The organism is Dietzia sp. Die43 (assembly GCF_024519835.1).
GTDB lineage: Bacteria > Actinomycetota > Actinomycetes > Mycobacteriales > Mycobacteriaceae > Dietzia > Dietzia kunjamensis.
The window spans coordinates 171,177-228,847 of record NZ_JALJRF010000003.1 but is presented as its reverse complement, the minus strand read 5'-3'; the positions used below and the strand labels follow the sequence as shown (position 1 = coordinate 228,847).

Here is a 57,671-nt window from a genome sequence, read left to right as displayed (position 1 = left end):
GAAGTCGTACCTCCCGGCGTTCGCCTCCGAGCAGGTCCCCGCGGCCGCCGTCGTGGTGGCCGAGCCGCGGCCGCTCTTCGACCCGTTCCGGCTCGAGACCACCGCCACCCGGACCGCCGGCGGGTTCACGCTCAGCGGCGTCAAGTCGATGGTGCCCACGGCCGGCAGCGCGGAACTCTTCGTCGTCGCCGCCTCGCTCGACGGCGCGCCGACCTTCTTCGTCGTGGAATCCGACACCGACGGACTCGTGGTGGAGGCCGACCCGTCCATGGGCCTGCGCGCCGCCGGCCTCGGCCGACTCGTCCTCACCGACGTCTCCCTGCCCGCCGACGCCATCCTCGGCGGCCCCGACGTCTCGCCGGAGGACCGGTCCTCGGCCTACGCCGACGTCATCCGCCTGTCGCGACTGGGCTGGGCCTCCCTCGCCGTGGGCACCTCCCACGCCGTCCTGGACTACGTGACCCCGTACGTCAAGGAGCGCCAGGCGTTCGGCGAGCCCATCGCGCACCGCCAGGCGGTCGCGTTCGCCGTGGCCGACATGGCCACCGAGCTCGACGGCATGCGCCTGGTCACCTGGCGCGGCGCCGCCCGCGCCGAGCAGGGACTGTCCTTCGCCCGCGAGGCCGCGCTGGCCCGCAAGATCGCCGCGGACAAGGGCATGAAGATCGGCCTCGACGGTGTCCAGCTGCTCGGTGGCCACGGGTTCACCAAGGAACACCCCGTCGAGCGGTGGTACCGCGACCTGCGTGCCGTGGGAGTGGCCGAGGGCGTGGTGGTCCTGTGACCTCCGCCCATTCCGCCACCCTCCCGAACCGGACCAAGGACCTGAAGCGATGATCAACCTCGAACTCCCCAAGAAGCTGCAGGCGGGTGCGAACCAGGCCCGCCAGGTGGCCACGCAGATCTTCCGACCCGTCTCCCGCAAGTACGACCTCGCCGAGCACGAGTACCCCGTCGAGCTGGACACCCTCAAGGCCATGATGGAGGCCATGGAGGACGCCGGTCAGGCCGCCTCCGGCGCCACCATGGGATCCGGCGGCGCCCCGAAGCGGGAGGGAGTGTCCAACGGCGGCAACATGAAGTCGCTGCTCAACATCATCGAGACCTGCTGGGGCGACGTCGGCCTCACGCTGTCGATCCCCCGTCAGGGCCTGGGCAATTCCGCGATCGCCGCCGTGGCGAACGACGAGCAGATGGAGAAGTTCGGCCGGGTGTGGGCCTCGATGGCCATCACCGAGCCCGACTTCGGGTCCGACTCGGCCGCCGTCTCGGCCACCGCGCGACTGGACGGTGACGAGTACGTCATTAACGGCACCAAAATCTTCGTGACGTCGGGCGCCCGCGCGGACCACATCGTGGTGTGGGCGACCCTCGACAAGAGCAAGGGCCGCGCCGCGATCAAGTCCTTCGTCGTGCCCCGCGACCACCCCGGCGTCTCCGTGGATCGGTTGGAGCACAAGCTCGGCATCCGGGCCTCGGACACCGCGCAGATCACGTTCGACGACTGCCGCGTGCCGAAGGAGAACCTCCTGGGCGACCCGGAAGTCCGCGTGGACAAGGGCTTCGCCGGCGCCATGCAGACCTTCGACAACACCCGTCCGCTGGTCGCCGGCATGGCCGTGGGCGTCGCCCGGGCCGCGCTCGAGGAGATCCGGACCCTCCTCGAGGAGGCCGGTATGGAGATCGACTACGACCGTCCGGCCACCAGCCAGCCGGCCGCTGTCGCCAAGTACCTCGAGCTCGAGGCCGACTGGGAGGCGTCCTACCTGCTCACGCTGCGCGCGGCGTGGATGGCCGACAACAAGATGCCCAACACCAAGGAGGCGTCGATGTGCAAGGCCAAGGCCGGGCGCACGGGTTCCGCCGTGACCCTGGGCGCGGTCGAGCTGGCCGGCAGCTACGGCTACTCCGAGCGCAGCTTCCTGGAGAAGTGGTCGCGCGACTCCAAGATCCTCGACATCTTCGAGGGCACGCAGCAGATCCAGCAGCTGGTGATCGCGCGCCGCATCCTGGATCTGTCCAGCGCCGAGCTCAAGTGAGCTGACCCCGGCGCGATCACCGCACTGAGCGGCGCCCCCGCGGACATCCGGTCCGCGGGGGCGCCGCCCATTTCAGCCGGTTCACTCCAGCCGACTGCGCGGCGCCCACGACATGATGGTTCCGCACTGTCGGCAGATGTGGACACGGTGACCGTGGTCGAGACTGCCGCTGCGACCGGCATCCCAGCCGACGAGGACCCGGTCGGGCCCCAGCTCGTGGCCGTACGGGCAGTGGGTGGGCGCGTCCTCGGTCCAGAGCATGGAGCGGACGGTAGCGACGGGGTCGGACACAGACGAGGGCCCGGTACCGACCGCGTCGGTACCGGGCCCTCGTCCGCCCCTCGCCCACGGGCGGGGTGCCGGGCGATCAGGCCATCCGGAAGCCGCTCCCCGGCCAGTCGCGCGCGGTGGCGTCGGCGACGATCGCGTCGAACGAGTACGCCACCGCCGGCAGGAAGAACGGGGTCTGCGCCGGGTGGATGCACGAGGGCAGGATGGGGCCGATGCTGCCGGCCGATCCCGCGTCCGGCGGCATGTGCCCGCCGGAGAGGAGCCCGACGAGACGCCCCTCGCGGGTCACGGGGCCACCGGAGTCGCCGTAACCGGCACAGGTGTGGGTCCAGAACCGGTCGCCCTCGCGCTGCCAGGTGATGCCACAGGTGTGTCCGGTGGTCAGTCCGTCCTTGCAGACGACGTCACCGAACTGCGGCGCGGGTCCGCGGCCCACGATGCCCGCCTGTCGGACGGGGACGGCGACGCCCGGGTCCAGACGGATCACGGAGTAGTCGAGGATCTCGTTGCGGGTGGCGATGGTGCCGATCACGCCGGCACCCGGGTCGTCCCGGAGGATCACCGGGGCGTCGATCCGCTCACTGCAATGGGCGGCGGTGAACGCGACCGGCGCTCCGGAGTCGTCGTACCCGGCGGCGGTGATGGTGCATCCGGCCACTCCCCCGACCAGAACAGGGGTCGCGCCCCCGACGGGCACGGCGGCCTGGGCAGCTGCGGGCGCCATCAACGTGGCGGCACCGGCCATCACGGCCGTCGCGGCGAGCTTCGCCACACGGGTGAGCCTCATGAACGTGTCCTTCCCACCCCGGGCGGACTGCCCGGGTATACGCCCTCGACAGCGTAGCGGCGATCAGCCGCCGGTGCACCACGCGCGGGCCGGCCGGAGCCCCACCACCCGTGCGGCGCTGGTCCCGTCACGTCGGATCCGGGCCGATCCCCCGGTCAGCGGCCTTCGACGATGATGCGGGTGGAGGGCCGCTCGTCGGGGTCTCCGCCGATCTGCGCCCAGACCGCCGCGACGACGGGTTCGAGGAACAACTCACCCACCTGGCCCATGAGCGTGCGGACCACCTGGACCTTGTCCGACGCCCGCGTCGAGGCGTGGCCACCGCGCCGCAGACTGTCGACCTCCCTGGTGGTGAGCTCGACGATCGCCTCGAGAAGCGGGACACCCCGGCCGTCGGGTTCGAGGAGGGCCCGGTTGATGTACTTCACCAACATCGGGTTGCGCTCGAGCATCTCCCGCACCGCGGCGTCGCGGGCCGCCACGACCTCCGCTGCTGATCCGGAGTGCTCGACCGTCGCCAGTGCGGCGACCACCTGCTCCACCACGAGCTCGTCGACGGCGCGACGCAACCCCTCCTTGGTGCCGAAGTGGTGCTGGATCAACCCGATGGTGACCCCCACCCGGGCGGCGACCCGTCGCATCGAGACCCGGTCCTCGCCGTGATCGGAGTAGAGCTCCAGCGCCGCATAGCGGATTCGCGCGCGGGCGGTGAGGTCACCGTCGGCAGAGCGCGGGACACCGTCCCCCGACCCGGGTTCCGTTGCGCTCACTCGCCCCACCTCGTCTCGCCGCGACGTGCGACGCCCGAGGGCGCCGCCGGAAGGTCGACCATACACATGCATGTCAGACAATGCAGTTGTATGGTGGGATCGTCATGGCCGTCAACCGGCCCCGTCCCATCGCTGGAGTCCCCCGTGCTAGAGACCGCCCCCTTCCGATCCCCGTGGATGACCGACGATCTGGATGCACTGCGCGCCCACACGCGTGCGTTCCTGGAGAAGGAGACCGTCCCGCACCTCGAGCGCTGGGCGGAGCAGGGCGCCGTCGACCGTGAGTTCTGGAACAAGGCCGGCGACGCGGGCCTGCTGTGCATCTCCATCCCGGAGGAGTACGGCGGTGGCGGCGGCACGTTCGCCCACGAGGCCGTGATCGCCGAGGAGCAGACCCGAGCCCTCGACGACGGCTGGGGCAATTCGGTGCACAGCACGATCGTGGCGCACTACATCCTCCAGTACGGCACGGAGGAGCAGAAGCAGCGCTGGCTGCCGAAGCTGGCGACCGGAGAGATGGTCGGCGCCATCGCGATGACCGAGCCGGGCGCCGGGTCGGATCTGCAGGCGCTGCGCACCTCGGCGGTGCGCGACGGCGACGACTTCGTGGTCAACGGCGCCAAGACCTTCATCTCCAACGGCATGCACTGCGACCTGCTCGTCATCGTCGCCCGCACGGGCGGCGAGGGCGCGCAGGGCCTGTCCCTGCTGGTCGCGGAGACCACCGACCTGCCCGGCTTCGACCGCGGCCGCAAGCTCGACAAGATCGGCCTGAAATACCAGGACACGATGGAGCTGTTCTTCGACGACATGCGCGTGCCCGCCGGGAACGCCCTGGGTGGCGAGGAGGGCGTGGGCCAGGGGTTCATCCAGCTCATGCAGCAGCTCCCGCAGGAGCGCCTCATCATCGCTGTGACAGCGGTCGCGGCGGCCGAGACCGCCGTGAAGCTGGCGACGGACTACGCCAAGGAGCGCGAGGCGTTCGGCAAGCCCATCCTCAAGTTCCAGAACCTGCGTTTCGAGCTGGCCGAGTGCAAGACCGAGGCGCTCGCCGCGCGCACCCTGCTGGACCACTGCATCACCCTGCATCTCGAGGGTGAGCTGGATCCGTCGACGGCGTCGATGGCCAAGTACTACTGCACCGATAAGCAGTGCGAGATCATCGACCGCTGCCTGCAGGTCTTCGGTGGCTACGGCTTCATGACGGAGTACCCGATCGCCCGCATGTACGCCTCGGCCCGCGTGCAGAAGATCTACGGCGGCACCAACGAGATCATGAAGGAGCTCATCTCACGGACCCTCTAGAGGTCGTCCGCGACAACTAGAGCTCGGCGACGATCGCCCGGACGGCGTCGCGGCCCGCCCGGTTGGCCCCCACGGTCGACTGGGACGGGCCGTAGCCGATGAGGAACAACCGCGGCTCGTCGAGGGCCCGTCCCTCCGCCACCCGGATGCCGCCCTCCGGGGTGCGCAGCCCCAGGGGCGCCAGGTGGGCGACCGCGGGCCGGAACCCGGTCGCCCACAGGATGACGTCCGCCGGTTCGTGTCGCCCGTCGGGCATCCGCACCCCGCCGGGTTCGATGCGGGTGAACATGGGGTGGCGGACCAGGACACCACGCTCGTCGGCGCGCTCGATCCACGGGGCGCGGTACATGCCGGTGACGCGGATGATGCTCTGCGGGGGCAAGCCCTGCGCGGTCCGCTCGGCGACCCGGTCGATCGCGGCGGAGAAGTTCTCCGGCGCGGGATCCGTCTCCCATTCGATCTCCCGCCTGGTTACCCAGAGGGTGTCGGCGACGCGCGAGATCTCCTCGAGCAGCTGGGTGGCGGAGATGCCGGCGCCGACGATCACGACGCGCTGTCCGGCGAACTCCTCGGCGTCGACGTAGTCGTGGACGTGGAGCTGTCGGCCGCGGAACGTCTCCTGGCCGGGGTAGTACGGCCAGAACGGTCGGGTCCAGGTGCCGGTGGCGTTGATGACGTAGCGCGCCGCCCAGGCCTCAGGGCGGGTGTCACCGCCTGGATCGGTGACGACGACGAGGTGGTCGGACTCCGGCCCGTCCCGCCCGGGCGTGGGTCTGCGGACCGAGCGCACGCGGACCGGCCGCCGGACGTCGAGCCCGAATCGGTTCTCGTAGTCGGCGAAGTAGGGCGGCAGGACGTCCCGACTCGGGGCGGTGCGGTCGACATCGGGGACGGGTCGGCCCGGCAGTTCGAAGATGCCGTTGACCGTGCTCATGGTGAGGGATTCCCAGCGGTGCCGCCAGGCCCCGCCGGGGGCGTCCTCGGCGTCGAGCATGACGAAGGTGCGCTCCCCCGCCTCGGCACGGCCGACCGGCGCGAACCCCCGCCGCCTGAGGTGGTAGCCGGCCGACAGTCCGGCCTGGCCGGCGCCGATCACCACCACGTCGACCGGACGGGTGGGGCTCTCCTGATCGGGCGTCACGCCACCATGGTGGGCCATGCGGCTCCGGCGAGGACGGGCGGGCGGGCGCGGGATCGTCGCAGGCGCCGGGGTCAGGACCCGTCGGGTAACGAGGCGAAGTCCGGCGTGCGCCCTTCGGCGAATGCCGCCAGCGCCTCCGCGTTCGCCGGCCCACCCATGAGGTCGGCGAATGCCCGGTTCTCCCGTTCGCGGGCGTCTGCGATCTGGCGCGTCAGTGGTTCGGTCATCGTCCGCTTGACCGCCCGCAGACTCGAGATCGGGAGCCGCGCCAACCGTGCGGCGTGCTCGCCGGCGACCTGCTGGAGTTCAGCGGGGGCGCACAGCCGCCAGACCAGTCCCATCTCGTGGGCCTCGCGGGCCGTGATCCACTCCGAGGACAGCAGGGCCCACGCGGCGTTCTGCCGACCCACCAGCCTGGGCAGCAGGTAGCTCGACGCCGCCTCGGGCGCCACCCCCAGGCTCGTGAACGGGCACTTGAGCCGGGCGTCGTCGGCCATGAACACCAGGTCGGCGAACCCGATGATCGTCATGCCGATACCCAGTCCGAGCCCGTTGATCGCGAGGACCAGCGGCTTGTCGAACCCGGCGAGCGCGTCGACGAGTCCCAGGAATCCGTGCTCGCCGGGGACGAAGTCGGGGTTGGTGATCCGCTCACCCATCTCCAGCAGGTCGGTGCCCGCGCTGAACGCCCGGCCCTCACCGGTGAGCAGGACCACCGCGACCGTGGGGTCGGCGGCGGCGTCGTGCAATGCCTCGGTGACCGCGTCGTACAGCGCCTCGTTGAAGGCGTTGAGGGCATCGGGGCGCGCCAGGGTCAGGGTGCGGACCCGATCTGTGTCCCGTACCGACAGGCCCGTCGTCCTCTCGTCCCCCGCCACGGTCAGCTCTGCTCAAGGTAGACGGACTTGAGCTCGGTGTACTGGGCCAGCCCCTCGGGGCCGAACTCGCGCCCCACCCCGGATGCCTTGAAGCCGCCGAACGGGGCGGAGAAATCCATCGTGTAGGTGTTCACGCCGTAGGTGCCGGTCCGGACCCGTCGCGCGACGCCCAGCCCTGCCTCCCGGTCGGCGGTCCACACGGTGCCCGCCAGTCCGTACTCGGAGTCGTTGGCGATCCGGACGGCGTCGTCGACGTCGTCGTAGGCGATCACGGAGATGACGGGGCCGAAGATCTCCTCCTGCGCGATGCGCATCGAGTTGTCGACGCCACCGAAGACCGTGGGTCGTACGTACCAGCCGGTGTCCAGGCCGTCGGGGCGGTCGGAGCCCCCGGCGAGCAGCGTCGCACCCTCCTGCTGCCCGATCTCGATGTAGGAGTTCACCCGCTCCTGCTGGCGACGGGCGACCATCGGCCCGATCTCCGTGGCCGGGTCGAGCGGGTCCCCCACCACCATCGACCCGATGCCGTCGGCCAGCGCCTGTGCCACCTCGTCGTGGCGGTCGCGACTCACCAGCACCCTGGTCTGTGCCACGCACGCCTGGCCGGAGTTCATCACGCCGACGAACTTGAGCCCCTCGACCACGGTCGTCAGGTCCGCGTCGTCGAGCACGATCGCCGCGGACTTGCCGCCCAGCTCGAGGGAGCAGCGCTTGAGCTGCTCGCCGCAGATCGCGCCGATTTTCCGGCCCGCCGCGGTGGATCCGGTGAACGCCACCTTGTCGATCGCGGGGTGCCGCACCAGGTGCTCGCCCACCTCGCGGCCGCCGGCGACGATGCTCACGACGCCCTCGGGCACGCCCGCCTCGATGAGCAGTTCGCCCAGCAGGTAGGTGTCCAGCGGCGTCTCCGGCGCCGGCTTGACCACGATCGTGCACCCCGTCAGCAGGGCCGGGATCAGCTTGGACAGGACCGTGAACTGGGGGACGTTCCACGGCGGGATCGCCGCGACCACGCCCACGGGCTCGTGTCGCACCAGCACCTCCCCGCCGAGGACGCCGGGGCGGGTCTCCTCCCACGGGAATTCACGCGCGATGGTGAGGAAGGCCTCGATCTGCATCCACGGGGCGGGCGCCTGGGCGAGCTTGCTGAACGAGATCGGGGAACCCATCTCCGTGGAGATGACGGTCGCCATGTCATCGAGCTTCGCCGCGTACAGGGCGGACAGCCTGGCGACGACCTCGATCCGCTCGTCGGGGCTCATGCGGGGCCACGGGCCGTGGTCGAAGGCCTCGCGCGCGGCGGCCACCGCGGCGTCCATGTCCGCCACCGAGCCCTCGGGCACGCGGGCGACGACCTCCTCGGTGTGCGGGCTGATCACCTCGATCACGTCATCGGTGGCGGGGGAACGCCACTGGGTGCCGATCAACAGGGCATCGCGGTCGAGTGAGGTGGTCATGTGGCTCTCCTGCCGTCACGGGGCGTCGTCGTGGCCGCATCGGACATGCGAACAGACACCTGTCCACCATACGAGGACCGAACCGCTGCGTGGGCCGGAACACGAGGACAGGCGCGACGAGCGCTCCGGAGGCAGCTACGTTGTCCGCACTCCCGACCACGGCGTCGGCAAACTCGAACGAGACGACTCCAGAAATGACCTCAGGCCCGGCTCCCTCTCGGGAACCGGGCCTGGTGCGTGGTAGCGGGGACAGGATTTGAACCTGCGACCTCTGGGTTATGAGCCCAGCGAGCTACCGAGCTGCTCCACCCCGCGTCGTTTGCGTCTATGACACTACGTGCCACTCACCGGGCATTGCAAATCGGTGGACGCCGAACGACGAGAAGATGACGCAACTCATACCCTCGCACTCAAAGCCGCAGGTCGACTCAGTTCCCGAGGCCCTGATAGGCGTCGACAGCGGCCTGCAGGTCCTCGAGCGCCTGCCCCAGATCGGAGAGGTCTCCCCCGCTCTGAGCGGAGCGGACCGCGTTCAGCGCCGAGTTGAGCTCACGCACGGCGGACGCCCGCTCGGCGTCGTCAGCGCCTCCCCCGGTGGCCGGCGACGACGGCCGCGGAGCGGTGCCCTGCGCAGGCCGCGCGGCGCCCTCCTCGGCCTCGGCCTCCGCCTCACCGCTCTCGTCGATACGCACGACGTCCGGGTCTGCCTCGATCCCGACCTGCCGCAACGCCTCGTAGAGCGTGGGCGCGTAGCCCACCGCACGGTCGTACGAGACCATCACCCGCAGCAGCCTCGGGAACGCGGAGTCCTGGTCCTTGCGCTGGGTGTAGATCGGCTCCACATAGAGGACCGAGTCGTCCGCCAACGGCAGCGCCAGGAGATTGCCCTCCGTGATCTCGGCGGTCTCACCCCACAGTCGGCGGTCCTCGGCGATCGCCGGCGAGGCGATCATGATGTCCTGCGCCTGGTTCGGGCCCTGGGAGAGCGGCTCCGTGGGCCGCTGGACCCGCACCGTGATCTGTCCGTAGGTCTCGGGGTCCGAGCTCGCCGTCATGTGTGCGGCGAGGAACTCACGCTCATAGCCCCGGAAGGCCGAGATCAGCTGGAACGACGGCTCGTCGGACTCCGGGTCAGTCGGATCGGAGGCCACCACGTAGTACGGCGGCTGGGCCGGCCCGTCACGGTCGACGGTCTGGGCGCCCGCGGGACCACCGGCGGGACTGCCGGCCGGACCACCGGCGGGGCCGCCCGCGGGCGGGCCCTGCGGGTTCTGGATCGACGAGGTCACCGTCGGATCGGACGGCACCGACCAGAAGGCGTCGTTGGTGAAGAACTGGCCCGGATCATCGACCTGGTACTTGGCCAGCAGCTCACGCTGCACCTTGAACAGGTCCTCCGGGTAGCGCAGGTGCTCCTCCAACTCCTCGGAGATCGCCTCACGTGGCTGCACGATGTCCGGCAGCGCCTTCATCCACGTCTGCAGCACCGGGTCCGACTCGTCGAACGCGTACAGGTCGACGGTGCCGTCGTACGCGTCGACGGTCGCCTTGACCGAGTTGCGGATGTAGGAGACCTCCTCGTCCGGCAGGACCCGACCGCTCGCGTCGTTGAGGGAGTCCGAGGTCATGGCCTCCAGCGAGCTGAGCTCGGCGTACGGGTAGGTCTTGAGCGTCGTGTACCCGTCGACGATCCACTTGATACGGCCGTCGATCACCGCCGGATAGGTGTTGGTGTCCGTGGTCAGCCACGGGGCCACCTTCTGCACCCGGTCCCGCGGGTCGCGGTCGTAGATGATCTTCGAATCGTCGCCGAGGATGCTGGACAACAGGATGTTGCGCTCGGCGAACTTGAGCGAGTAGGCGATACGGTTGACCCAGCCGCCGACCGGGACGCCGCCCTCGCCGGTGTAGGTGTACTGCTCGGTGTCGGTGTCGTACTCACGGGGCCCGTCGCCGTTGTCCCCCACGATGGCGTAGTCGGGGTCCGCCTGCGCGATGAGCGGACCGAAGTAGGTCCGCGGCTGGGTCACCGGGATCATCATCTCCTGGCCACTGGAGATGGCCTCCAGGTCCGAGACCTGGAAGTTCGGCAGGCCGCCGCGGTCCGAACCCGCGTCGTCGGCGATCTCGTTGACCCGGTTGGCCGGTGCGGCCACGAACCCGTTGCCGTGCGTGTACACCGTGTGACGGTTGATCCAGTCCCGCTGGTTGGCCTGCAGGGACTCGGGGTTGAGCTCACGCGCGGCCACGAGGAAGTCCCGCATCTCGCCGTCGATCGTGTAACGGTCGATGCCCAGCGTCTCGGGGAAACCGTAGAAGTTGCGCAACTGGTGCAGCTGGGTGAACGTCGGCGCCAGGACGTTCGGGTCGAGCACGCGGACGTTGGACAGTGTCGTGAGATCCGAGGCAGCCTCGCGGGGGTTCGGATCGGCCGCCCCCCAGTTGTCGATGTAGGTGACCCGCTCCTCACCGATGTCGTACGCGGCGCGCGTCGCGTCGATGTTCCGCGCGATGTACTCCCGTTCCTTCTCGGCACGGTTGGGCTTCACCGAGAACTGCTCGACGGCCAGCGGCCACGCCGACCCCACCACGAGCGCGGAGAACAGCAACAGGACGGTGGCCAGCGCGGGGATCCGCAGATCCCTGATCACGATGGCGGAGAAGAACGCGGCCGCGCACACCAGCGCCACCGAGAACATGAAGATCTTCGCCGGCATCAGGGCATTGACGTCGGTGTAGCTGGCGCCGGTGAACGTGCTGTTCTCGCTGAACAGCAGCTCGTAGCGATCCAGCCAGTACGCGGCGGCCTTGGCCAGCACGAACAGCCCCGCGAGGGTCACCAGCTGGATCCGGGCGGCGCGGGTGAGGGCACCCTCGCGCGCGCCGGGCCGCAGTCCGCCGAAGAGGTAGTGGGTGAACAGGTTGGCCAGGAAGGCCAGCACGACGGCCACCATGAGCCACGTGACGATCGCGCGCCACATCGGGAGCTCGAAGGCGTAGAAGGAGATGTCCAGACCGAACTGGGGGTCGGTCTCACCGAACGGCGTCGAGTTGAAGAACGCGAGCACGGTCTGCCACCCGGTCTGCGCGACCGACCCCGCCAGGATCGCCAGGACGACCGGGATCCAGAGCACGGTCCTGCCGGGTGAGGCCCCCATGGCCGCCCGGTAGCGGGCCAGCGCGTCCGGCATCCCCGCCTGCGCCAGGAACACCGGGCGGAACCGGTAGGCCAGCAGAATGCCGGCGCCCACCGCCAGGCCGACCAGGAGGGCGACCGCCACGAAAAGACCGAGCCGCGCCAGCAGCTCGGTCCGGAACACGCTGGTGGCGTCGACACTGCCGAACCACAGCCAATCCGTGTAGGCGGTGTTCAGCCTGGGCAGGACCTGGATGAGGAGGATGAGGACGACGACGGCGACTGCGACGGCCCGACCGCGACGAGAGATCGCGATCGGCCGACCGGGGGAATTGCCGGGTGGGCGGACGGACACCTGGAAAGCTCCTGCACTGCTGGGGCGGACATGCTCGTGACCCCCACCTTACGGAAAAGCCGCGCCTCAGCCGCAGGTCGGTGGCTGCCCCCCGGAAGCCGCCGACTCCAGCGCCTCCAGTGCGCCCTCCAGCGTCTCCACCTCGATCAGCCGGATACCCTCCGGCGGGTTCTGCACAGCCTCCGCACAGTTGGCCGCGGGGACCAGGAATTCGCTCACTCCCGCCTCGTGGGCCGCCCGAATTTTGTGCCGGATACCACCGATAGGACCCACCGTCCCGTCGGGACGGATGGTGCCCGACCCGGCCACCCGCGCGCCCCCGGTGGCCTCACCCGGCGACAGCTTGTCGACGATCGCGACGGCCAGCACCAGGCCCGCCGAGGGGCCGCCCACCGCGGGGTCCACCGAGATGTCGACGTCGGTACCGTCCGCCGGGGTGTCACCCACCAGGATGCCCAGTCGGCCCTGTTCGGGATCGCCGTCCGGTCCCGCGGACTGCAACGTCGCCGTCGTCGTCTCCTCACGGCCCTCACGGGTGAACCCGATGCGGACCTCGTCACCCGCGCGGCGCTCACCCACCCGGTCCACCACGGCCGTGGCGTCGTCGACGGATTCCCCGTCCACGGAGGTCAGCACGTCGCCCGGGCGCAGCCGCCCGGCGGCGGCGCCGTCCGGCTCCACCCCCTCGACGCGCGGCTGCATGGGGATTCCCAGGAAGCGGTACGCGGCGGCCTCGGCGGAGTTCTCCGAACCAACCATCTCCGCGGCATTCGACTCGCGCACCTCGTCGCGTGACCGGTCCGGCGGGAACACCTGGTCGCGCGGCACCACCACCTGCGCCGGATCCACCCAGAACCGCATCGCGTCGAGCAGCGTCAGACGATCACGGACCGCCACCGTCGTCATGAACAGGGACCCGGCGGTCTCGTCCGCCTCCCTGCCCGCCACGTCGACCACCGGAACCCGCTCCGTGTCGCCGCCCTCCGTCTCCACCTCCGCCGTACCGAAGGTGTCGTAGGTGGGTCCGGGACCCATCGACACCAGGGGGACGGTGGCCGACGTCGCCAGGACGAGCAGCAGCACCGCAGGTACCAGCGCGGCGAGAACGGTGAACAGGCGACGACTCACGGGGCAAGGGTAGACCGCACCCGCGGCCGGCCGCGTCGCGGCCGGACCCCCCACCCCTGCACGCTGTACCGTTGTGGCATGAACCAGCCCTTCGGTTTCTCCGCTTCCGACGACGACGGGCGCGACGACGACCGCGACCGCGGCCAGGGCGGTCCCGGCGGTCCCGGCGGCTTCGATCCCTCGCAGTTCGGCAATTTCGGCCAGATGCTCTCCCAGTTCGGACAGATGCTCGGCTCCATGGGGTCGGCAATGTCCGGACCGGGCAGCTCGGGCCCCGTGAACTACCAGCTGGCGCGGACGGTCGCCCTCCAGTCCCTCGGTCGTACGCCCGTGATCACCGATGCCTCGCGCACCGCCGCGCAGGAATCGGTCCGCCTGGCCGAACTGTGGCTCGACGAGACCACCCAGTTCCCCTCCGGTGTGCACCGCACCGAGGTGTGGACGCCCCAGCAGTGGGTCGAGCACTCCCTGCCCACCTGGGAGAAGATCTGCACGCCCGTGGCCGAGCAGATGAACTCGGCCACCAAGGGCGCAATGCCCGAGGAGGCGCGCCAGCTCGCCGGCCCGCTGCTCGGCATGCTCGACCAGATGGGGGGCATGGGCTTCGGCATGCAGCTCGGACAGGGGCTGGGCAAGCTCGCGCCGGCCGTGCTGTTCTCCTCCGAGGTCGGGATCCCGTTCGGCGACGACGGGGTGGCCGCACTCAGCCCGGCCGCGATCGACGAGTTCGCCGACGAGCTGGAACTGCCCCGGCAGGAGGTCGTGGTCTTCCTCGCCGCACGGGAGGCCGCTCACCTGCGGCTGTTCGCCGGCACCCCTTGGCTGCGCGCCCGGTTCCTGGCCACCGTGGAAGAATATGCGCGCGGCATCCGCGTGGACACCTCCGGGCTCGACGACCTCGCCTCCGGGCTCGACCCGTCCATCCTGCAGGACCCCGCCAAGCTCCAGGAGCTGCTCTCCGGCGGCGCCGGGGCGATCGGTCCCAAGGTGACCAACGTCAACGAGGCCGCGCTCGGCCGGCTCGAGACGCTGCTCGCGCTGGTCGAGGGCTGGGTCGACGCCGTCGTCGCCGCGGCGGTCGGCGACCGGCTGCCCAGCGCCGACAAGCTCCGCGAGATGTGGCTGCGGCGCCGGGCGACCGGCGGCGCCGCCGAACAGGCCTTCGCCTCGCTCGTCGGACTCGAACTGCGTCCACGCAAGGCGCGTGAGGCCTCCGAGCTGTGGCGCCGGGTCGGGGAGGCCGTGGGCACCGAACGCCGCGACGGGCTGTGGAGCCACCCCGACCTGCTGCCCGTCGGCGAGGACCTCGAGAACCCCGCCGCCGTCATCGACCGGCTCCTCGACGAGTCGACCGGGGACTCCAGCGGCGTCGACGAGATCGAGCGCTTTCTCCGCGAATCGGGTGGCGGGACCGGAGAGGCCGGCGGGACAGGCGACGGCGGACCCGAGGCCTCAGGCCCGAATGGCCCGGGTTCCGGCTCTGACGGCTCCGGCTCCTAAGGTTCCGGCTCCGAGGGGTCAGGCTCCGAGGGGTCAGGCTCCGAGGGTTCAGACTCCGGAGGGGTCAGGCTCCGAGGGTTCAGGCTCAGAGGGGCCGCACGACGGGGCCTGATCGGCGGGCGTCGTGACGGGCGGGCCGACCTAGTACTGGCCGGTCTCGTCGTCGTCGCCCTCGACCAGGTCGCCCACGCCCTCGCCGACGGTCCCCGGCCCTCCCCCGCCACCGGGGGCGTCCGACCCGGCCCCCTGCCTGAGCACCCGCGAGTAGGCCTCCAGGTACCCCATCGCCCGTTCGGTACGCGGATACCTGCGCACCACCTCCCAGAACTCGGGCGGGTGACCCCCGGGGACGACGAGGTGGACCAGCTCGTGCATCACGACGTAGTCCAGCACGTAAGCAGGCACGTCCCGCAGCGTCTCGCTGATCCGGAGCTCCCCGGAATCCGGTGAACAGGACGCCCAGCGGGTGGTCATCGCCGGCACCCACCGCACCGATGCCGGCCGCGCCCGACCCTCCAGCCACTTCGTCGACAGCTCCGTGGCGCGCCGCATCAGGTCCGCATCGGACGCCCGGTGACCCTTGCGGCGACCGGACCGGGCGAGCCGGCCGAGCATGTCGGTGATGAGACGTCGTTCCTCCGCGCGCGGCAGCCCCGCCGGCATGAGGACCACCACGGTCTCGCCCTCCACCCGAGCTGAGACCGTCCTCCTGCGGCGTGTGGAGCGGCGGACCTCGATCCGAGGATCATCAGGCTCGGTGGGTAGCGCCGGTGCCGGGCCCGGGCCGGGTGACGGTGGGCTCGCGGACGCGGCGGCGGGGCGTGGGGCTGGCGACACGCGGACCACGGTAGACCACCCGACACGGTGCGGTTATCCACAGGCGCCGACGAGACCGGGGCCTGTGGACAACGAGGCACGAGCAGCGTCCGGACACGGTCGTCGCGTGCCACGATGTGCCCCGTGACCCCAGTGACCGCTCCCGCCGACGACCCTCCACGCGCCGCCACCGAGGCCGGCACCGGAACCGCGGCGGTGGCGCCCGTCTCCCCGCGCACCGCCGCCCCCGTCATCGCCGCTCAGGCCGAGGCCCCGGTCTCCCGGGTCCGGGCCACCCTGCGTCCCGGCACCGTGGTCGTCGCGCGGGATGACCACACCGTCCAGGTGGGACTGGCACCTGACCGCGCGGTGGTGGTCGACGCCCCCGCCGTTGTGGGCGCCCGCCGCCTCACTGCACTACTCCGCGGCCTCGACGGCGGGGCCCATCTCGACGACGTGGCCGCCCGCGCGGGGATCGACGCGTCGGGGATGTCCACCGTGGCCCGGATCCTCGTCCACCTGGCCGACCTCGGTCATCTACGACTCGACCCGACGGAACCGGGAGCAGACACGGACGCAGACGCGCACGCGACGGGCCCCACTCCTAGGCCCGCGCCGGTGCGTCGGGTCCACATCCTGGGGGTCGGCCAGATCTCGGAGGTGCTTCGGGGGCCGCTGTCGGTCAACGGCTGTCGTGTGACCACCGGCCCCAGCCCGGGCTTGACGCTCGACGCCGAGCGGCCGCCTTGGTTCCGCCGGGGCAGGGCCCCCGACCTGGTCATCCTCACCGGCACCGTCTCGGTGGATCCGGTGGTCACCACCGCACTCGCCCGGTCCGGGCAGGCGCACATGCACGTGTACTGCCGGGACGGCCGTGTGGTGGTGGGCCCGACCGTGGTGCCGGGTGTCACCCCGTGTCTGCGCTGCACCGACCTGTACCGCGCCCGCCGGGACCCGCGGTGGCCGTTCGTCGCCGCGCAACTCATCGGACACAGCCCTGACGCGGCCGTTCCCGCCCTCACCGCCGCCGCAGCCCTGGTGCTGGCGGAGGTCGCCGCCAGCCGCGAACCCCGCACCAGGCTCCAGACCATCGGTGCCACCGTGGAGATCAATCCGTCCGAGGGACTGTGGCGCCGGCTCGAATGGCAGGCCGACGCAGGCTGCGACTGTGGCGCCGCCCCGCATGTCCGTCCTCTGTCATGATTGAAGGCGTGTCCGACCTACCCCGCACCTCGTCCCGCCGCGCAGCACGCCTCGCGGGACTCCCACTGGGCATCGCCGGTCGCGCCGCCGGTTCACTCGGTCGACGCGCCCTCGGGCGGGGTGACGGGGATCTGAGCGAGGAACTGGCCGGTCACGCCGCCGAGCAGGTCTTCGCCGTCCTCGGGGAACTCAAGGGCGGCGCCATGAAGGTCGGCCAGGCCCTGAGCGTGTTCGAGGCCGGGATGCCCGACAAGTACGCCGAGCCGTTCCGGGAGGCCCTCACCAAGCTGCAGGCCGAGGCTCCACCCATGCCCGCCGCCGAGGTGGAGCGGGTCCTCGACGCCCAGCTCGGGCTGCGCTGGCGCGAGCGGTTCGCAGAATTCAACGGTGACGCCGCCGCGGCCGCCTCCATCGGGCAGGTCCACCGCGCCGTCTGGTCCGACGGTCGGGAGGTGGCCGTCAAGATCCAGTATCCCGGCGCGGACGAGGCCCTCCGCTCGGACCTACGGCAACTCCGGCGACTGGCTCCCCTGTTCCGGCCGCTCAACCCTGGCACCGACATCAGGGGCATCATCGATGAGCTCTACGACAGCACCGTGAGCGAACTCGACTACCGCGCGGAGGCCGACACCCAGCGGGTGTTCTCGGCCGCCTATCGCGACGATCGCCTCGTCCGGGTGCCCTCTGTGCTGGCCTCGTCGCCGAAGGTGCTCGTTACCGAATGGGTGGACGGGCGGGCCCTGAGCCGTATCTCCAGCGACGGCACCCCCGAGGAACGCAACCGGGCCGGCGAGCTCCTCACCGAATTCCAGTTCAGTTCCCCCACCCGTGCCCGGATGATGCACGGTGATCCCCACCCCGGTAATTTCCTGCTCGCCGATGACGGTCGGCTGGTGGTCCTGGACTTCGGCGCGTCGATCCCGCTGCCCGAGGGCGTGCCCGAGGTCCTCACCTCCATGATGCGGCTCGCCCAGGCCGGCGATTCCGCGGAACTGGTCCGGTTGATGACCCGGGCCGGATACGTCGGCCGGAACGGCCTCGACCCCGCCGACGCGATGGCGTTCCTGAACCCGTTCATCGAGCCGATGCGCGAGCCTGTTTTCCACTTCAGCCGCGCGTGGATGCAGAGCATCATGTCCGTCTACGGGGACGTGTCGGGGCGGGAGTTCCGGACCTCCCGCTCGTTCACCCTGCCGCGCGAGTACGTCCTGATCCACCGGGTGCTGTCCGCGTCGGTGGGCATGCTGTGCCAACTCGAGGCGTCCGCCCCGTACCGGGAGATCGTGCAGCGCTGGATGCCGGAGATCTTCCCCGACGAGGGCTGACCGGCCCCCGGCTCGGGGATCCTCCCGCGCGGCGCGGGTTCAGGTGGCGCGGATTAGCCTCAGCACGTCGTCGCCGTACTCGCTCAGCTTGTGCGCCCCGATCCCGCCGATCCGGCCCAGTGCGCGGGTGTCGGCGGGCCGCTCCCGGGCGATCTGGGCGAGCGTGTCGTTGGTGAACACCGTGTAGGCGGGTTTGCCGATCCGTTCCGAGGTCTCCTTGCGCCAGTCCCGCAGTCGTTCGAACAGGCCGGTATCGACCTCCACCGAGCATTCCGGGCACAGCCCGAGCGCGCGGTGCATGGGCCCGGTGAGCTTCTCCCCGCACCCGCGGCACCGTCCCTCGTCCGAGGTGTCGGTGGACCCGCGCGGTCCGACCGGGGACTGGGCCGGGCGAACGGGGTCGAGGAAGCGGCTGGGGCGTCGGCTGGCCCGGCCACCGGCGCGTCGACTCCGACTCCACGACACCGTCAGGTGCTCGCGGGCGCGGGTGACGCCCACGTAGAGCAGGCGCCGCTCCTCCTCGATCGCGTCCGGTCCGGCGTTGATCGCGTGGCTGATCGGCAGACTCCCCTCGTGGACTCCGATGAGGAACACCGCGTCCCATTCGAGCCCCTTGGCGGCGTGGAACGACGCCAGCGTCACACCCCGCTCGTCCGGGGCGTGACGTGCCGCCGCCCGTTCTCGAAGCCCCGCGACCACCGGTAGCAGGCCCTCGCGAGCCTCGGCCGTGGCGATCTCCTCCGCGAGACCCACCAGCGAGTTCAGTGCGTTCCAGGTCTCCCTGGCCTGGGCACCGGACGGCTCGGCGGCGGTGAGACCGAGGGGCTCGAGCGCCTGCCTGAGGACTGCGACGATCTCCGTGGGGTCCGACAGCTGGGAGTACGCCTGCGCCCGCGCCTCGTCCGAGCCGTCGATCAGTCGGTCGATCGCCGACATGGCCCGACGGACCACCGGCCTCTCGAAGAAGCCCTCTCCCCCTTTGAGCCGGTATCCGATCCCGGCCTCGTCCAGGGCCGCCTCGACCCGCTCGGACTGGGCGTTGATGCGGTACAGCACCGCGATCTCCGAGGGGTCCATCCCGCCGTGGACGAGATCGGCGACGGCCCCCGCCACCGCCTCCGCCTCGGCGTCCTCGTCGGGGTACTCGGCGAGGACCGGCTCGGGGCCCGGCGGCCGCATTCCCCGCAGGGTGAGCCCGGCGCTGCGGAACCGGCCGCTGCCGGCGCTGATCACCGCGTTGGCCAGGTCCACGACCTGAGGCGTGGAGCGGTAGTCGGACTCCAGGCGCACGACGGTGGCACCCGGGTAGCGGTCCGCGAAGCCGAGCAGGAAGTCCGGTTCTGCGCCGGCGAACGAATAGATGGTCTGGTTGACGTCACCGACCACCGTCAGGTCGTCCCTCCTGCCCAGCCACGCGGTGAGCAGCCGTTGTTGGGCCGGCGTGACGTCCTGGAATTCGTCGACGACGAAGCAGCGGTAGCGGTCCCGGAACTCCTCGGCGATCGCCGGGACCTCTTCCACGAGTTCGGCCATGTGGCTCAGGAGATCGTCGAAATCGAGCATCCGGACCGGTCCGGAGACCTTGAGGTCCTCGTATGCCCGGAACGCGCGCGCGACCTCGGGGGCCGGCACCGGCAGGTCGCGACCCAGTGCGACGGCCTGCTCCGCGTACGTGTCCGGGGTGAGCAGGCTGGACTTGGCCCAGCCGATCTCGGTCAGCACGTCGCGGATGGTCTCCGTGGCGGGGTCCAGGCCGACCCGGCGCACCGCCTGGGCGACCGCGCGGAACTGCCCGTCCAACAGCTGCCAGGGTTCCTCCCCGTACACCCGTGGCCAGAAGTACGACAGGTTCCGCAGGGCGGCCGAGTGGAAGGTCCGGGCCTGTACGGGTCCCGTCCCGGCGTCCGCGACTCCCAGCCCCGCCAACCGCATGCGCAGCTCCCCGGCGGCGCGGGCGGTGAACGTCACCGCCAGCACCTGGTCACCGCGGACGTGCCCGGTCGTGACCAGGTGGGCGATACGCCTGGTGATCGTGCGGGTCTTGCCGGTCCCGGCGCCGGCGAGGATGCACACGGGACCCCGCGGGGCCAGCACGGCACGGCGTTGCTGCGGGTCGAGACCCTCGAGGGCCGACTCCGCACCGTCTCCCCGTCCGCGACCATCTCCCCGTCCGCGCCGCATGTCACTCACGCACCCATCGTGGCATCCGCCTCCGACATCGCGTCCGCGGCCTCCCCCCGGGGATGATTCCCGCGGTCGTGCGCGTTACACCCCGTCATGAGCGATGTGACGACGAACGACGATGCCGGCGCCCTGACCCTGTACACCACCACGTGGTGCCCCTTCTGCACGCGGCTCAAGAAGCTGCTGGACGAGAAGGCGATCGGCTACACCGAGGTCGACGTGGAGGCGGACGCCGATGCCGCCGCTTTCGTCGAGAGCGTGAACGGCGGCAACAGGGTCGTCCCTACGGCGCTGTACTCGGACGGCACCACCGCCACCAATCCCACGGCCTCGCAGGTGCGCGCCAAGCTCGCCGAACTCGTCGGGGCCTGACGCGCTCGTCCGGGCCGGGGGGCGACGCCGGGCACCAGCACCCTCAGGCGTCGGTGTCGCCGTCGACCGCTGCGACCCAGGACTGCAGCATCACGTGCGCGATGGAGACGGCCGGCGCCACCATGAGGTCGCCACGGCCGGCCAGCGCGTCACGGACCCGGCCGACGTCGAACCACGCGGCCTCACTGATCTCCTCGTCCTCGAGCACGATCGGAGCCTCCGGGTCGCCGATGGCGTGGAATGCGACCATGAGGGACCGGGGGAACGGCCAGGGTTGGCTGCCCAGGTAGCGCACGCGGTCGACGACCACGCCCACCTCCTCGGCGACCTCACGTCGAACGCAGCCCTCCAGGGACTCCCCCGCCTCGACGAAACCGGCGACGTGCGAGTACATGCCCTCGGGCCAGATCGGCTGGCGGGCGAGGAGCACTCGTCGTCCCCCGTCGTGGACCAGACAGATCACGGCGGGGTCGGTCCGTGGGTACTCGAGGCCACCGTGGAACGGGTCCTCGATCGCCCATCCCGCGTCGACACGGCGCGGATGGTGGGTGCGTTCGCGGCCGCGGACGTTGTCGCGATGCCACCCGAGTAGGGCCATGGCCTGGGAGGCCAACGACCCGTCACCCTCGACGAGGTCGGCCCCGCACGAGCGGAGCGACGTCACCGCGGGCTCGGCGGGGAGCTCGTCGACCGGGACCGCCCAGATGTGCCGGGCGTCCTCGGTCCTCCCGAGGAACACCGCCTCCTCGGGGAGGGAGTCCGCGAGGTCCAGGGCGGGCTCCAGGCGGATCCGCTGCCGATCACCGGGCGCCGGCTCGACGGCGAACCTGTTGCGACGGTCCACCTTCATGACGCGAGCCGTCGCCCATCCCCTGGTCAGTTCGTCGGTGTCCTGCCGCAGGGGCGCAGCCCTGTCGGGTGCCGCCACCGCGAGCACCGGGTCGGAGTCGAGGGTGAAGTCCAGCGGCATCGTGTGGGGTCCTTTTCGCGGGGGCGTGACGGGCGCCACCGAGCGTAGCCCGGTCCCCTCGGCATCCTCGCGCTGCCCGTGCCTCAGCCGGAGACCATCCGGATGTAGAGCAACCGGTCGCCGCTCTCGAGTGCGTCCGCCTCGGACTCGTTGACCTTGATGAGCTGCCCCTTGCGCACCACCCCGAGCACGAGTTCGGCGAGGTGTCGGGGCGAGCCGCCCACCTCGGACTCCTCGACCCGCCGCTCCGCGATGGAGAAGCCCTCGTCGGGGGTCAGCAGGTCCTCCATCATCCCCACGACGGTCGGGGTGATGGTGGCCAGGCCGAGGAGCCGTCCCGTGGTCTCGGCGGAGACGACCACGGAGTCCGCGCCGGACTGCTTGAGCAGGTGTTTGTTGTCGCTCTCGCGGACCGTCGCGACGATCTTCGCGTTCGGTGCCAGTTCCCGCGCGGTGAGGGTGACCAGCACGGCCGTGTCGTCCGAGTTGGTGGCCACCACGACAGCGGAGGCCCGGGTGAGTCCGGCCAGTTTGAGAACGTCGGACCGGGTCGCCGAGCCGTGGACGGTGACCAGACCGTGGGTGGCCGCGGCCTTGAGTGCCTGGGGATCGGTGTCGACGACGACGATGTCCTCCGGGGCGGTGTCGTCGGCGAGCATCGCCGCGATGGCGGACTTGCCCTTGGTGCCGTACCCGACGACGACGGTGTGGTTGCGCACGTGAGTTCTCCATCGCTGGATCTTGAGGGCCTGACGGGACTGCTCGGTGAGCACCGACAGGGTGGTGCCGACGAGCAGGATGAGGAAGAGCACGCGCAGCGGCGTGATCAAGAGGGCGTTCAGCAGTCGCGCCTGCTGGGTGACCGGGGAGATGTCCCCGTAACCGGTGGTCGAGAGGGATACCGTGGCGTAGTAGAAGCTGTCGATGATCGTGATTCGCCCGCCAGGGCCGCCTCCGCCCTCGTACCCGTCCTGGTCGACGTAGACCACGATGGCGGCCAGACTCAGCGTGAGCACAGCCATCAGCACTCGCTTGCCGATCAGCCGCCACGGCGTCTCACTGTGCTCCGGGATGCTCACCACGCCCACGAGCGCGTGGTCGGGGCTCTCGTCCAGCGGGTCGTGGCCACGGAACCGCGATGCCAGTGCGCGCTTCTTCACCATGGGACTCCGTTTCCGCGACGCGTCCCCCGCGGGGACCGTGCCGTCATCGACATGAATCGTCGCCTATCGCCCGCCGCGGGACAACAACCGACCCCGCCCCGGCCCGTCGGAGAGCAGTCGTGACAGCTCGTCGGCGTCCGGCAGATGGGCCGGTTCGATCGTGCGCCCGGAACGCACGTAGTGGAACGCGGCGCGCACGCGGTCGAGCCCCACGGGTCGTCCCAGGCGGGCACTGGCAATCTGGGCCCAGGCGTACCGGTAGACGGCCAGCTGGAGGGCGACGGCGGGCATGTCCCGCTCGGCGGGAACCCGTCCCGTCTTCCAGTCCACGACGATCCACCCCGGGTCGTCGTCGCCGTCGGTGTCCGCGCTGGCGGTGGCGGTGAACACCGCGTCCATCCGTCCGCGCAACAGGTGTTCGCCGAGCCCCACCTCGAAGGGCACCTCGACCGCTTCGGGTGTCATCCGTGCCCATCGGGATGCCTCGAACGCCTCCTGCAGTGCAGTGAGGTCCGCCTCGGACAGTCCGTCGGCCGCGCCCTGGTCGCCGGCGCCGGGCAGGTCGTCGATGTCGAGGAGGTGGGTGGCGCCGAAGCGGTGCTCCAGCCAGAGGTGGAAGCGGGTCCCGCGCCGGGCGAAGCGGTCGGGACGGAACGGGACCGGCCTGCGGAGACGGTCCGCGAACTCCCGGGGGTCGGACGCCAGTGCGACCATCTGCCCCGCGGTGAGCCGGCGGGGCAGGATCACCTCGTCCCGCTGTTCGGCCGCCCGCCGCGCGTCGGCCAGCAGCGGTGCCGCGGCGAGGTGCCAGCGGCGTGCCGGTCCCGATTCCGGCGGGTCCTCGTTCTCCGGGTCCACCGGCACGGCCGCGTCGACCGCCCGTGCGACGGCGACGCGGCCGGGGACGGCCGGTCGAGGCCACGTGGCCTCCACGACGGTCGTCGTGGCGGGGTTGGTCGGGGAGGGTGTGACGACGAGGTGATCGATCTCCCCCAGTGGCTCGTCTCCCCCGCACGCCTCCAGGACCTCGTCGAGGAATTCCGACGGGCCCTTGGGTGTGGCGGCCCCTCCGATCCAGTGTGACCCGGACAGCAGCAGCGTCTGCTCGGCTCGTGTCACCGCCACGTAGAACAGCCGCCGATCCTCGTCCAGTGAGCGTCGCCGGACCCGCTTGACATGACTCTCGAGCGCGTCCTGCAGGAGTTTCCGGTCGGTCACGTCGTCGAGCCGGGGCACAGGGACGCCGCCGGGGTTGTCCTCCGATTCACGGTCCCCCCGCAGGTGCTCGGGTACCTGGGTCGCCGTGCGCACCGAGGTCTGTGGCGCCTGGTCGGACGGGAAGACCCCCTGCGCCAGGTGCGGGACGGCCACGATCTCCCACTCGAGCCCCTTGGCGGAGTGGACGGTGAGGATCTGGACCCGCCCCGGTGTCGCGGCGACCTCACCGCGCGCGAGCCCGCCGTCGACCGTGCGCGCGAGGTCGAGGTAGGCCAGGAAGGCGTCCAGTCCTGTTCCCCGGTCCGGCCGGAACCCCGCCGCCACCTCCTGCAGCGCATCGAGTTGCTCGCGGGCCTCGCCGGCTCCCGCGCGTTGGCGTAGGCGGACCTCCGCGTCGAGTCCGAGCGCCTGCTCGGCGGCGGCGACCAAGCGGGCGGGGGGTGCCGAGGAGCGGGCACGCAGGCCCGAGATGATCCCGGCGAGTTCGCTGATGCGCGCGGCGCCGTCCGCGCTGTAACCGGCTGCGGGGCCGGGGTCGGCGAGGGCGTCGGCGAGCCCGGCCGAGTCGGTCTCCTCCCCCCTGGCGATGCCGTCGAGGATGTCCTCCAGCTGATCGAGAGCGGCCACCGCCCCGCCGGGGGCCGCGGACCGGCGTAGCGACAGGTGGGAGGCACGCCGGGCGAGCGCGGCGAGGTCCGCGGCTCCGAGGGAAAACCGGGAACCGCTGAGCAGGCGCAGCAGTGCGGGTCCCGCACCCGGGCGGGAGACCACGGTGAGCAGCGCGACGACGTCGGCGACCTCGGGGACGTCGAGCAGTCCGCCCACCCCCACCACCTCGACGGCCAGGCCGCGCGACTCGAGGGCGGCGGCGATCGCTGCGGAGTCCCCGTTGCGTCTGACCAGTACCGCAGCGGTCGGCGTGCGACCGGTTCGGGCGGCCGCGCTGTATCTCGCGGCGATCGCGTCCGCGAGCCATTCCCGTTCGTCCGACGCGGTGTCCAGGACGGCCACCCTGAGGTCGGCGGCCTCGGCGCCGGGTCGGGCTCGCAGTTCGGGGACGGGGATCGCCCCCGGCCGGTCGCGCAGGGGCGCGGTGATCCGGTTGGCCAGCGTCAGGACCTCGGGTGGGTTCCGCCACGAGGTGGTGAGCTCGCGCAGGTGTGACCGCCGACCGTCGGCAAGGGGGAAGTCCTCGCGGAAACGGTCGAGGTTCGAGGCCGAGGCCCCGCGCCAGCCGTAGATGGACTGCATGGGATCGCCGACGGCGGTGACGGCCGGGACGGGCCCCGCCCCACCTCCGAACAGGGAGGAGAGCAGGACTCGTTGCGAGTGCCCGGTGTCCTGGTACTCGTCCAGCAGGACGACCCGGAACGCCCGGCGCTCGGCCTGGCCGACCTGGGGGTGGTCGCGCGCGACGGTGGCGGACAGTGCCATCTGCGAACCGTGATCGAGCGCCGACTCCGCGCGCATGCGGGCCGCGACCGCGTCCACCAGATCCGCCAGTTCGTCGCGATGCCCCTGCACGTCCGCCGTCTCCTGGAGCCACCGGGTGGGGGTCTGGCGTTGCCGCGGCCCGGGGGGCAGGGTCGCGATGAGGGTGGTCATCAGGTCGGGGTCGGTACGCAGGTCCTCCGTGGTGATGAGGTGGTCGGACAGCTGTCCCGCCAGCGTGAGCACGTCGCGCGTCACCCGGCCGGGGTTCGATCCGGTCGTCAGGGGGCTCTCCCACCTCGACACCACGTCGTGCGCGAGTTGGAAGGCGGCGGTGGGGGTGAGCAGCCGCGAGTCCGGTTCGACGGGGACGAGCAGACCGTACGTCCCGAGCAGGGTCCCGGCGAACGCGTGGTAGGTCGAGATCTGTGGATCCTCGGTGCGGATCGCCTCCGCTATCCCGGGAGCGGCCCCCGGACCCGTGCACAGGGGACTGCGCGCGAGCGCGTCGAGTCGCCGACGGATGCGACGGGACAGCTGCTGCGCTGCCTTGCGGGTGAAGGTCAGCCCGAGGATCTCCCCCGGGCGGGCATATCCGTTCGCCACCAGCCACACCACGCGGGCGGCCATCGTCTCGGTCTTGCCGGCACCTGCTCCCGCCAGGACCAGTGTCGGTTCCGCCGGACCCGAGATCACCTCGGCCTGCTCGGCGGTCGGCCGGTGGATCCCGAGCGCGTCGGCGATGACGTCGGGCTCGATCATCGTGGTCACCCGATCACCTGCTCGCCCTCGGGCTGCGCCGGGCAGCTGGATCTGACGTCGCAGTGCTCGCACCAGCGACCTACTCTCGCGGTGTACGCCGGTCCGACGGTCGCGTGGCCCGCTGCCGTCACCCGCCGGGCGAGTTCCTCCGCCGCCTCCGTCCCGAGCGGATCCTGCATCCGTTCGGCCGGCATGCGCCCCTCCCTGCCCGCCAGGTAGAGCAGGAGTCCTCCGCCGGGGGCCCGACCGGCCGCGGAGTCGACAGCCCCGGCGGCGACGGCGAGTTGGTAGAGGGCGAGCTGCGGGTGCACGGCGGCCTCGGCGTGGCTCGCCGCGGCACGGGAGGTCTTCACGTCGACCGGGATCACCTGCCCCGCCGTGGTCGCCTCGAGCCGGTCGATCCGTCCGCGGACCCGCACCGGGCCGTCGACATCGAACTCGAACGCCTCCTCGACCCCGGCGGTGGTGTACTGGTCGCGCGTCGAGGCACGCCACAGTCGGAAGGTCTCGGCCATCTCGACCATCGACTCCGCGCCCCGCTCGGCGAACCACCCACGGGCCATCGTGAGGGCTTCCGCCCGTCGCCGCACGGCCCCCCGAAGTGCGTCCTCCGGGATCCCTCCCTCCACCGCCTGTGTCAGCGCGTGGACCGCCGAACCCCGCACGAGAGGGGCCGCCGATCCGGCGTCCGAGGAGTCGCCCCGCACCTTCTGGAGGAACCACCGGAGGGGGCACTCCTCCAGGGCACCGAAACCGGAGGGTGAGAGGACCGCGAGGGGTTCGCCCGGCGTCGAGGTGACCACCGGGGTCGTCGAGGACGGCTCGGCCGCGCCGAACCAGGTCCGCGGGTCGGCGACCTCCACCCCGGCGTCGCGGAGCCCGGCGAGGAGTCCGGCCGCATGCCGGGCGTCCGCGGGGTCGGTGGCCGGGTCGTGGAGTGCCGCCCGCAGGTCCACGGCCAGGTGCGGCAGCGTGAAGACGGTCGGCGCGTGCCGGGGCGGGCCTGCCACCGCCCCGGCGGGCGCCGCGGTGGGAGTGGTGGTGGCCAGGTCCGAGATCTCGTCGACGAACCGGGAGGGTGCGATGTCGCCCTCCTCCGGCGACTCGACCGCGGTCACCAGCAGGTGATCCCTCGCGCGGGAGCACGCCACGTAGAACAGTCGACGTTCCTCGGCCGACCGGGCGGCGGCGGAGGACACGGCCCGCTCGGCCTCGGACGGCACCGGGCCGTCACCGGCGACCTCGGTCAGGTCGACCAGCTCGTCGACTCCCAGGAGACCGGACCGCCGGCGGGGTGCCGGCCACACCCCGTCCTGCACGCCGCACACGGCCACGGCTCGCCACTGCCTGCCCACCGCCGCATGCGCGGACAGGACGCTGACCGCCCCTCCACGGGCTCTGGTGTCCGCGCGTCCGGGGGCGGGCAGGTCCTCGCCGGAGACGACGTCGCAGAAGAGGGCGACGGACCCGCCGGGGACCCTGTCGACGAAGTCGGCGGCGTGGTCGAACAGCGACACGACCGCGTCGAGCGAGCGGTCCACGGACCGGGACCACGGGTCGGCGGCGACCGCCTGGCGGACGAGGCGCCTCTCCAGTCTCGACGCCGACCACGCGGCCCAGAGGGCCTCCTCCGCGGTGCCGCCCGCCCCGAGTTCCGCCAGGACCGCCGCGCGGGCTCGCCGGACCCTGGTCACCGGCGCGAGCTCCACCGCCGTCAGGCCTGGCGGCATCCGGTCCTCCTCCGCGAGCACGAGCCGGCGCAGTGTGTCCGCACTCGGCTCGGTCCCGCCGATCCCGGAGCGACGCAGGCCGCGTCGGAGGCGTCGCATGGCCACCGCGTCGGCGCGTCCGATCGGTCCCGAGAGCATCGCCAGTGTCCGTTCCGCATCGGTTCCGGTCTCGCCGTCCACGGCGGAACGCACCAGCAGCAGGAGCGCCGACGCCACGGGGTCGTGGGCGGGCGGGATCTCCGCGCCCGCGTCCACGACCGGGACCCCCGCGGCGTCGAGGGCGGCGAAGAGCGCGTCCGCCACCCGGGGCAGCGAGCGGGTCACCACCGCCATCTCCGCGTAGTCGACGCCGTCCAGGACGTGTCGACGGCGGAGGAAGTCCGCGATGACCGCGGCCTCCGCGGCGGACGAGCCCGCGACGGTCACCCCCACCGACCCCTCGGCCGGGCCCGGCGTCGCGCGGGGCCGGTGGCGGGCGGCCCCGGGGAGTCTCGACGCGACGCGCGCGGCGACGGCCGTGATCGCCGGCGACATGCGGTGCCCGGTGTTCAGGTCGATCGCGCGGCCACCCTGGTCCACCACGGCCCGGGCGAGACCCCCGTCGGCGCCACGGAACCGGAACACCGACTGGTCGCCGTCCTCGGCCACGAGCAGGACGTCCGCCCCGCCTCCGACCGCCGCGACGAACTCGGCGGCCAGCGGATCGAGGTGCTGCGCGTCATCCACCGCGACGAGACGGCGGGACCGGAAGATCTCGCGCAGATCGGGATCGGCGGTGAGGGCGTCCAGTGCGGCCCCGACCAGTTCTGCGGCGTTGAGCGCCTCCGGTATGTCCGACTGTCCGGAACGCACCCCGGACCGCAGCGCCATCTGCTCCTCGTGGCGGCGGAAGAACCCGGCGGCGGCGACCCAGGCCGGACGCCCCGCGGTGCGGCCCAGCCGGGCGAGTTCACGGGGTCCGATGCCCCTCTCCAGCGAACGCAGGAGCAGGTCGCGCAGTTCGCGGGCGAATCCGACGGTGGAGAGAGCCGGCCGCATCTGTTCGGGCCAGTGCGGGGCCCCGTCCGCCAGTTCGCCCATCAGGGTCTCCCGCACCACCGCGTCGTGCTCGGCCCCGGTGCGCAGGCGCGGGGGCGGTCCGTCTGCCCGCGCGGCCGCCAACCGGACGACCGCGTGGGCGAGGGAGTACACGGTGCGGACGGGCGCGTCGGTGCCGACCACGAGGTGCGGGGGCATCCCGTGGGTGGCCCGTTCGAACAGGGTGGCCGCGGCCGCCGCCGAGCCGGTGAGCACCAGGACCCCGTCCATCCCCACCCCGCCGGCCACCGCGGAGCGCACCACATCGACGATCAGCGACGTCTTCCCGCTGCCCGGGCCCCCGCGCACGACCCACCGGTCCTGCCTGCCCGTCCGGGCACCCGACCAGTCACGCCCGAGGAGGTCGTCGAGTTCCGCCGACCAGGACGTTCCGTGCTCGTCGACCGCGCGTGCGTCGCGGGGGGCGGTCGGGGCAGGGGCGGCCAAGGCGGTGGCGGGCTGTGTCACGGCTCGATGAGACCACACGACCACGACATCCCCCCTGCCCGCCCGGACGAGCCGCTCGCCGGAGGGCATGTCGACCCCGCACCGCGCAGACCGGGCCCGCGACCGGCGCGGGGGACGGTACGCCTCAGCGCAGGGTGTCCTCGAGCATGTTCGGGCGGCACGCGGTCCGCGAGACGACCGTCATGATCGCCAACACCACCGTGAGGAACGCCAGGCCCGCCCCGAGCCCGGGGCCGTCGAACAGCATGCCGAACACGAGCGGCCCGAGGGACGCGGCCGTGTACCCCACGCCCTGGGAGAACCCGGAGAGCGCGGCGGAGCCGGCCTGGGTGCGCGTGCGGAGGTTGATCAGCGTGAGGCAGAGCGGGAACGTGCTGGGTCCCACGCCGAGCAGGCAGATCCACACCCACGCCGCGCCGGGAGCCCAGAGCAGGCCGGCGAACCCGGCCAGGTAGGACACGACGGAGACGACGACGACGGCGTACGGGTCCTCGAAGCGGCCCGCTGCCCACGGCACCACCAACGCCGCGACGAGGCCGATCGCCGAGTACACCGCCAACGCCAACCCGCCCTCCGCGCGCGTCATCCCGATCGATTCGGCCACGGCCGGGAGCCAGGTGAAGAACGCGTACGTGCACAAGGAGTTGGTTCCGAAGAACAGGGCCAGCGCCACGCCGACGGGCGAACGCCACGGGCGGATGCGCCGGGTGGGGGTCGCGGCGGAGCCGCCGGGGACGCTGGTGGGGGCGCTGGTGGGGGCGCTGCCGGTGGAGCCGTCGGCGGGGCGGGGGGACCCGGTGGCACGAGGGGAGTCGGTGGGGACGCCCGGCCGCACGACCTCGACGATCCAGGGGATCGCGGCGACGACGGCGAGGACCGCCCACCACCCGATGGAGACCCGCCACCCGGCGGCCTCCTCGACCGGCACCGCCACCAGCGCCGGGACGACGGTGCCCAGCTGCAGACCGGTGATGTAGGCCATGCTGACCGCGGCCACGTGCCGGGGGAAGTACTTCTTGACCAGGGGCGGGGCGACGACGTTGCCGATCCCCATCCCCGCCAGCGCGATGAGTGATCCCGCGCCCATCACCCAGGGGTCGTGGGCGGCGGCCCGGATGAGCTGCCCGACGGCCGCCGCGACCATCGCCAGGACCGTGAGCATCTCCAGACCCACCCGGCGTAGGACGATCGGGGTGAGCACACCCCAGACGGCGAACATGGCGGTCGGGACCATCCCGAGCAGCCCCATCCCGGCGGCGCCGAGGCCGATCTCGGCGTCGATCACCCCGAGCAGCGGGCTGAGGGAGGTGACGGCGGTCCGGAGGTTCAGCGAGACGAGGACGACGCCGACGAGGGCCACGAGCGGAAACGCGAGGGCACCCTGGCGGGACGATGCCCGCGGGGAACGAGGGGTCATGCCGACGTGTCCCCCACGAACTCGCCGACCTCGCGGGCCATGGACTGCAACCCGTCCATCGCGTGCGGCCGCGAACCGGGGTGCAGCGCGTGTACCGCCAACCGGAACACGGCAGCGCGCAACACCATCTGGGGCCACTGCTCGAGATGGCGCCATCTGCCGAGGACCCCGATGTCGGCCGTCCCCCACGACAGGTGGTCGACGGCGACGACCGCGGCCGACCACGAGGTCGGCCGGGCATAGGGCACGACGTCGGTCAGTGCGGGTTCGGCGGACGAGTCGAAGAGCAGACCCCGGGCGAGATCCCCGTGGACGACGCCGGTCACGGGGATCCCGACCGGCCTGCGGTGCCGGATGAGGCCCGTCGCACCGAGCAGAGCGGCCGCACGGTGGGTCGCGAAGGGCGTACCGCGGTCCTCCATCCCGGGCGCCAGGTCGTGCTCCGGGTCACCGTCCCAGGCGGTCGCCTCGGCGAACGCGAACAGGTCGGTCTCGGCCCACGGCCGCCTCGCCGGGCGGGTGGCGGGCCGCGGGGGCTCCACGTCGGCGAGCGCCGCGTTGATCCGCGCGGACCACGCGATGGTCTCGTCGGCGCGCGCCTCGGGGCGACCGGACACCACCCGGTCGGCGCGCCAGCCGGACACGACGTGGCGTCCATCGGTCGAGCGGACGGGGAGGGCCACCCGTAGCCCCGTCACGTCCAGTTCCTCCCGGACCCGGGCGGACCAGTTCGCCAGCGCCGTGTCCGCGACTGGGCGGAGCACGACGGCGGCACCGGAGGTGGACACCAGCCAGCCGGTCCCGGAGCCGGCGACCACGGGCACGGCCGGGCCGTCCGTCACGCCGAACGCGCCACGGACGTGCTCGGGGACCCTCGCATCGTTCACGCCGCCCACGCTACCCACCTCCTCGGTCAATACCCGGGCAGGGACGGGTCGACGTCGCGTGTCCACGCGTCGATTCCGCCCGCCAACGACCGGACGCCGGTGAATCCGGCCCCGGACAGGGTCGTGGCGGCGCGCGCGGAGCGCACACCGGACTTGCAGTAGAGGACCAGGCGCCCCCGGGCGGCGGCGCGACCGAGGACACCGGTGGGGTCCGCGGCGTCCTCGGCGACCGAGTCCAGGGGCACCCACACCGACGGCTCGATCCGGGCGATGGACCGCTCACCCGCCCCGCGGACGTCCACGAGGACCGGGGCGGCAGCGCCGGGGGACCCCGCCTGCGTCAACTCCTCCGCGAGCTCGGCGGCGGTGACGACCGGCACGGCCGCCAGCCCGGCCGCCGGCATCTCGCAGGAGACGTCGTCGGCCCCGTCGGGCAGTCGGGTGACCGGCTCCCTCGACGGGTCCGGTCGGATCGTCACCGCCCGGTGGGTCGACTCGAGCAGATCCATCAGGACCAGGCGTCCGAGTAGGGGCCGGCCCGCTCCCGTGACGAGCTTGACCGCCTCCATTGCCATCATCGACCCGACCGTGCCACACAACGCACCCACGACCCCGGCCTCGGCACAGCTGGGCACCGACCCGGGAGGCGGTGGGGACGGGTAGAGGTCGCGCAGGGTCACCGGGTCGGCGGGCGCCGGTGGGCGCGACCAGAACACGGCGAGTTGCGCCCGGAAGCGGTCGATGGTCCCCCAGATGAGCGGGATCCCCGCGATCTCGCAGGCGTCGGAGACCAGGTACCTGGTCGCGAAGTTGTCGCTGCCGTCGATCACCAGATCATGGCCCTCGAGAAGCGACTCGATGTTCAGGGCGTCGAGTCGGGCGTGGATCGCGTCGACCCGGACCCCGGGCGCCAACTCGGCCAGACGGTCCCTCGCCGAGTCCACCTTGGGTCGGCCCACGGCCCCGACGGAGTGGATCACCTGCCGGTGCAGGTTGCCGAGGTCCACCTCGTCGTCGTCGACGACCGTGATCCGCCCGACACCCGCCGCGGCGAGGTACATGAGCACCGGGGCACCCAGGCCGCCGGCACCCACGACGAACACCGACGCGGCGCGCAGGCGACGCTGCCCCTCGTCGCCGATCGCGCCGAGCAACAGGTGCCGCGAGTACCGTTCCCGCTCGTCCCTCGTCAGCTCCGGTACCGGGTCCACCAGCGGGGGAAGGCCGCGGTCCCCCGGTCCGCCCGCGGCGGTCATCCCGCCACCGGGGGTCCGTCGGGGAACGGCCACGCGTTGTATCGACACGTGTCGTCGTTGTCCGGGACCACGCCCTCGGGATCCAACTGGTGGATGTCGCCGTTGTTCACGCCGAACGTCTGCTGCATCATGATCGGCGCCAGGGCGCCGTCCGCGGGGCACGGCTCGTGGGCCGGGTAGCCGATCGCGTGGCCGACCTCGTGGTTGACCAGGTATTGCCGGTAGGACCCGATGTCGCCCTGGAACGACCTCGCTCCCCGCACCCAGCGCGCGAGGTTGAGGTAGACGCGACCCGTGGCCGAGTTGTAGCAACTCGCCTCGAGTTCGATGTCGTACCCGCAGTTCTCGCGGACCGTCATGGGGCTCGCCAGCGAGACCCGGAACGCGGGCTCGTCACCGGCAATCCGCCGGAACGCGACTGCGCCGTCGGCCGTCCAGCTCTTGGGGTTGGCCAGGGTCGCGTCGACCATCCTGGCGACCGAGTCGTCCCCGCCGAAGTCGACGGTGTCGATCCCGTCCTCGACCTCGACCGTGTAGCTGAACTGCTCGGCCGTCGGGCGTCCCACCGGATCGGTGCCGCCGGGCACGATCCTGAACTCCCCGCTCGCGGCCCCGATGAAGGAGCCGCCCTCCGGCAACTCACCACTGGGCGGGACCTCACCCGCCGCGGGTACCCCGACCACGGCCGGGGTCTCTTCCGCCCGGACCACCCGGTCCTCGTCCGACGCGCCCGGCGAGACGATGGCGTCCCCGATCACCAGGGCGGTGAGCACCACGAGCACCGGGATCGCGTACGCGCGCCAGCCCCAGGTGGCCAAGAACCTGCCGACCGGGGTCTGCCGACGCAGGTGGTCCCGGGATCCGGGCACCGACCGGCGGCGCCCCGGGGTCGACTCCTGCGGGTCCCACGGCGCGCGCAGCGGCTCGCCGTGCGGAGGGTAGTACGGGGGTCGCTGACGACCCTCGGCGTCCGCACCGCCCGGCGTCCGGCGACGGCCGTCGCTCATCCGTACACCTCCACGTCCACTCCTGAAGTCAAGGCCTACACGATCCCACATGAGGGGTGAGGCGCCTCCTCCCGCACTCCGCGGCTGCGGGTATTGTCCGTCTGGCCCGGACGCCTGTCGACTCCCGCCCGGGCGGAGAAGGAGCCAGCAGATGACGAGCCCGGACGGACCCTTCCCGGCCGCACCGGGCCGCACCCGAGCGGCCCGGCTCCCCCGCGGGGCCCGGCGCAGCCAGCTGATCGACGCCGCCGGGACCGTGTTCGTCGACCAGGGCTTCCACGCCTCCGGGATGGATGACATCGCCGTCCTGGCCGGCGTCTCCAAGCCGGTGCTCTACCAGCACTTCGATTCCAAACGTGACCTGTACATCGAGGTGCTGCGCCACCATGTCGACGAACTGCTCGGACGCATCCGTGCCGCGCTGGACTCGACCTCCGACAACCGGCGCAGGGTCGAGGCGGCCGTCGACACGTTCTTCGCGTACGCCGACGCCGACACCCGCGGGTTCCGGTTGGTCTTCTACTCCGAGTCCGGTGACGAGGACGTCCGGCGGGAACTCGACAGGGCCACCGACGGGTGCATCGACGCGGTCCACGACCTCGTCCGCGGGGACTCCGGGCTCGACGCCCACCGCTCGCGACTGCTGGCCGTCGGACTGGTCGGGGCCAGCCGGGTCAGCGCCGGGCACTGGCTCGACGCCGGCCGACCGATCCCCCGCGCGGACGCCGTCTCGACGACGGTCACGCTGTGCTGGGGCGGCCTGTCCAAGATCCCGCGTCACGGAGGGGACCGGACCGACCCGGACAACCAGGCCTGACCCCCGGGGGTCGGGGCCGCGAGGGCGGCCCCCGGCCCGGGGTTCACTCCCTCAGGAGAGGAACCCGACCGCGCGGCGCGCGGTCTCGCCGATCTCGACGTACGCCACCCGATCGGTGGACACGAGGTAACGGCGCCCCTTCTCGTCCTCGAGCTCGAGTACCGCCTTGGCCTCCGCGGTCAGGGCCGCCTCGACGCGCTTGTACACGTCCTCCGGCGTCATCCCGGTCTTGAACACGAGCTCACGGTTGCTGTCGGCGATGCCGATCTTGACCTCCACGGTGCCTGCCCTTCTCGTCGTAGGCGCATGTCACGCCGTCATCGGCGGTGCGTGCGGTCCAGGCTAGCCCGACGCGCTCGAAAGGCGGCGGCACGGGATAGGATGTGTGCACGTGGATCACTCCCCGGGTCCGGATCGCTCCGGCGCCGGGCGTGACAGGTCCCGTGGAAATGTGCGCGCGCCCCGCTCGCGAGGCCGGACCTTGTGCGGCCCGAACCATCCGCGCGCGAGACGAGAAAGGCACCGCCCTGTCCACCACAGATGTCACCACCGAAGAAGTCGACGGCATGGCCACGACGACCGCCGTCGTCGACGCCCCGTCCTCCGACTCCTCCCCCAGCTTCGCCGAGCTCGGCGTCCGCCCGGAGATCGTCACCGCGCTCGCCGAGCGCGGGATCACCCACACGTTCGCCATCCAGGAACTCACCCTCCCGCTGGCACTGGCCGGATCCGACCTCATCGGTCAGGCCCGGACCGGCATGGGCAAAACCTACGGGTTCGGCGTCCCGCTCCTCCACCGCATCGCCACCGGCGAGGCGACGAGGACGCTCGACGGCACCCCGCGGGCGCTCATCATCGTCCCCACCCGCGAGCTGTGCGTCCAGGTCACCCAGGACCTCAAGATCGCCGCGACCGGCCTCACCGCGCCGGCGGCCTCCGGGTCCGGCACCCGCCCGCTCAAGGTCCTCGCGATCTACGGCGGAACGCCGTACGAGCAGCAGACCGAGGCCCTGGAGAAGGGCGTCGACGTGGTCGTCGGCACCCCCGGCCGCCTGCTCGACCTCGCGAACCAGTCGAAGCTCGTGCTGGGCAAGGTCGAGGCCCTCGTCCTCGACGAGGCCGACGAGATGCTCGACCTGGGCTTCCTGCCCGACATCGAGAAGCTGCTGCGCATGGTCCCGGAGAAGCGCCAGACCATGCTGTTCTCGGCCACCATGCCCGGCCCGATCATCACCCTGGCCCGCACCTTCCTCACCAAACCCACCCACATCCGCGCCGAGGCCGCCGACTCCGGCGCCACGCACGAGAACACCACCCAGTACGTCTACCGGGCCCATTCGCTCGACAAGCCCGAGGTGGTCTCCCGGATCCTCCAGGCCGAGGGCCGTGGCGCCACCATGATCTTCTGCCGCACCAAGCGCACCGCCCAGAAGTTGGCCGACGATCTCGCGGAGCGTGGCTTCCGGGTGGGCGCCATCCACGGCGACCTCGGCCAGGGAGCGCGTGAGAAGTCCCTCAAGGCGTTCCGCTCCGGTGACGTCGACGTCCTCGTCGCCACCGATGTCGCGGCCCGCGGGATCGACGTCGACGATGTCACCCACGTCATCAACTACCAGTGCCCGGAGGACGAGAAGACCTACGTGCACCGGATCGGCCGCACGGGCCGCGCCGGACGCACGGGTGTGGCCGTCACCCTCGTGGACTGGGACGACCTGCCCCGGTGGGGCCTGATCGACAAGGCCCTCGGGCTCGGGTCCGGTGAGCCCGCCGAGACCTACTCGACGTCCCCGCACCTGCGGTCCGACCTCGGGATCCCGGAGAGCGCCGGCGGACGCGTCGGCGCTCCCACCGGGACCGGCTCCGGCCGTCGCCCGGCCGACCGTGACTCCCGCGGGCCCGCCCGGGAGTCCGGGACCGGATCGGCGCCCCGTCGGCGGCGTACCCGGACCGGGGCCTCCGGCGCGGACGGGGCCTCGACGCCCGCCGCGTCCGGTGACCCCGCTCCCGGGACCGACAGCGGAGACGATTCGGCGACCCCCGGGGACGCACCCCCGCGGCGCCGCCGTCGCCGTCGGCGCCCCTCGTCGTCGTCGCCCGACCAGGCCGGTCAGGACTGACCGGGCCACCACCTCCCCACACACGGCACGTGCGCGCAGACAGTCACGCCACCGGCGGCCCGGGCCGACGGTTCCCCGGTGTGCCCTCCGAACGGGGGACACGGCGCGATCTGGTGACCGCAGCCGTCATCGTCGTCGTCATGGCGGTGGTGGCCGCCGCCGTCCTGCTGTCGGGAAGCGCGAACCGGTCGCACTTCCGCGCCGCCGACGACGAGCAGCCCGTCTACGGGCCCGCAGTCGAACGCCCCACCTCACTCCAGCCCCTGTGGTCCCACGCGTCGGGGGGCGCAGGCGCCCCACTGACCACCAAGGGCAACCTCGTCACCCTCGACGACGACGGGACCCTCGTGGGCCGCGACGCGGGCTCGGGCGAGCAGCGGTGGACGTATTCACACGCCGGACGTACCTGCGCGGCCACGTTCTACGCCGACATCCTCGCCGCGGCGTTCGACGGGGCCGCCGGGTGCAGTGACGTCACCGCCCTCGATCCGACGACGCAGCAGTACACGAGCACCCGACAGAGCGCCTTCCCCGACGCGATGGAACTGACCTCGACCTGGCGGCACGCGCTCGCCTTCAGCCCCGAGCGGCTCGAGATCTGGCGCGACGACCTGGTCCGCACCGTCGAGTACGGCGCCGTCGAGGCGCCCCAGGAAGCCGACATGCAACCACGCGCCGACTGCACCCTCGGAACGGCCGATCTCACCGACGACCGGTTCGCGGTCGCCGAACGCTGCCCCGGCGACGACTCCACACGGCTCACGCTCGCCGAGACCGTCCCCGAGGACAGTCGCAAGCCCGAGGAGATCGCCTCGGAGACCACCGGCGCCCGTGGCCTGTGGATCATCGACGTCACCGACGAGGGAGTCCTGGCACTGACCGACCGCGACGGTGCCTGGGCCGTCGAATGGTTCACCTCCCCGCGCCGGTACTCCCCCGTCCTGCGGCTGGACTCCGAGCCCGCCACGAAGCCGGGCGTCACCACCCTCTCCGGCGACGACACCCAGGCACGGTGGTTCGACGGCGGCTCCACCCACGCCTTCCGGACCGATACCGGCCAGCACACCTGGACGGCCGGCGGGACGACCGGCCCGGGACTGACCGGCGGGTGGTCACCCGACCCCGACGTCACCACCGCGCGGGATTGGGTGCTGCTGCCCGTCGCCGGCGGATTCGGACTCCTGGACCACGACTCGGGCGTCGAGACGCTCCGCCTGGGTGCCACCTCCGCAGAGGGCGAGGGCGTCACCGGGCTGGCGCAGATCGGCGACATCCTCTACGAACGCCGCGGCGGCTCGATCCACGCCTACAAGCTGCTGGCCTGACCGGGCCGCCGACGGCCGGTCAGGCGGCGTACCGGTCGGTCAGGCGGCGTACCACTCGACGGCGTCGCGCCGGAACAACGCCACCAGGGCGGAGGCACACACCACCGCCAGAGCGATCCCGGCCAGGTACTGGTGCGACCCCACCCCCACGTACCACGCGACGAAGAGCAGCAGCAGCTCGGCGATCACCACCAGACCGCGGCCCCACCTCCGACCGCGCAACAACCCCAGTCCGGCGGCCAGCAACCCGCCGCCGAGGATCGCGAACCACACCGCGGTCCCGTACCCGCTGATGACCACGGTCTCCTCGCGGTGGCCGCCGATCGCACGGACCAACAGGACCACCGCGATGCCCACGCCGATGAGTCCCTGAGCAGAGGCGATCCAGCCGGCGAGGCGGACCGGGCCGGGGATCGCGATCCGGGGGTCGGCCGGAACACGGGGCTCGTCCTGTCGTCTCACGTTCACCTCTCAAGACTATGTGCCACCGGATCCACCGGGCCCCACACCCCTGGTGGAGCGCATTCCACCTAGGAGGCTGCTGAACAAGGCGCCATTGGGGGTTGCGGTGGTGTGAGCGGCTTGCGGATCGGTCTCGGTGGGCCGTCAAGCGGCGATTCAGGTCAGCGCTCTGGGTACGGCGACTGGGAGCGATGCGCCCGCCTGTGGTCCTCGTGTGGCTGACCGGCCTGCAGCAGGGAGGTTCATGAGGCCCTGGTTACTGGGTCAGGCCAGGGCCCAGGTCCCGTTCTCCATGGTCAGCCCCATGGCGAGCAGGCGTCGTAGGTTGAGGGCGGCGGCGCGGTGGTGGAGCCAGCTGTTGTTCTTATCCACCCCGCGATAGGGCACTCGTCGGGCGCCTCGGGTGAGCCAGGCGATGGAGCGTTCCACCATCGGGCGATGCTGCCGGTAGGTGGCCCGGAAGTCCTCGCCCTGTGCGCGCTGGCGGTGCTGGCGTTGCAGCACATGGTGCTCGCCCAGCAGCACCGAGCGGCCGGATTGTGAGGTGGTGCACCGCTGGCGCAGCGGACACTGCCGGCAGGCCGCACCGAACTTCGCCCGGCCCTGCGGCGACACTGTCCGCGTGACATCAGCCGGGCAGGTCAACGTGTTTGCCGAGGCATCGAAGGTGAAGTCATCCAGACCAAACCCGCCCTCCACAGCGGGCCTGGTCGGCCAGGGTTTGACCAGGGGCAGCCACTGCTTTCCGGCGAGGGTGGCCAGCATGTCTCCGGTGGCGTACGCCGAGTCTCCGAGCACTTCAATGTGTTCGACGTCTGTAGTGGTGGGATCTGTGGTCACCAGGTCCGCACCGACGGCGGCGTCGGAATTGTCCGGACCGCTGGCCCGACTCAGCCGGGCCGCAGTGGTCAGCCCGGTATCGGGTTCGACCACGATGTGGGCTTTGAACCCGTCCTGGCGACGCTGCTGGGTCTTGTGCGCGTGCCGGGCATCGGGGTCCACGGTAGAGATCACCCGGTCCGGGACGGTGCGGCGGGCGATGCGCCACCGGCCGTCGGTGCCATCGGAATCCTCGGCGGGCTCGACGTCCTGGCCGGCGACCAATGCCAGCAGCGCCACCGCCTCGGCTGGTCTGCCGCCGGCGGCGGTGATCGCCTCAACATCCAGAGCCTCAAGCAGTGCCAGAGCGTCTGCGACCAGGGCCGAGACCAGCTCGTCGCGGGCGGCCCGGTCATCCCAGGCGATACGCGGTTTGCCCGCCGTCTCGTATCCGTGGCCGGTCACCTGGGCCAGGCGGGTGCACACGCTGGCGATGAGGTCTTTGGCGTCGGGGACCTCGCGGCCCACCCGACGGATCTGGGCGATCAACTGGGTGATCGTGTCCTGACGGGCCACCGCATCATCCAGAACCGTCGAGTCCAGTGCCCGGCGGGTCTTGGACTTGACCGCCCCGGTCTCGGCGATGACCTGGCGCACCACCTCGAAGATCCGCTGCGGACGCTCGCTGGCCGCCAACCGGCGCCGCCAGTAAGTCAACGTCGACGAGTCGAAGCCCTTCGCATCGACCGCGTACCCGCACGCGGCCTTCCACCGCAGGTCAAACGTCAACGCATCCACGGCCTCCCGGTCGGAGTGCCCAAACAGAGCCTGAAGCACGATGACCGAGGCGATCACCTCCCCCGGGATCGACGGCCGGCCCCGGCCCGAGGGAAACAGATCGGCGAACAACTCCGCCGGGAACAAGCGATCCCGATGCTCGGCCAGCAACGCGAACACGCTGCCGGGCTCGAGCAGATGCCCCGCCACCGACTCCACATCCAGCAATTCCCGTTGCCGATCCGACTCACCCTGCATACACGCAGTATTTCAGGCGCCCCGCCAACCCGAGGTGCGGACACCCGGATTGTTCAGCAGCCTCCTAGGCGATAACAGCCTCTGGTGTGGGGTTTCGCTCCGATTTGACAAAGCGCGTGACGTTTACCACATCACGCTTCAAGAGGGTTGACTTGTCAGGGAATCGTGGGACGATCAGTTGTAACAGCGCAGACACACCGTGTTTGCCTTGCCTTAACCGGGAGCCACTCCAGCAGGAGCGAGCCCGCGGAGCGGGTACAACCCCCACCACCCCGTCGGGTGTCACCGAACACGCACGTTCTCACGTCGATCGTACAGGTCAACGCCTGAACGGCGCGTGTTCGTGCTGCCCGGCGCACCCGACCTCGGTCTCACGACGAAGGAGTTCCCATGGACTGGCGCCACAAGGCCATCTGCCGCGACGAGGATCCCGAGCTGTTCTTCCCCGTCGGCAATTCCGGCCCCGCCCTCGCGCAGATCGCCGAGGCGAAGATCGTCTGCAACCGCTGCCCCGTCACCGCCGAGTGCCTGACCTGGGCCCTCGAGTCCGGCCAGGACGCCGGCGTGTGGGGCGGCATGAGCGAGGACGAGCGTCGCGCCCTCAAGCGTCGCCGCGCCCGCACCCGGACCACGGTCTGACCCCGACCGTCTGACGCGTCCGTCGCCCGACCCCAGGACGGCCAGCGTACGAGAGGCCGGTTCCCAACCCGATCAGGGTGGGAACCGGCCTCCCGCCGTTGTGGCGGCCGATCGGTCAGTCGATGACGGCGATGAGATCGCCCGCCTGGATGACGTCGCCGGGCTTCACCGCGACCTCCGTCACGGTTCCCGAGCCCTCACACAGCACCGGGATCTCCATCTTCATCGACTCCAGGAGAACGATCGTGTCGCCCTCGGCGACCTCGGTGCCGACCGCCGCGACGACCTCCAAGACGTTCGCGACCATCTCGGCACGGACCTGTTCAGTCATATGGATTATTCCTCTGCTTCCTCGACAACGGCCCCCGGACACCTCCAATGCAACCACACGGGCCCGCGCATGGAAGACTTGTACACCGACGAAAGGAGGCGACCATGAGCAAGCGTGGCCGCAAGAGGCGGGATCGCCGTAAGAAGAACGCCAACCACGGTAAGCGTCCGAACAGCTGAGTACGGACGCCGTGGACGACGAGGGGGCGGGCACCTGACCGGTGCCCGCCCCCTCGTCGTCCGTCACCGCGTCCGCGGATCAGCCGAAGTCGCGTCTCTCGACGGTCGTGTGTCTGTGAACCACGGTGGTGCCGTCCGCATCCGTCGTGGTCACCGTCGTGCGTCGGATCTCCACCATCAGACGTTCCCGCAGCCCGGTCGGAGCCTTCTCGCAGCACGAACTGGAGAGCTTCGCCTTGAGGCGGCGCTCCGAGAGGAACAACTCCCGGCAGTCCGGACACCCCGCGAGATGATGTTCGAGTCGAGAGCGGCAGGCGTCGTCGCACTCGAGGTCCACCAGCAGGGACAGGTCGCGCTTCGCCGACCGACAGTCGATCTCGTCGAGTCGTGGGTCGTGCTCCCTCATCACTTCGCCCCCTCCTCTCGGTCGCGGCCGAAACCCCGCTCGGTGGCCACGTCGCGCAGCAGCTCGCGCAGCTGCTTGCGACCGCGGTGTAGACGCGACATCACGGTCCCCAGCGGGGTGTCCATGATCTCCGCGATCTCCTTGTACGGCAGGTCCTGGACGTCGGCGTAGTACACCGCCATCCGGAACTCCTCCGGCAGCTCGGCGAGGGCCGCCCGGATCTCGTCGTCCGGCAGCAGTTCCATCGCCTCGACCTCCGCCGAGCGGAGGCCCGTCGAGGTGTGCTCGGCCGCGGCGGCCAACTGCCAGTCCGTGATCTCATCGGTCGGGTACTGCGCGGGCTGGCGCTGACGCTTGCGGTAGTGGTTGATGTACGCGTTGGTGAGGATGCGATGCATCCACGCGCGGAAGTTGGTCCCCGGCTTGAACGAGTGGAATCCCGCGAAGGCCTTGGCGTAGGCCTCCTGCACCAGGTCCTCCGCATCGGCGGGATTCCGGGTCATCCGCAAGGCCGCGCCGTAGAGCTGGTCGAGGAGAGGCATCGCCAGCTCCTCGAACTTCTCTGCGCGCTGGTCGGCCTCGTCGGGCTGCAACTCGGTCGGCAACCGGAACTCCTCACCTGTCGGTGTCCCGGAGTCTAACCGCACGCCCGGGGCGTCGAGGACCGCGGTCCGCATCGCACCCTCCCTTCCGACCCGGGACCTACCCCGGGTACCTGCTGGGAATCAACGCGGTGGGCCGTCGCGGTATTCCGGACCCCGTCACCCGCTAGGCTCCCGTCCCGTGGGCAGCAGGAAGGGACGAGGCGGCGCCGCGGCGACCCCGGCGATCGTCGCGCTGCGCGACGCCGACATCGACCACACCGTGCACACCTACGAGGTGACCGGTGACGCGGCCTACGGCGACGAGGCGGCCCGCGTGATGGGCGACCGACTGGGGGTGGCCGCGAACAGGGTGTTCAAGACACTGGTCCTGGCCACCGGCAGACCTCCCGAGGGGTCACGGGTCCCGCTCGCGGTGGCGGTCCTGCCCGTGACCTCCTCGCTGGACCTCAAGGCCGCGGCCGCCGCCCTGGGGTGCGGCAAAGCCACCCTGGCGCCGATCGACGTGGCGGAGAAGAGCACCGGGTACGTCGTCGGGGGCGTGTCGCCCGTCGGCCAGCGACGCCCCCTGGCGACTGTGGTGGACGCCTCGGCCCTGGCCCATCCCACGATCCTGTGCAGCGCCGGCAGACGCGGGTGGGAGATCGAGCTCGCCCCCGTGGATCTGGTGGCGATCACCCGGGCGGTGACCGCCCCGATCACGGCCGGCTGACCGCCCGGTCACGGCCGCCCAGACACGGCCGCCTGGACAGGACTGTCCGGATGCGACCGCCTAGAAGAGCATCCCCTCGGCGGGGTCGACCGGCCGCACCAGCTCCGGACCGTCGTTGCGGACATTGGACACCGCCCGCGACACCGGCCTGATCTCCACCGACTCGGCCCACTCGCCCAGGTCACCGCCCGCGCCGTCCACCAGGGCGCGCGGGTCACGCATGACAGCGGGATCGAGCCAGTCCCCGAGTACCTCGGGGCGGACCACCAACGGCATCCGGTCGTGCACCCGGCGCAGTGACCCGAGCGCCTCCGTGGTGAGGATCGTGCACGACAGTTGGGTGACCGTCTCGTCCACCGGGTCACGTCGGGCCTCCCACAATCCGGCCATGAGCAGGCCGCGGTCCCCTGGCAGGCTCATGAAGTACGGCTGCTTGGGACCGGCCTTCCCGCCGGGGGTGGCGGGCTCGCCCGGCACCCACTCGTACCAGCCGTCCATCGGGATCACGCAGTGCCGGCGGGCGACCGCGGACCGGAACGACGGCTTGGAGTACGCGGTCTCCACCCGGGCGTTGAACAGGTTCGGCAGCCGCTGTGAGTCCCCCGCCCACGAGGGAACGAGCCCCCACCGCATCGCCCGGAGCACCCGCCGGGGCGTCGCCGTGCCCGCCGCTGCGCCCGGGCCCGGGGTCGCGCCCTGACCCGCCGTCGCCGCCGTTCCGGCCGGCTCGACGAGCCTCTCGGACCGCGGAACGTCCAGTGCCAGAACCGGGATCGTGGTGGTGGGCGCGATGTTGAACCGCGGGGCCCGGGGCGCGCTGGCGGGGAACAGGCCGGGAGGCGGGGACGTCGCCTCGTCGACCGCGTCCAGCTCCACCGCGAGCAGCGCCGGGTCCGAGGAGAGGGAGAACCGTCCACACATGCCGACATCCTCGCACCCGGGTCCGGCGGATGCCGCCGCGATGGGCGACAATGACCAGGTGAGTCATTGGAACGCGCCCGTCGCCGCCGGCCCCGTCGACGCGGACGTCACCATCCCCGGGTCCAAGTCACTGACCAACCGTGCTCTGGTGCTCGCGGCGCTGGCCGACGGCCCCTCCCGCCTGGTCGGCACGCTGCGCAGTCGGGACACCGATCTCATGATCGGCGCGCTGCAGGCGCTGGGGACACGCATCGAGGGACCGTCCGGACCGCTCGGCCCGGGTGACACCGACCTCGTCATCACCCCCGGTGAGCTGCGGGGCGCCGACGTCGAGTGTGGACTGGCCGGCACGGTGATGCGCTTCGTCCCGTCGGTCGCCGCCCTGGCGACCGGCCGGTCCACCTTCGACGGCGACCCCGCGGCCCGTGTCCGCCCGCAGGCCACCGTGCTCGACGCCCTGCGCGCACTGGGCGCCGCCATCACCGGGGGCAGCCTGCCGTTCACCGTCGACGGCACCGGCTCTCTGCGGGGCGGCCGCGTCGAGATGGACGCCTCCGCCTCCTCGCAGTTCGTCTCCGGCCTGCTGCTCTCCGCCGCGCGGTTCGACGAGGGCGCGGAGTTGGTCCACGTCGGCGCCTCGCCGGTCCCCTCCGGGCCGCACATCGAGATGACCCTGGAGATGCTCCGCGAGTCCGGCGTCGCCGTCGACCAGCCGACCCCGTCCTCATGGCGGGTCGCGCCGAGTGCGATCGCGGCCGTCGACAGGGTCGTCGAACCGGACCTGTCCAACGCCACCCCGTTCCTCGCCGCCGCCGCGGTCACCGGCGGGACCGTCCGCGTCCCGCACTGGCCCGCCGCCACCACCCAGCCCGGGGACGCCATCCGTGGCATCCTGCGGGACATGGGCGCGTCGGTCACGCTCGAAGACGCCGACGGTGCGGGCCACGGCACCCTCGTCGTCGTCGGACCCGAGCGCCTGTCCCCCGTCGACCTGGACCTGTCCGCCATCGGCGAGCTCACCCCCACCGTCGCCGCGCTGTGCGCGCTCGCCGACGGCCCCTCCCGGCTCACCGGCATCGCGCACCTGCGCGGACACGAGACCGACCGCCTCGCCGCGCTCGCCGCGGAACTCGGCGCCGTGGGCTGCGGCGTCACCGAGCTCGACGACGGCCTCGAGATCACCCCGGCCCCGCTGCACGGCGCGCCCTGGTGCGCCTACGCCGACCACCGCATGGCCACCGCCGGCGCCATCATCGGCCTCGTGGCCCCGGGCGTCGGGGTCGACGACGTCGAGTCCACCTCCAAGACCATGCCCGGCTTCACCGCGATGTGGGCCGACATGCTCGCCGGACAGGGCTGACGGGCGGCCATGCCGAGCGGACGGGGTGCGGGCAGCGCACGGGGGTGGGACGAGTCCGACGTCCGGGTCCGGCCCGGGAAGGGCTCACGCCCCAGGACCAAACGTCGGCCCAGCCATGACGACGCCGCCGCCGCGATGATCGTCGCCGTCGACCGCGGGCGCTGGGGCTGCGTCCTGCTCGACGACGGCCCCGACCACACCGCCGGGACCCGCGTCGTCGCCATGCGGGCCCGCGAGCTCGGCCGGACCCCCGTGGTGGTGGGTGACCGCGTGGGCGTCGTCGGCGACCTCACCGGCGCGCGCGACACCCTCGCCCGGATCGTCCGCGTCGAGGAACGCTCGACGGTGCTGCGCCGGACCGCCGACGACTCCGACCCCTACGAGCGGGTCGTGGTGGCCAACGCCGAGCTCCTGCTCATCGTCGTGGCCGTCGCCGACCCCCCGCCGCGCGCCGGGTTCGTCGCCCGCGCCCTCGTCGCCGCCTACACCGGGGGGCTGGACCCGGTCCTGTGCCTGACCAAGGGCGACCTGGACGACCCGTCGGTGTTCGCCGCCGAATTCGCCGAACTCGACGTGCCGGTCCTCCGGGTGGGGGTCGACGACGAGCTGAACGACCTCCACGACCTGATCGACGGCCGGATCTCCGCGATGATCGGACACTCGGGCGTCGGCAAATCGACGTTGGTCAACCGCCTGGTCCCCGATGCATACAGGGCGACGGGCGTGGTCTCCGGCGTCGGCAAGGGCCGACACACCTCCACGCAGTCCGTCGCACTCGAACTGGCGACCGGCGGCTGGGTGGTGGACACCCCCGGCATCCGAAGTTTCGGGCTGGCGCACGTCTCCCCCGACGACGTGGTGGCCGCGTTCTCCGACCTCGACGAGATCGCCCGCGAGTGCCCGCGCGGATGCACCCACCAGGGCCCGCCCGCGGACCCCGAGTGTGCCTTCGACGCCGTCACCGACCCGGCCGTGCACCGCCGGGCGCTGGCGGTGCGTGAACTACTGGGGGCGCTGCAGTCCAACGACCCGTGGGCGCTGGGGTTCGACCAGGACTGATCCGGTGGACTGCGGCGGGGCGTGGCCCCGCCGACGGTCGTGATCCGGCCGGCGCCCGGGCCTCACGGGGGCGCCGGCCGGCCGATCAGATCTTGATCTCGACGTCCCCCAGCGCCACCGAGACGCAGGTCTGGATCCGCTCCCCCGGACCGTGGTCGGTGCCGTTGCGCAGGTCGCGGACGTGGCCCTCCTCCAGGCCCACGACGCACGTCTGGCAGATACCCATCCGGCAACCGAACGGCATCTGCACGCCCACGCTCTCCCCGCCCTCGAGGATCGTGGTGGCCCCGTCGAGCTCCACCGTCTTGTCGGTCGAGCCGTACTTGACCGTCCCGCCCGACGCGCCCGCGTTGCGGTCCACGGTGAAACGCTCCATGTGGAGATCGTCCCGTCCCGTGGCCTCGAAGTGCTCGGTCAGCTCGTCGAGCATCGCCGAGGGCCCGCACGCCCAGGTGGGACGCTCCGACCAGTCCGGCACGAGCGCCGACATCTGCTCGGAGTCGATGCGGCCGTCCTCGCTGGTCACCCGCAGGTGCAGCGTGTAACCCGGCTGGGTGCGCTCCAGCGCGAGGAGCTCGTCGTGGAACAGTGCGTCATCACGGTCGCGGATCGAGTGGACGTGCACCACGTCGGGGAACCCCTCGTCGGCCGAGCGGCGGTCCAGCGACCGCAGCATGCCCATCACCGGGGTGATGCCCGAGCCGGCGGTGACGAACATCAGCTTCTCGGGCGTGGGCGAGGGCAGGTGGAAATCACCGGCCGGCGCCTGCAGCCGGACGATCATCCCCGGCTCGACCGTTCCGACGATGTGGTTGCTCAGCAGCCCCTCCGGCAGGGCCTTGACCGTCACCGAGTACTCGCCACGCCCCGTCGTGGGCGCCGACGTCAACGAGTACGAGCGCCAGGTCCACCGGCCGTTGAGCAGGACGCCGATCCCCAGGTACTGACCGGGACGGTACTCGGGCGTGGCGCCCCAGCCCGGCTTGATCACGAGGGTCACCGCGTCGTCGGCCTCACGGCGCACGGAGACGATCTCGCCGCGCAGCTCGCGGGACGACCACAGCGGGTAGATGAGCGAGGAGTAGTCGTCCATCCGCAGCGGGTGGGTGAGGCGGTTGAGGAACGTACGCGCCCCCCGCGGCTCCGGAACCCGCGCGGCCGCCGCACGCAGGACGCGATTGAGCCCACTTCTCGACTCGGACACTGGTGCCTCCTTGAAAACGGATCCCCGCGGCCCGGGGGTCGGACCGCCGCTTCCGGACTATGAACCTACGGTAGCGTAGGTTCCCGTCCGGCGGGATCCCCCCGGGCCGATTCTCCACGCCGTCGACCCGGGTCCGCAGGCGATCGGGGCAGTCCCGGCATCCGGGCGGTGTCCGGCCCGGGTGCGCCCGCACCCCTAGAGCAGCGTGAGCAGGAACGGCAGTTCCACCGCGTCGTACCACGCCAGGTCCACGTCGAGGGCGTCACCGACGGTGAGCTCGGCGTCCTCGTCCCCCAGATCCGCACGGTCCACCACCTCGACCGCGTCCTTCACCAGGTCCACGGCCCCGGCCAGATCAACGTGGACGGCGGCGATCTCCGCGGTCCCCACCGTGGCACCGTCCAGCCGCACCACGGCGGTGTCCAGGTCCGGCCGCGGCTGAACCCGCCCGTCTGGGACGTCCGCGCTCACCACGACCCGCCGGTACGGGTGGGCCTCGTGCGCGGCGCCGGAGTCGAGTTCACCGCCGAGCAGCCGGAGCGACGCCCGCGCGGCCTCGAGGAACGCCACGTGTTCGATCTCCTCCATGTCGCCCTCGGCGTAGGACTCGATGAGCGCGGGGGTCGCCGCGAACGCGGTGCCGCTCCGCACGGGCATCTCCCCTTCCTCGAGCAGGGTCTCGAGCATCGCCATGGTGGCGGGGACGAACAAACGCATGATGGACTCTCCTCGGGCGGGTGATGGTCAGCAGGCGGTGCCGCTCAACCGGCGGTGCCGGTGAGCTCGTCCAACGCGGACGAGATGAGCTCTCCGATCTCCTCCACGTCCGGGACGGCCTGGCGATCCGAGGTGAACCCGCAGTACACGGTCCCGGCATAGCTGCTCATCGACACGGCCAACGCCTGCCCCTCGAGCAGGGCCGGGACGGGGTAGACCTCGACGAGTTCGCCATCGCCCCAGAACACCTTGCGCTGGGGACCGGGCGCGTTCGTGACGACCAGGTCGTAGCTCTCCGACGGCAACATAATCGCCGCCCGGGAGGCCAGCGCGTGCAGGGTGGGCGGAGCGAACCCGGACAGCCGCGCCAGGGACTTGGCCCCCACGGCCTCACGCGGATGACGCTGGGTGGCCGTCTCGCGGGCGATCTGCGCCAGACGCATACGGGGATTGGGCTCCCCGACCGGCATGCCGATCAGCGCCGAGGCGATCTCCGCCGAGGTGGCGTCGCTCTGGTTCTCCGACCCGTCGGCCTCCGAGGTCACCGCCATCGGCACGATCGCCCTGAGCGTGTCCGACGTGGACAGGGGGTGGCCGCACGACAGGATCCAGGACCGCAGGGCCCCGCAAAGCACGGCGAGCACCACGTCATTGACCTTGCAGGAGTGCTCCCGGGCGATCTCCCGCGCCTGCGCCAGTGGAAACGCCGCCAGCCCGACCCGGCTCCCGCGGGGCCGGGTGGTGCGGAACATCTCCGCCAGGCCGCCGGCGGGACGGAGCACCGACAGGCTGGCCGCGCCGACCAGTCCGCGGGTGGCCCGCTCCAGCGCGTGAGCCAGGCGGGCCGAGCGGCGCACCAGCTCCAGGGGGTCGGTCGCGATGGTCATGAGCGCGTCCAGGACGAGGACCCCGTCCCCGGGCGCCGGCACCGGGGTCCACGTGGCGACCTCGTCGACATCCGCGGAGGCCCGCTCGTCCGTCACGAGCACCTGGGCGAGATCCACGGCGTGGGGACCGCCCAGCAGCGCATGGTGCGTCTTGGTGAGGATCGCCAACCGTCCATCCGGAAGCCCCTCGATGAGGTACAGCTCCCACAGCGGGCGATCCGCCTCCAGTGGCCTGTCGACGAGCCGCGCCACGAGGTCGGCCAGCTGCCGCATCCCGCCGGGAGCGGGGAGCGCCGACCGCCGGACGTGGAAACTGAGGTCGAAGTCCGGGTCGTCCACCCACACGGCCCTGGCCAGGGAGAAGGGGATGTGCCGGATCCGTTGACGGTACCGGGGCGCGTCGGCCAGGCGGGCGTCGACGAACTCCATGACGCGGTCGATGTCCCACGGTTCGTCCCTGGCGACCAGCGCCAACGAGCACGAGTGCCTGCTCCGGGAACGCGTGGCGTCACCGAGGAGCAGATCCGCGTCCGCGGTGGCCAACCTGGTCGCCACGGTGTCAGACCACCTCGTCCAACCCGAGGAGTCCCCGGATCTCCACGGCCGCGCGGTCAAACACCTGGTAGAACACGCCGATCATGCCGGTCCGCACGGCGCCGAGGACGTTCTCGATGGCGTCGTCGACCATCACGCACTCCCGCGGCTCGAGTTCGAGCCGGCGCGCCGCCTCCAGGAACGCCTCGGGCTCGGGCTTCTCCACCCCGGTCACACCGCTGAGCACCACGTGCTCGATCCCGAGATCGCGGGCGTCCTCGCGGACACGGTCCGCCCCCGGCCCCTCGGGTTCATTGCTCAGCACGGCGAGACGGACGTCATTCGCCCTCGCACCGGTCAGGATCGACCGCCAGTTCTCACGGTCCTCCTCCGTGCCGTCCAGCACCCCGAAGTAGTCGACTATCAGTCCACGCATGGGGACAGCCTAGGCAACACCCGGGCACGGTGCAGTAGGCGAGGTGGAACCGGGCGCCCGTTCCGGCGCGTCATGAGGGGTAGAGCACGCCAGACCACCCCGGGTCCGGCGCGGGAGGGAGCAGACCCCAGATGACACCGACGCCCGTTTCACCACCCACGACGGTGCGGCCTCCCCCGTCGGCCGGAACCGATCGGGACACCGGACGCGTGCGGCCCCTGCCCTCCACCGAACCCGCGCCGGGAGTGCCGGGCGCCGTGTGTCCGACGGATCGGGAGTGCGTCGTCACCCCGTCCGCCAGGCCGGTGCCCGCTCCGGAACGCGGCGTGCCGGTCCCCGCGCGGCGGGCCGCGCACGCCCTGGTCGTCATGGCGCTGGAGGTCGTGGACCGCAGGCGGGCGCCGCACCACACCCGGGGCGCGTTCCCGCCCCATCTGGCGGAGATGCTGCGCACGCTCGCGCGGGACGGTGTGCCCGGGCAGCACCTCGGCCCGGCCAGGATCCACCGGCTGCACATCCACGCTGCCGACCCCGGCAGGGCGGAATCAGGCAGGGCGGAATCATGCGGGGCGGAGCCCGGGAAGGGTACGGACGCGGAGGCGGTGGACTACGAGGTCTGCGCCACGTACGCCCGCGGGCCGCGACTGTTCGCCGTCGCGGCCCGCATTCGGGTGACGCCCACCGGTGCCGGCTGCGTGGCCCTCAGGCTGGTGTGAGACACCCCGCGGACCGACGGGGGTGCCGGGTCAGTCCCGGCGGCCCCTCGAGGCGGCCTTGGCCGCCCTCTCGCGGCGCTCGGCGCGTTGCTGCCGCTCCTGCGAGCGACGCTCGGCCCGGTTCGCGGAGGCACCCTCGTCGACCAGCTCCGGGTCGCCACTCTCCGAAGGCCCGGAGAACTGCATCTGATCCGCACTCACGTCCCTGCCGGTGCCGGCGGCCCGGAGGATCGGGTTGGCGCCGGCGAGCGCCGCCGCCTGCGACGCGGAGGGACCGGCCATCGCCTTCTGCTGCTGGTTGGCCTCGACCTTAACGTTGAACAGGAACGCCACCGTCTCCTCGCGGACGCCGTCCATCATCACCGAGAACATGTCGTAGCCCTCGCGCTGGTACTCGACGAGCGGATCACGCTGGGCCATCGCGCGGAGGCCGATGCCTTCCTTGAGGTAGTCCATCTCGTAGAGGTGCTCGCGCCACTTACGGTCGAGGACCTGCAACATGACCGACCGCTCGAGCTGACGCATGGCACCCTCGCCGCCGATGCCCTCGATCTCTGCCTCACGCTCGTCGTAGCGGGCGAAGACGTCGTCGAGGACGGCGTCCTTGAGGTTCTTGGCGGACAGGTCGCCGGACGACCCGTACTCGTCGCCGTCGATGATGTCCTGCGCCGCGATCGTCACCGGGTAGAGCTGGTGGAGCGCGTCCCACAGCTTGTCCAGGTCCCAGTCCTCGACGTACCCCTCGGCGGTGGCACCGTCGACGTAGGCGCTGACGACCTGGTAGATCATCGACTCGACCTGGTCGGTGATGTCCTCGCCCTCGAGGATCCGCTTGCGCTCACGGTAGATCACCGTGCGCTGCTGGTTCATGACCTCGTCGTATTTGAGGACGTCCTTGCGGATCTCGAAGTTCTGCGACTCGACCTGCGTCTGCGCGTTCTTCACGGCCCGCGAGACCATGCCGGCCTCGATCGGCACGTCGTCGGGCAGGCTCAGACGATTCATGATCGCCTCCACGGCGGCACCGTTGAAACGCCTCATGAGCTCGTCACCCAGCGACAGGTAGAAGCGTGACTCCCCCGGGTCGCCCTGGCGTCCCGAGCGGCCGCGCAGCTGGTTGTCGATGCGCCGGGAGTCGTGCCGCTCGGTGCCGAGCACGTACAGGCCGCCGGCCTGGCGGACCCGCTCGGCCTCCTCCTTGGTGAGCTTGCGCATCCGCTCGATCTCGGTGTCCCAGGCCTGCTCGTACTCCTCAGGGGTGGTGACCGGGTCGAGTCCGCGCTCGCGCAGGTTGAGGTCGGCGATGATGTCCGGGTTGCCGCCGAGGACGATGTCGGTGCCGCGGCCGGCCATGTTCGTGGCGACCGTGACGGCACCGGGCCGTCCGGCCTGCGCGATGATCTGCGCCTCCGAAGCGTGGAACTTGGCGTTGAGGACGTGGTGCTTGATGCCCTTGCGCGTGAGCAGCTTGGACAGGTGCTCACTGCGCTCGACCGAGGCGGTGCCCACGAGCACCGGCTGCTTCTTCTCGACCCGCTCGGCGATGTCCTCCACGACGGCGGCGAACTTCGCCTCCTCCGTCTTGTAGATGAGGTCCGCCTGGTCCTCGCGGGCCATCGGCCGGTTGGTCGGGATGGGCATGACCTCGAGCTTGTAGATCGAGTAGAGCTCGGCGGCCTCGGTCTCGGCCGTGCCCGTCATGCCCGCCAGCTTGTCGTACAGCCGGAAGTAGTTCTGCAGGGTGATGGTGGCCAGCGTCTGGTTCTCGGCCTTGATCTCGACCCGCTCCTTGGCCTCGATCGCCTGGTGCATGCCCTCGTTGTAGCGACGCCCGTCGAGGACGCGGCCGGTGAACTCGTCGACGATGATCACGTCGCCGTCGCGGACGATGTAGTCCTTGTCCTTGGTGAACAGCTCCTTGGCTTTGATGGAGTTATTCAGGTAGCTCACCAGTGGCGAGTTCGCGGCCTCGTAGAGGTTGTCGATCCCGAGCTGGTCCTCGACGAACTCCACGCCCTGCTCGGTCACGCCGATGGTCCGCTTCTTGCGGTCGACCTCGTAGTGGGTCCCCTCCTCCAGCAGCGGGGCGATGCGCGCGAACTCGCCGTACCACTTGCTGGAACCGTCGGCGGGGCCCGAGATGATGAGCGGGGTGCGTGCCTCGTCGATGAGGATCGAGTCGACCTCGTCCACGATCGCGTAGTTGTGGCCGCGCTGGACCAGGTCGGCGGTGTCGTGCGCCATGTTGTCGCGCAGGTAGTCGAAGCCGAACTCGTTGTTGGTCCCGTAGGTGATGTCGGCATGATAGGCCTCGCGGCGCTGCGCCGGGGTCATCCCGCCGAGGATCGCTCCCACCGACAGGCCCAGGAAGCGGTGGACGCGACCCATCCATTCCGCGTCGCGCTTGGCCAGGTAGTCGTTGACGGTGACCACGTGCACGCCGTTCCCGGCGAGGGCGTTGAGGTAGGCCGGCAACACACAGGTCAGGGTCTTGCCCTCACCGGTCTTCATCTCGGCGACCGAGCCGGTGTGCAGCACGATGGCGCCGATGATCTGCACCTTGTAGGGCTTCTGACCGAGGACCCGGTGGGCCGCCTCGCGGGCCACCGCGAAGGCCTCCGGGAGGAGCTCGTCCAACGTCTCCCCGTCGGCGACGCGACGCCTGAACTCGTCGGTCTTTGCCCGCAGTTCGTCGTCGCTCAGCTTCTCCGTCTCGTCGGCGAGTGTGTCCACGTAGTCGGCGAGAGCGGTGTACTTCTTGAGCTTTCGCCCCTCGCCGGCACGGAGCAGCTTGGAAAGAATCGACACAGTCTCGAACGTCCTCGTGGTCGGGGAAGTGGTCGTGGATACGGCGACCTGCGTGGCGACACGCCGGCCCGTCCTCATCCTAGGTGCTGTGGGCCGTCGTGACACGCCGAGGGCGGTCCGGTCAGGGGGGACCGGACCGCCCTCGGGGGTTACGGGACGGGGCCGTCAGCCCTCGTCGCTCAGGGTGATGAGCCCGTAGTCGAACGCGTGCCGGCGGTAGACGACGGTGGCGCGTCCGGTCTCGGTATCCCGGAAGAGATAGAAGTCGTGGCCCACCAGCTCCATCTTCTCGAGTGCCTCGTCGACCGACATCGGGGTGCCGTCGTGCTCCTTCTTCCGCACGATCTGTCCCGGCATCTGCTCGTCGACCCCGTCGTTGTACTCGGCGCCGTCGACCCCGTCCAGCATCTCGGCCGGGGCGGCGTCGGCCGTCAGCTCGGCGGTCGCCTCGGCGACGGACTGGGGGCGCCGGTGGCCGGAGTGACTGATCTTGCGCCGCGTGCGGGCCTTGCGCATCTGACGCTCGAGCTTGGCGACCGCCGACTCGAGGGCCGCGTAGAAGGTGTCCTCGGCCGCCTCCGCGCGAGCGACGCCGGGCTTGCCCTTGAGGGTGATCTCGATGCGCTGGCTCACCTTGGACAGCCGCGGGTTGTTCTCGTGCAGCAGGATCACGTCGAACCGTTGGATGGCCGGCGAGATCTTCTCGATCTTCGCGAGCTTGGCGTTGATGCGGCTCGCGAAGTGTTCGGGGACCTCGACATTGCGGCCACGGATGGTGACCGGGGCCTCCGGCGTACCGGGGTCGTCTGTCGACGGACCGTCGAAGGTGGCGGGATCAAGCAGGACTGCGGGGGTCTTCGCCATCGAAGCTCCTCCTCATCGGGCCTGCGGCGGACCGCTGCGGCCGATCCGGTAACCGCCCGGAATCCCGGCCGAAGGGGCCACCCACATGGCTGAGTGGATACTCTGCAGACGCTGTCCACCGGAGCCGCCAGGCGGCGAACGTGCTGGTGAACGTGTCCAAAACCCACCCTACCCCCTCGCGTGGGCGCGGACCCGCGGACCGCGAAGGTCGCGTCGACCCCTCCCCCGCGGGGAGTCGTCCGCCGTCAGGCGGCGGTCACGGCGAGCACACCCGTGACGCGCAGCCCGCCCGCGTCCAGGACCGCGACGCACTGCGCGGCAGTGGCGCCCGTGGTGACCACGTCGTCGACGAGGAGCACGGTCGACGGTGTCCCCAACAGGGCGGGCACGGTCGCCGGCGCCCCCGGGGTCGCCCGCAACCCGGTGCCCACCGGGCGGCGGCGGATCCGCCCCGAGAGATTGTCCGCGCGGGCCTGCGCGCCGAGCCCGGCCGCGTCCCGCACCCGTCCCCGGACCTCGAGGAGCGGGGCCACCACCACCGGCCCGCCCGGCACCGAGCCGGCGAGCTCGGCGGCGAGGACGTCCACCACGCCGCGGACGTGGTCGAACCCCCGCCGCCGCCGGGCCCGCGCCGACGCGGGCGCGGGCACCAGCACGGTGGGGCGGTCGCCCGCCTCCGCGATCTCCCCGTCTGCCCGGAGCACGTCGACGGCCGCGGCCAGGGCCGCTCCGAGTGGCCGTGCCAGGTCAGCCCGCCCGCGGTCCTTGTAGGCCGACACCGCCCGGGCGGCCGGGCCGGCGTGCCGGGACAGCGCCCAGACCGGCACCCGCAGGTCGGCGCGGGTCCGCACTCCCAGCGGGGCGCCCGCGAGTGTGGCGGCGCAGTCCGGGCACCACCGGTGACGGGGGCGGCCGCATCCGGCGCATTCCACGGGTACGACCAGGTCGGCGAGAGCCGCGGTCCAGGTCTCCCCGCCGCGCCACCGGGCCGGCGCACCCTCGTCCCCGGCGGTCACCGGCTCAGCCCGCCACCACCGGGTCCGCGCGGATGGCGGCCAGTCCGGCGATCTCCCGCCAGTACCTGTCACCGGTGTCGGCACCGGTGTCGAGTCGCAGCAGGGACCGCCGGTCCACCACGTAGATCTCGCGCCCGGCCGCCGCGACCGCGGTCACCGGTCCCGAGATGTTTCGCTGGGACAACGGCTCGGCGATCGCCCCGTCCACGGAGACGGTCGCGACGGGGGCCTCGGTGGTGTCGCGACCCACGACGATCGTGGACCGGTCCCGCCACGCCACGGCGGTGACGGTCTCCCCGAGTGCGCGGCCGACCTGGCGGAACGTGCCCGGCAGCGGTTGTCCGGTCTCGGCGGACAACGCGCCGATGAACACCTTGCCGTCGACGACCACGGCCAGTTGGGTTCCGGACTGGTCGATACGCAGGCCGGTCACCCTCGCCCCGAGGGCGAGCAGCGGCCCGGCGTCCATCTCCTGGACGGCGGGGGCGTTCTCGCCCATCCCGATACGGAGCAGTCGCGCGTCGTCGACCAGCACCCAGGCCCGCCCGGTCACCGGGTGGAACGTCGGGCCGGCCACCGTCCCGGCGGTGAGGGCCTCGGCGGGCGCGCCGTCGATCGGCCCCACCAGGACACGGCGCGGTCCGATCTCCCCCTCCCCGGTCACCACGGCGAGGTTGCGTCCGTCGTGGGAGATCACCGCGCTGGTGCCGCCGCGCACCTCCGACCAGGGCCCCGAGGCCGGTCGTGCGCCGCCGGCCTCGAGCCGCACCAACCCGTCCGCGGCGGTGAGGGCGTATCGCATGGGCTCCGCCGGCGGGTAGGGGTCGAAGTCACGGACGTCCTCGGTGGTCCACCCGGTCGCGTATCGCTCGTCGAGGGGGGCGCCGTCCCGCTCGAGGCGGTAGGGGCCGGGGACGTCGGCGCGGGCGAGGGTCCACACGACCTGCGCGGCGAACTGGGTGGTGGCCTGGCTGCTGAGGACCGGCAATCCGGCGAAGTCGATGGTGGTGCCCGCGGCGTCGACGCCGTCCTCGTCCTCGTCGGGGCGGACGGAGACGGAGGCTGGGACGCGGGACAGGACCGCGTCGGTGAGTCCGGGCCGGGGGCCGGTGGCGAGCAGATTGACGAGCGAGTACTCGAGATCGGTGCGATCGGCGGCCGTCCAGCGCGGGTCCGGGACGAGCGCGTCACCGGATCCGGAGAGGAAGAACAGGTCCCGTTGCGCGTAGGTCGACAAGAACTCGGCCTTCTCGATCACCACCCCGGGCGGCAGTTCGTCGATGCGCCACTGGCCGTCGGTGCGGGTCAGGCCGATGGTGACCTCGAGTTGGCCGACGTCCTCGCGGAAGATGCCGCCGGGGTCGAGGGTGCCGACCTTCTCCGCACGCAGCGTGTACTCGGCGCGGTCGGCCGACCGGCCGCCCTCGGCGCTGAGGTCGGCGCGCAGCACGATGATGGTCTCCGCGAGGTCGTCCCAGTTCTCGGCGGCGTCCGGGGTGAGGAACTGACGGGCGGCGGCGTGCCGCTGATCGGCGATCGCCGCGGCCTTGAGGAAGTCGCGGACCAGGAGGTCCGGTTCCTGGTCCGGTACCGGTGTGGGGACCGACAGTTCGCTGCCCTCCGGCGAGAAGG

Annotated in this window: 49 protein-coding genes and 1 tRNA gene (2 of these 50 cut by a window edge); 16 read left to right on the top strand and 34 right to left on the bottom strand. The window is 71.7% G+C overall.

What is annotated here, in order from left to right; all coding sequences use genetic code 11:
- Both NR111_RS03920 and NR111_RS03915 read left to right on the top strand, forming a co-directional pair.
- Positions 1–784 carry the 3' portion of an acyl-CoA dehydrogenase family protein gene (locus NR111_RS03920; RefSeq protein ID WP_119191991.1) on the top strand. Its footprint begins 623 nt before the window's first position, so only the last 784 of its 1,407 coding nucleotides appear in the window; its start codon lies off the left edge, out of view; the stop codon is at positions 782–784.
- A gap of 49 nt (positions 785–833) precedes the next feature.
- The gene (locus NR111_RS03915; protein WP_253003332.1) at positions 834–2,039 is read left to right on the top strand and encodes an acyl-CoA dehydrogenase family protein; all 1,206 of its coding nucleotides are present in this window, start codon (positions 834–836) and stop codon (positions 2,037–2,039) included.
- An 81-nt stretch (positions 2,040–2,120) separates the two neighbouring features.
- On the opposite strand, the gene NR111_RS03910 is transcribed toward NR111_RS03915, so the two are convergent.
- The 3 genes from NR111_RS03910 to NR111_RS03900 all read right to left on the bottom strand — a co-directional run bounded on the left by NR111_RS03910 (position 2,121) and on the right by NR111_RS03900 (position 3,887).
- Positions 2,121–2,300 carry a hypothetical protein gene (locus NR111_RS03910; RefSeq protein ID WP_143337698.1) on the bottom strand — a complete coding sequence of 60 codons (180 nt, stop codon included), beginning with the start codon at positions 2,298–2,300 and terminating at the stop codon, positions 2,121–2,123.
- A gap of 106 nt (positions 2,301–2,406) precedes the next feature.
- Positions 2,407–3,117 (bottom strand): peptidase S1, encoded by a 711-nt coding sequence (locus NR111_RS03905; protein ID WP_067712365.1) that lies wholly within the window; start codon positions 3,115–3,117, stop codon positions 2,407–2,409.
- Between the two features lie 155 nt (positions 3,118–3,272).
- Positions 3,273–3,887, bottom strand: coding sequence for a TetR family transcriptional regulator (locus NR111_RS03900; RefSeq protein WP_185951401.1), 615 nt, complete (start codon positions 3,885–3,887; stop codon positions 3,273–3,275).
- A gap of 177 nt (positions 3,888–4,064) precedes the next feature.
- Here NR111_RS03900 and NR111_RS03895 point away from each other — a divergent pair, with 177 nt between their 5' ends.
- Entirely contained in the window at positions 4,065–5,192 is a 1,128-nt protein-coding gene (locus NR111_RS03895; RefSeq protein ID WP_306227143.1) for an acyl-CoA dehydrogenase family protein, read from the top strand.
- Between the two features lie 16 nt (positions 5,193–5,208).
- On the opposite strand, the gene NR111_RS03890 is transcribed toward NR111_RS03895, so the two are convergent.
- The 6 genes from NR111_RS03890 to NR111_RS03865 all read right to left on the bottom strand — a co-directional run bounded on the left by NR111_RS03890 (position 5,209) and on the right by NR111_RS03865 (position 13,287).
- Positions 5,209–6,351, bottom strand: coding sequence for an FAD-dependent oxidoreductase (locus tag NR111_RS03890; RefSeq protein WP_256819921.1), 1,143 nt, complete (start codon positions 6,349–6,351; stop codon positions 5,209–5,211).
- Between the two features lie 53 nt (positions 6,352–6,404).
- The gene (locus tag NR111_RS03885) at positions 6,405–7,211 is read right to left on the bottom strand and encodes an enoyl-CoA hydratase/isomerase family protein (protein ID WP_241504367.1); all 807 of its coding nucleotides are present in this window, start codon (positions 7,209–7,211) and stop codon (positions 6,405–6,407) included.
- Between the two features lie 2 nt (positions 7,212–7,213).
- On the bottom strand, positions 7,214–8,668 hold the full coding sequence (locus tag NR111_RS03880; RefSeq protein ID WP_119191984.1) for an aldehyde dehydrogenase: 1,455 nt from the start codon (positions 8,666–8,668) through the stop codon (positions 7,214–7,216).
- Between the two features lie 238 nt (positions 8,669–8,906).
- Positions 8,907–8,983, bottom strand: a tRNA-Met gene (locus NR111_RS03875).
- A gap of 113 nt (positions 8,984–9,096) precedes the next feature.
- On the bottom strand, positions 9,097–12,159 hold the full coding sequence (locus NR111_RS03870) for a UPF0182 family protein (RefSeq protein WP_173674774.1): 3,063 nt from the start codon (positions 12,157–12,159) through the stop codon (positions 9,097–9,099).
- Between the two features lie 66 nt (positions 12,160–12,225).
- Positions 12,226–13,287: a S16 family serine protease gene (locus NR111_RS03865; protein ID WP_256819920.1), complete on the bottom strand. Its 1,062-nt coding sequence runs from the start codon at positions 13,285–13,287 to the stop codon at positions 12,226–12,228.
- A gap of 78 nt (positions 13,288–13,365) precedes the next feature.
- On the opposite strand from NR111_RS03865, the gene NR111_RS03860 reads away from it, so the two are divergent.
- Positions 13,366–14,787: a zinc-dependent metalloprotease gene (locus NR111_RS03860; RefSeq protein ID WP_206474593.1), complete on the top strand. Its 1,422-nt coding sequence runs from the start codon at positions 13,366–13,368 to the stop codon at positions 14,785–14,787.
- A 141-nt stretch (positions 14,788–14,928) separates the two neighbouring features.
- On the opposite strand, the gene NR111_RS03855 is transcribed toward NR111_RS03860, so the two are convergent.
- Entirely contained in the window at positions 14,929–15,477 is a 549-nt protein-coding gene (locus tag NR111_RS03855; protein WP_241504364.1) for a M48 family metallopeptidase, read from the bottom strand.
- Between the two features lie 270 nt (positions 15,478–15,747).
- On the opposite strand from NR111_RS03855, the gene NR111_RS03850 reads away from it, so the two are divergent.
- Positions 15,748–16,806 (top strand): hypothetical protein, encoded by a 1,059-nt coding sequence (locus NR111_RS03850; RefSeq protein WP_253003328.1) that lies wholly within the window; start codon positions 15,748–15,750, stop codon positions 16,804–16,806.
- Positions 16,807–16,814: 8 nt separating this feature from the next.
- A complete protein-coding gene (locus NR111_RS03845; RefSeq protein ID WP_256819919.1) occupies positions 16,815–18,131 on the top strand; it encodes an AarF/ABC1/UbiB kinase family protein in 1,317 nt (438 codons plus the stop codon).
- 39 nt (positions 18,132–18,170) lie between these two features.
- Here NR111_RS03845 and NR111_RS03840 read toward each other — a convergent pair whose 3' ends face one another.
- On the bottom strand, positions 18,171–20,312 hold the full coding sequence (locus NR111_RS03840) for an ATP-dependent DNA helicase UvrD2 (RefSeq protein ID WP_256819989.1): 2,142 nt from the start codon (positions 20,310–20,312) through the stop codon (positions 18,171–18,173).
- Positions 20,313–20,408: 96 nt separating this feature from the next.
- Between NR111_RS03840 and NR111_RS03835 the strand changes: the two genes are divergently transcribed.
- Positions 20,409–20,687: a mycoredoxin gene (locus NR111_RS03835; protein ID WP_132063690.1), complete on the top strand. Its 279-nt coding sequence runs from the start codon at positions 20,409–20,411 to the stop codon at positions 20,685–20,687.
- 43 nt (positions 20,688–20,730) lie between these two features.
- Here NR111_RS03835 and nudC read toward each other — a convergent pair whose 3' ends face one another.
- From nudC to NR111_RS03790, 8 genes are all read right to left on the bottom strand, one after another.
- Positions 20,731–21,657 carry an NAD(+) diphosphatase gene (gene nudC, locus NR111_RS03830; RefSeq protein WP_206474589.1) on the bottom strand — a complete coding sequence of 309 codons (927 nt, stop codon included), beginning with the start codon at positions 21,655–21,657 and terminating at the stop codon, positions 20,731–20,733.
- An 83-nt stretch (positions 21,658–21,740) separates the two neighbouring features.
- Positions 21,741–22,820 carry a TrkA family potassium uptake protein gene (locus NR111_RS03825; protein WP_132063692.1) on the bottom strand — a complete coding sequence of 360 codons (1,080 nt, stop codon included), beginning with the start codon at positions 22,818–22,820 and terminating at the stop codon, positions 21,741–21,743.
- 63 nt (positions 22,821–22,883) lie between these two features.
- Entirely contained in the window at positions 22,884–26,231 is a 3,348-nt protein-coding gene (locus NR111_RS03820) for a UvrD-helicase domain-containing protein (protein ID WP_256819988.1), read from the bottom strand.
- Between the two features lie 5 nt (positions 26,232–26,236).
- Entirely contained in the window at positions 26,237–29,506 is a 3,270-nt protein-coding gene (locus tag NR111_RS18455; protein ID WP_308202002.1) for a PD-(D/E)XK nuclease family protein, read from the bottom strand.
- Between the two features lie 124 nt (positions 29,507–29,630).
- The gene (locus NR111_RS03805; RefSeq protein ID WP_256819918.1) at positions 29,631–30,923 is read right to left on the bottom strand and encodes an MFS transporter; all 1,293 of its coding nucleotides are present in this window, start codon (positions 30,921–30,923) and stop codon (positions 29,631–29,633) included.
- Positions 30,920–31,810, bottom strand: a complete 891-nt coding sequence (locus NR111_RS03800) for a TIGR02569 family protein (RefSeq protein WP_256819917.1) — start codon at positions 31,808–31,810, stop codon at positions 30,920–30,922. The genes NR111_RS03805 and NR111_RS03800 overlap by 4 nt, the downstream gene beginning before the upstream one ends.
- A gap of 26 nt (positions 31,811–31,836) precedes the next feature.
- A complete protein-coding gene (locus NR111_RS03795; protein ID WP_256819916.1) occupies positions 31,837–33,066 on the bottom strand; it encodes a ThiF family adenylyltransferase in 1,230 nt (409 codons plus the stop codon).
- Positions 33,063–34,073, bottom strand: a complete 1,011-nt coding sequence (locus tag NR111_RS03790) for a DUF3152 domain-containing protein (protein WP_067712339.1) — start codon at positions 34,071–34,073, stop codon at positions 33,063–33,065. Before NR111_RS03790 ends, NR111_RS03795 begins: the two co-directional genes overlap by 4 nt.
- A 151-nt stretch (positions 34,074–34,224) precedes the next feature.
- Between NR111_RS03790 and NR111_RS03785 the strand changes: the two genes are divergently transcribed.
- Complete coding sequence (locus tag NR111_RS03785) at positions 34,225–34,890, top strand: TetR/AcrR family transcriptional regulator (protein ID WP_119191975.1); 666 nt, start codon at positions 34,225–34,227, stop codon at positions 34,888–34,890.
- A gap of 51 nt (positions 34,891–34,941) precedes the next feature.
- Here the strand turns inward: NR111_RS03785 and NR111_RS03780 are convergent, their stop codons facing one another.
- A complete protein-coding gene (locus NR111_RS03780; RefSeq protein ID WP_067712332.1) occupies positions 34,942–35,169 on the bottom strand; it encodes a DUF3107 domain-containing protein in 228 nt (75 codons plus the stop codon).
- A gap of 218 nt (positions 35,170–35,387) precedes the next feature.
- On the opposite strand from NR111_RS03780, the gene NR111_RS03775 reads away from it, so the two are divergent.
- Both NR111_RS03775 and NR111_RS03770 read left to right on the top strand, forming a co-directional pair.
- Positions 35,388–37,007 carry a DEAD/DEAH box helicase gene (locus tag NR111_RS03775; protein ID WP_374210683.1) on the top strand — a complete coding sequence of 540 codons (1,620 nt, stop codon included), beginning with the start codon at positions 35,388–35,390 and terminating at the stop codon, positions 37,005–37,007.
- Between the two features lie 113 nt (positions 37,008–37,120).
- On the top strand, positions 37,121–38,332 hold the full coding sequence (locus NR111_RS03770) for a hypothetical protein (protein ID WP_244294270.1): 1,212 nt from the start codon (positions 37,121–37,123) through the stop codon (positions 38,330–38,332).
- 39 nt (positions 38,333–38,371) lie between these two features.
- Here the strand turns inward: NR111_RS03770 and NR111_RS03765 are convergent, their stop codons facing one another.
- Together NR111_RS03765 and NR111_RS03760 are read right to left on the bottom strand one after the other, a co-directional pair.
- Positions 38,372–38,800, bottom strand: coding sequence for a hypothetical protein (locus tag NR111_RS03765; RefSeq protein ID WP_096905877.1), 429 nt, complete (start codon positions 38,798–38,800; stop codon positions 38,372–38,374).
- Between the two features lie 258 nt (positions 38,801–39,058).
- Positions 39,059–40,648, bottom strand: a complete 1,590-nt coding sequence (locus tag NR111_RS03760) for an IS1182 family transposase (RefSeq protein ID WP_256819915.1) — start codon at positions 40,646–40,648, stop codon at positions 39,059–39,061.
- A gap of 390 nt (positions 40,649–41,038) precedes the next feature.
- On the opposite strand from NR111_RS03760, the gene NR111_RS03755 reads away from it, so the two are divergent.
- Positions 41,039–41,287, top strand: coding sequence for a WhiB family transcriptional regulator (locus tag NR111_RS03755; RefSeq protein WP_067712327.1), 249 nt, complete (start codon positions 41,039–41,041; stop codon positions 41,285–41,287).
- A 115-nt stretch (positions 41,288–41,402) separates the two neighbouring features.
- On the opposite strand, the gene NR111_RS03750 is transcribed toward NR111_RS03755, so the two are convergent.
- Entirely contained in the window at positions 41,403–41,618 is a 216-nt protein-coding gene (locus NR111_RS03750; RefSeq protein ID WP_067712324.1) for a biotin/lipoyl-binding carrier protein, read from the bottom strand.
- A 104-nt stretch (positions 41,619–41,722) separates the two neighbouring features.
- Between NR111_RS03750 and NR111_RS18800 the strand changes: the two genes are divergently transcribed.
- The gene (locus NR111_RS18800; protein WP_370452405.1) at positions 41,723–41,797 is read left to right on the top strand and encodes a 50S ribosomal protein bL37; all 75 of its coding nucleotides are present in this window, start codon (positions 41,723–41,725) and stop codon (positions 41,795–41,797) included.
- A gap of 79 nt (positions 41,798–41,876) precedes the next feature.
- Here NR111_RS18800 and NR111_RS03745 read toward each other — a convergent pair whose 3' ends face one another.
- Both NR111_RS03745 and NR111_RS03740 read right to left on the bottom strand, forming a co-directional pair.
- Positions 41,877–42,203, bottom strand: a complete 327-nt coding sequence (locus NR111_RS03745; RefSeq protein WP_067712322.1) for a zf-HC2 domain-containing protein — start codon at positions 42,201–42,203, stop codon at positions 41,877–41,879.
- Positions 42,203–42,880 (bottom strand): sigma-70 family RNA polymerase sigma factor, encoded by a 678-nt coding sequence (locus NR111_RS03740; RefSeq protein WP_067712319.1) that lies wholly within the window; start codon positions 42,878–42,880, stop codon positions 42,203–42,205. The genes NR111_RS03745 and NR111_RS03740 overlap by 1 nt, the downstream gene beginning before the upstream one ends.
- A gap of 106 nt (positions 42,881–42,986) precedes the next feature.
- On the opposite strand from NR111_RS03740, the gene NR111_RS03735 reads away from it, so the two are divergent.
- Positions 42,987–43,517, top strand: coding sequence for an aminoacyl-tRNA deacylase (locus NR111_RS03735; RefSeq protein ID WP_096905878.1), 531 nt, complete (start codon positions 42,987–42,989; stop codon positions 43,515–43,517).
- A 60-nt stretch (positions 43,518–43,577) separates the two neighbouring features.
- Here the strand turns inward: NR111_RS03735 and NR111_RS03730 are convergent, their stop codons facing one another.
- A complete protein-coding gene (locus NR111_RS03730; protein WP_206474579.1) occupies positions 43,578–44,438 on the bottom strand; it encodes an SOS response-associated peptidase in 861 nt (286 codons plus the stop codon).
- A gap of 40 nt (positions 44,439–44,478) precedes the next feature.
- Between NR111_RS03730 and aroA the strand changes: the two genes are divergently transcribed.
- A complete protein-coding gene (aroA, locus tag NR111_RS03725; RefSeq protein WP_256819985.1) occupies positions 44,479–45,798 on the top strand; it encodes a 3-phosphoshikimate 1-carboxyvinyltransferase in 1,320 nt (439 codons plus the stop codon).
- 9 nt (positions 45,799–45,807) lie between these two features.
- Positions 45,808–46,857, top strand: a complete 1,050-nt coding sequence (gene rsgA / locus NR111_RS03720; protein ID WP_256819914.1) for a ribosome small subunit-dependent GTPase A — start codon at positions 45,808–45,810, stop codon at positions 46,855–46,857.
- Between the two features lie 85 nt (positions 46,858–46,942).
- Here the strand turns inward: rsgA and NR111_RS03715 are convergent, their stop codons facing one another.
- The 4 genes from NR111_RS03715 to NR111_RS03700 form a co-directional block, all read right to left on the bottom strand.
- The gene (locus tag NR111_RS03715) at positions 46,943–48,061 is read right to left on the bottom strand and encodes a ferredoxin reductase (protein ID WP_067712304.1); all 1,119 of its coding nucleotides are present in this window, start codon (positions 48,059–48,061) and stop codon (positions 46,943–46,945) included.
- A 195-nt stretch (positions 48,062–48,256) separates the two neighbouring features.
- Complete coding sequence (locus NR111_RS03710; protein ID WP_256819913.1) at positions 48,257–48,778, bottom strand: hypothetical protein; 522 nt, start codon at positions 48,776–48,778, stop codon at positions 48,257–48,259.
- Between the two features lie 44 nt (positions 48,779–48,822).
- Entirely contained in the window at positions 48,823–50,220 is a 1,398-nt protein-coding gene (locus NR111_RS03705; RefSeq protein ID WP_256819912.1) for a wax ester/triacylglycerol synthase family O-acyltransferase, read from the bottom strand.
- Positions 50,221–50,224: 4 nt separating this feature from the next.
- On the bottom strand, positions 50,225–50,635 hold the full coding sequence (locus NR111_RS03700) for an HAD family hydrolase (protein WP_067712297.1): 411 nt from the start codon (positions 50,633–50,635) through the stop codon (positions 50,225–50,227).
- A gap of 257 nt (positions 50,636–50,892) precedes the next feature.
- On the opposite strand from NR111_RS03700, the gene NR111_RS03695 reads away from it, so the two are divergent.
- Positions 50,893–51,351, top strand: coding sequence for a hypothetical protein (locus NR111_RS03695; RefSeq protein ID WP_256819909.1), 459 nt, complete (start codon positions 50,893–50,895; stop codon positions 51,349–51,351).
- Between the two features lie 30 nt (positions 51,352–51,381).
- Here the strand turns inward: NR111_RS03695 and secA are convergent, their stop codons facing one another.
- From secA to NR111_RS03675, 4 genes are all read right to left on the bottom strand, one after another.
- Positions 51,382–54,159: a preprotein translocase subunit SecA gene (gene secA, locus NR111_RS03690; protein WP_154830292.1), complete on the bottom strand. Its 2,778-nt coding sequence runs from the start codon at positions 54,157–54,159 to the stop codon at positions 51,382–51,384.
- A gap of 165 nt (positions 54,160–54,324) precedes the next feature.
- Entirely contained in the window at positions 54,325–55,023 is a 699-nt protein-coding gene (hpf, locus tag NR111_RS03685) for a ribosome hibernation-promoting factor, HPF/YfiA family (RefSeq protein ID WP_120286161.1), read from the bottom strand.
- Positions 55,024–55,268: 245 nt separating this feature from the next.
- A complete protein-coding gene (locus NR111_RS03680; RefSeq protein WP_067712287.1) occupies positions 55,269–56,039 on the bottom strand; it encodes a ComF family protein in 771 nt (256 codons plus the stop codon).
- A gap of 4 nt (positions 56,040–56,043) precedes the next feature.
- Positions 56,044–57,671: the 3' portion of an LpqB family beta-propeller domain-containing protein gene (locus NR111_RS03675; protein WP_256819908.1), read on the bottom strand. Its footprint extends 112 nt past the window's final position; only the last 1,628 of its 1,740 coding nucleotides appear in the window; the start codon falls outside the window, past its right edge; the stop codon is at positions 56,044–56,046.

Excerpts from the sequence above, each read along its gene's own strand:
- NR111_RS03915 (WP_253003332.1), top strand. The coding sequence starts at position 834 with ATGATCAACCTCGAACTCCCCAAGAAGCTGCAGGCGGGTGCGAACCAG.
- NR111_RS03910 (WP_143337698.1), bottom strand. The coding sequence starts at position 2,300 with ATGCTCTGGACCGAGGACGCGCCCACCCACTGCCCGTACGGCCACGAG.
- NR111_RS03905 (WP_067712365.1), bottom strand. The coding sequence starts at position 3,117 with ATGAGGCTCACCCGTGTGGCGAAGCTCGCCGCGACGGCCGTGATGGCC.
- NR111_RS03895 (WP_306227143.1), top strand. The coding sequence starts at position 4,065 with ATGACCGACGATCTGGATGCACTGCGCGCCCACACGCGTGCGTTCCTG.
- NR111_RS03890 (WP_256819921.1), bottom strand. The coding sequence starts at position 6,351 with ATGGCCCACCATGGTGGCGTGACGCCCGATCAGGAGAGCCCCACCCGT.
- NR111_RS03880 (WP_119191984.1), bottom strand. The coding sequence starts at position 8,668 with ATGACCACCTCACTCGACCGCGATGCCCTGTTGATCGGCACCCAGTGG.
- NR111_RS03860 (WP_206474593.1), top strand. The coding sequence starts at position 13,366 with ATGAACCAGCCCTTCGGTTTCTCCGCTTCCGACGACGACGGGCGCGAC.
- NR111_RS03840 (WP_256819989.1), bottom strand. The coding sequence starts at position 20,312 with ATGCGGCGCGGACGGGGAGATGGTCGCGGACGGGGAGACGGTGCGGAG.
- NR111_RS03835 (WP_132063690.1), top strand. The coding sequence starts at position 20,409 with ATGAGCGATGTGACGACGAACGACGATGCCGGCGCCCTGACCCTGTAC.
- nudC (WP_206474589.1), bottom strand. The coding sequence starts at position 21,657 with ATGCCGCTGGACTTCACCCTCGACTCCGACCCGGTGCTCGCGGTGGCG.
- NR111_RS03825 (WP_132063692.1), bottom strand. The coding sequence starts at position 22,820 with ATGGTGAAGAAGCGCGCACTGGCATCGCGGTTCCGTGGCCACGACCCG.
- NR111_RS03820 (WP_256819988.1), bottom strand. The coding sequence starts at position 26,231 with ATGATCGAGCCCGACGTCATCGCCGACGCGCTCGGGATCCACCGGCCG.
- NR111_RS03805 (WP_256819918.1), bottom strand. The coding sequence starts at position 30,923 with ATGACCCCTCGTTCCCCGCGGGCATCGTCCCGCCAGGGTGCCCTCGCG.
- NR111_RS03795 (WP_256819916.1), bottom strand. The coding sequence starts at position 33,066 with ATGACCGCCGCGGGCGGACCGGGGGACCGCGGCCTTCCCCCGCTGGTG.
- NR111_RS03790 (WP_067712339.1), bottom strand. The coding sequence starts at position 34,073 with ATGAGCGACGGCCGTCGCCGGACGCCGGGCGGTGCGGACGCCGAGGGT.
- NR111_RS03785 (WP_119191975.1), top strand. The coding sequence starts at position 34,225 with ATGACGAGCCCGGACGGACCCTTCCCGGCCGCACCGGGCCGCACCCGA.
- NR111_RS03760 (WP_256819915.1), bottom strand. The coding sequence starts at position 40,648 with ATGCAGGGTGAGTCGGATCGGCAACGGGAATTGCTGGATGTGGAGTCG.
- NR111_RS03755 (WP_067712327.1), top strand. The coding sequence starts at position 41,039 with ATGGACTGGCGCCACAAGGCCATCTGCCGCGACGAGGATCCCGAGCTG.
- NR111_RS03750 (WP_067712324.1), bottom strand. The coding sequence starts at position 41,618 with ATGACTGAACAGGTCCGTGCCGAGATGGTCGCGAACGTCTTGGAGGTC.
- NR111_RS03745 (WP_067712322.1), bottom strand. The coding sequence starts at position 42,203 with ATGAGGGAGCACGACCCACGACTCGACGAGATCGACTGTCGGTCGGCG.
- NR111_RS03740 (WP_067712319.1), bottom strand. The coding sequence starts at position 42,880 with ATGCGGACCGCGGTCCTCGACGCCCCGGGCGTGCGGTTAGACTCCGGG.
- NR111_RS03730 (WP_206474579.1), bottom strand. The coding sequence starts at position 44,438 with ATGTGTGGACGGTTCTCCCTCTCCTCGGACCCGGCGCTGCTCGCGGTG.
- aroA (WP_256819985.1), top strand. The coding sequence starts at position 44,479 with ATGGGCGACAATGACCAGGTGAGTCATTGGAACGCGCCCGTCGCCGCC.
- rsgA (WP_256819914.1), top strand. The coding sequence starts at position 45,808 with ATGCCGAGCGGACGGGGTGCGGGCAGCGCACGGGGGTGGGACGAGTCC.
- NR111_RS03710 (WP_256819913.1), bottom strand. The coding sequence starts at position 48,778 with ATGCGTTTGTTCGTCCCCGCCACCATGGCGATGCTCGAGACCCTGCTC.
- NR111_RS03700 (WP_067712297.1), bottom strand. The coding sequence starts at position 50,635 with ATGCGTGGACTGATAGTCGACTACTTCGGGGTGCTGGACGGCACGGAG.
- hpf (WP_120286161.1), bottom strand. The coding sequence starts at position 55,023 with ATGGCGAAGACCCCCGCAGTCCTGCTTGATCCCGCCACCTTCGACGGT.